The sequence below is a fragment of the Roseibium denhamense genome (genome assembly GCF_009711415.1).
GTDB lineage: Bacteria > Pseudomonadota > Alphaproteobacteria > Rhizobiales > Stappiaceae > Roseibium > Roseibium denhamense.
Window position 1 is genome coordinate 115,343 of the sequence record NZ_SMLZ01000112.1, and the last position, 57,671, is coordinate 173,013.

The window sequence follows — 57,671 nt, forward strand, 5'->3', positions numbered from 1 at the left end:
CCGATCCAGATGTTTTGTACCACCAGATCAATGGCGCCCTGAATGTAAATGGTTTCATCATAAACCTGCTCCATGACGAGGCCTGCTTCGGAAACAGGTCCCGCTTCCAGCTCGTCGAGGACGGTTTTGACCTCTTCCATGGTGGCTATGACATTGGCGCCTTGCTCCCGCACAATATTGAATGCAAGACCCGGTTCCCCCCGGAAGCGCAAGCGTGCTGTGGCTTCTTCATATCCAAAAGACACATCGGCAACATCGCCAACCAGAACCCGTCCGCGCGCGCCGACCTCGCCCGGCCGCTCTGACCTGAGCACGACACTCCTGACCGCTTCCACTGTGTCCAGGCTGCCTTCTGCGCGAACAACGTAGCGCCGCTTGCCCTCGTCCACGTTTCCTGCGGACAAGGACACGTTTTCCGCCCTGAGCTGCCGCACAACATCAGGAATCGTCAGCCCGTACCGGGCAAGCTCTTGCGGGCGGATGATGATCTGAAGTTCCCGCGAAACACCGCCGAAGACATTTACGGTTGAAACGCCATCGACCCGCTCGAGGCGTTCCTTGACAACGTCTTCTACAAAATCCCCATACTCGGGCAGAGCGCTGGTGTTTCCAGGCTGCGCCCGCAATGTTACCCAGGCGATCGGGCTGTCGTCGGATCCGGAGGTGTTGAGGGTTGGTTCGCTTGCTTCTGCCGGATAACCGTCCACCCGATCAAGCCGGTTCGATACAAGCAGCAGAATGTCGCCCATGCTGGACCCGACGGAAAACTCAAGAGTGACCTCCGCCTGCCCGGTCCGCGACCGGCTGGTCATTTCCTCAAGGCCTTCAAGACCGCGAAACGCGTCTTCCTGAAGATTCACAATCTCGCGTTCGATTTCCGCAGGCGCGGCCCCTGGCCAATTTGTCTCGATCACAACGACAGGCTTGCGCACATCGGGTGCCAATTGAACCGGGATGCGGGTCAGGGCGAGTGCACCAAATAGAACAGCCATGACCACAACGGCCAGAACGGCAACCGGGCGGTCAATGGCGATGCGAATAAGATTCATGAGCTGTCGCCCTTACATGTTTCCCTGACTGTCCGGCGCACTCAATTCGCAGTGCGGGCGGCGGCCTGTTTTTGCGGCCCTGCAGCCCCGCCATCACCAATCTGGTTGCCCTGTTTGGCCCCATTTACCGGAGTCGGCGCAATCTGCTGACCGGGCCGAAGACGTTCATTTCCGCGAACAACGACGATGTCCCCGACGGAAAGCCCGGAGGTCACTTCGTAACGGTCGCCAAGGGCAATGCCGATCTGGACCGAACGTGGCTCTGCGATGCCATCCTTGGCCACAAAAACCTGCCATCCATCACGGCTTTGAATAAGTGCGTCCTTGGGTACCGCTGGAACACTTCGCGGTGCGCTGACCGGCAGATCCAAAGTCAGTGATTGGCCTGCTGCGGCGATCCCCTCCTTTGAGACGACATCAAACACCACAGGCCGGGTGCGGGTTGCGGAAGATTCTGTCGGCAGTGCCGCCCTGAGCTTCAAAACGATGGCACCGCCCGATCCGGTCGTGCCATAAACAGTCTGGTCCGGTTGCAACGCCTCGATAAACCGAGCCGGTACATTGGCCTCCACGCGGATGTCATCCGTGTCGATCAGCCGGGCAACCTCGCTGCCAAGCGCGACAAACTGGCCAACCTCCGTGCCAACTTCAATCACGATGCCGTTGAACGGCGCGCGTACCATCGCATTGTCGAGATCGTATTTTGCCCGGCGGAGCGCCATTTCTGCGACATTCACCCGCGCAGCGGCTTCCGCCTGGCGGCCTTTGGCAACCGACAGAACGTTCAGGCGTTCATCATATACTGCCTCTGAAATGATGGACCGCTGCTGCAGGCGTTCAGCGCGGGAATAGACCGTCTGGGCCGTTTCCACTTGAAGACGGGCCGTATCGGCAGCAGCTTTCGCTACCGAGAGGTCTGCTTCAGCCCGGGCCAGCTCAATGCTGAGCAAATCACTGTCGATGGTCGCCAGAATATCGCCATCTTGCACGGTATCGCCGACTTCGACCGGCACCGTATCAGCTACTCCAGCAATCCGGGCAGCTACCCGGCTTTGCCGTTCTGCCACAAGCTCGCCAAAAATGGAAATTGTCTCGCTGGTTTGTTCCTGCGTCACCGTGTCAGTCAACACACCCGCAGGCCTCTGCTGCGCCGGCGCAGCCGCTGGTACGAGCAGGCAAAAACAGACTAACAAAACCGCAAGTTTCATCATTTGGAGATCTCCTGCTAGTTTTACGTCGGTATGCGGCCATCAGATCAAAATGGTCGCATTGTCATTTTTGCCGATTTTACAGGGATCTTAGGTGTGCCGGAGTCGGCCGACGCTGCGTTGGACCAGAAGCCTTTGTAGCATGACGCACAGAATTTGGCACCGGCAAGCAGAAGGTGCATTTGTGGGCCTGTTCTTTGAATGATTATAAGCAAGCGGCGTTGGCATCATTCGATTGCGCGCAAGGCAAGAACCCCGCCGGTTGTTGACGAACCGATTTACAGTTCGACGAAGTCGGCCGAACTACAAAAAAGCGGGGCATTTGTGCCCCGTTTCCTCTAATTTCGATGCGCTTTGGCAGGCTCGATGTTACGCACGAACCGCCGCAGTGTGTGTAAGCCCATGGCGGTTCCCGCGGAACAGCAGGAACAAAGAAAAAAACGAACCGGTGAGTGGAATATTGTCTCCCGATAATCACTCCAGCTCGATCCAGGCTGCTTTTTTGGCAGAGGAACGTACGCAGGCGTCCACAAACCGGACGCCATCGAGACCTTCACGTATACCCGGCAGCAGGCCCATGCTTGTTTTACCGGCCTGATGTGACCTGATGGCGTCAGCAGCTTCCTTGTAGAGATTGGCAAAGCCCTCAAGGTAGCCTTCCGGATGGCCAGGTGGAATGCGCGTTGCCGGGGCAACCGTCCCGGACATGCCAGCACCCCCCCGCGTAATCACATGAGGAGGTTCCCCAAAGGGCGAGACATGCAGGTAGTTGGGATTTTCCTGATGCCACTCCAAACCGCCTTTGTCGCCGTAAACACGCAGTTTCAGATTGTTTTCATTTCCAGGTGCCACTTGAGAGCACCACAGCATTCCTTTCGCCCCGCCGGCAAACCGCAGCATTACGTGGCCATTGTCATCCACCTGCCTGCCGGGGACGAAAGACTGCAAATCTGCGGCAAGCCTCTCCACGCGCAATCCCGAGACAAAGCAGGCCAGATTATGGGCATGTGTGCCGATATCCCCGGTCGCCCCTCCCGCTCCAGACCGCGCGGGATCCGTCCGCCAATCCGCCTGTTTGTTGGTTTGCTCAACGGTGAGCCAGTCCTGTGCGTATTCGACCTGCACGACCCGGATGGTTCCGAGCGCGCCCTTTTCCACCATTTCCCGCGCCTGTCTGACCATAGGGTAACCGGTGTAATTGTGGGTCAGGACAAAGAGACCACTCGACGCTTCCGCAGCCTTTGCAAGCCTTTTGGCATCGGCCAGGGTAGAGGTCATCGGCTTGTCGCAGATGACATGGATGCCGCGCTTTAGGAATGCCTTTGCCGCCGGATAGTGAACATGGTTGGGGGTCACGATCGCGACGGCTTCAATTCCGTCCTTCAATCGCGCTTCGCGCTTGGCCATATCCTCGAAAGAACCGTAGATACGGTCAGGCTTCAGACCAAGCGCCCGGCCGGACTCTTGCGCCTTTTCGGGCGTTGAAGACAAAGCCCCGGCAACCAGTTCGAAACATCCATCAAGCCGCGCGGCGATCCGGTGAACCGCGCCAATGAAGGCATCTTTGCCGCCGCCCACCATACCAAGCCGGACGGGCCGCACGAAATCCGTGTCCTGACCTTCGATTGTCATCGTCTTCTCCTATCAGATCCCGAGCATGCGCCGGTTGGCCGCTTCATCAGTACCGCTGCCGGCGAACTCGTCAAAGGCCCTTTCAGTCACACGAATAATGTGATCTTTCACAAATGCAGCTCCTTCCCGAGCGCCGTCTTCCGGGTGCTTGAGGCAGCATTCCCACTCCACAACAGCCCATCCGTCAAAGTCATTTGCCGCCATCTTGGAGAAAACCGCGCCGAAATCCACCTGACCATCGCCCAGGGAGCGGAACCGTCCGGCCCGGCTGACCCACGGCTGATAGCCGCCGTAAACCCCTTGGCGCCCGGTTGGATTGAACTCCGCATCCTTGACGTGAAACATCCCGATACGGTCCTTGTAGATGTCGATGTTGTCGAGATAGTCGAGACACTGCAAAACGTAGTGAGACGGGTCATAAAGCATCTGCGCCCGGGAATGCTGATCAACCCTGTCCAAAAACATCTCGAAGGTCATGCCATCATGCAGATCTTCGCCGGGATGTATCTCGTAGCAAACATCAACTCCCATGTCCTCGGCATGATCCAGGATCGGCCGCCAACGCCGGGCCAATTCGTCAAAAGCAGTTTCAACCAAGCCTGCGGGCCGTTGCGGCCAGGGATAGACATAGGGCCAGGCTAGCGCTCCGGAGAACGTGGCATGCGCCGTGATCCCTAGGTTCCGGCTCGCGGACAAGGCCATTTTGACCTGATCCACGGCCCACGCCTGGCGCGCAGCCGGATTACCGCGCACGTCTTCGGCGGCGAAACCGTCAAAGGCAGTGTCATAAGCGGGATGAACCGCGACGAGCTGTCCCTGCAAATGGGTGGAGAGTTCCGTAACCTCCACGCCATTTGCCCGGGCAACCCCGATAAACTCGTCGCAATAGGTCTTCGAGCTTGCAGCCTTTTGAAGATCAATCAACCGTCCGTCCCAGCTTGGAACCTGGACGCCAATGTATCCGCACTCCGCTGCCCACTTTGTGATCCCGTCCCAAGAATTGAACGGCGCTTCATCTCCGGCGAACTGGGCCAGAAACAGTGCGGGCCCCTTAATCGTTTTCATGAGTTCCTCCCTCAGGCGCTTTAGTGAACGGCGGGCCTTTCAAATCCAGATTAGCTTGTGGGAACGGCCTCCCGGACCAGATTTTCCAGAAGCCGGGCAACAGCCTCGGCACCTGGATCATTATGTCCTGAAAGGTTCGCCTCCGAGACGTAACTGGCTCTGCCGGCTCGCGCGCGCGTGATCCGTGCGGTTGCATCTGCCCCTTGCCGAGCCTCACGGGCCGCAGCCTCCATACCCTGATCCAGTGCGTTCAGAGCGGGCATCAAGGCGTCGATCATCGTCCGGTCACCGGGTTTTGCGCCGCCAACCTCCATGATGCGGTCCAGCCCTGCCTTTAGGGCATCAACGGCGTCCCGCCCGGAGGAGGATGCATCTCCGGCGGCGGCAAAAAAGATGGCCAGCAGAACACCGGAGGAGCCGCCCATCGTCTGGCTGAGTTCCAGACCGATCGCGCGGTACAGCTGGGTCAGATCCGCCAGGGGCATACGGTCAAGGGCCTTGATGAGCGCCCGCGCGGCCGTCGCAAGCGTGCTTCCGGTATCCCCGTCACCTGATTTTGCATCGAGCGCGTTGAGATCATCTTCAGCCTCAATCAGGATTTTGCAGCACTTTTCGAGGAACTTGCGGGTTTCCTCATTCTTTGACGCAAGTGGCTGGATCGGGGTCAGTCCGTCCGGCAGCGGCAAAATGGAAACAGATGCTAGCGCGAGGCAGCCTGGCCAGACCCAAGGAGCAACAGGGGCTTGCAGCAATCCTTCTTCGGCCTTGCTGACGGGCAAAAGAGACACCGAGAACCCGTGCATATCAAGGGACGTCATCATCGCGGCTGGTCCGACCAGCCAACGGATTTGACCGCCGATCCGGGAATGTGTGAGCTCTTCGGCCAGAACGGACATTTCCAGCGGGGTAGTGCCGCCGAGATTGTTTAAAAGGGCCACATGCGGCCCCGGGGCAAGCGCCGGTTCCAAACGGTCAACCACCATAGCCATGGCGGACTTGGCATTTGAGAACACCACCTGCTCGACCCCGGCTTCTCCGTGGATGCCAAGACCCAGTTCCGCCATTCCGGGACCAATCCGGTCTTCCTTCGGTGACCCCGGAAGCGTGCAAGTGTCCAGGGACATGCCGATGGAGACGGCACCTGCAATCACCTTTTCAGCAGCGTCGGTGACGGTTGCAAGATCTGCGCCCTGGTCCGCCAGTGCTCCAGCAATCTTGTGAACGAACAAGGTACCGGCAACACCGCGCGCCTGCGGCAAGTCTGGTAGGGCAACATCATCATCGACTATGACCATGTTGACCTTCAGCCCAAATGCACGTGCCCGCTCCACCGCAAGCCCGAAATTCAGCCGGTCACCCGTGTAGTTCTTCACGATCACCAGACACCCGGCCTTGCCCGTTACAGCCAGTATTCCAGCCAGGACCGCATCTACCGAAGGCGATGCAAAAACCTCTCCGCACACGGCTGCCGTCAACATGCCCTGCCCGACAAAGCCAGCATGGCTCGGCTCATGGCCGGAACCGCCGCCGGACACCAGTGCGACCTTGGACTTATCCCAGTCCGTGCGGACGACGACTTTGATATGCGGGTACCCGTCCAGCCTAGCCAAGCGCCCGCCCGCTGTTCGAAGGGCACCGTCAATTGCTTCTGTGACGAGTGTTTCCTTTGAGTTGATGAACTGCTTCATGTTCCCTCTCCTCAGATGATGCGGGCGCCGCTGGCGTCGAAGTAAAGCGGATTGCGTGGTTGGATCGCCACGGTGTCACCGGCTTCCAGCTCGCTGTTCGGATGGGTCAGGGTCACCACGTCATGCCCCTCCAGTTTCAAATGAAGGCGGATCTGGTCGCCCAGATGTTCAACCCTCTTGACGGTTGTGGGTTTGCCTTCGCCTTGCTGGATGTGTTCCGGCCGTAGGCCCATCTGCCGTGCGCCATCTGGCGACCCCGCAAACATATCGGCCGGCAAGATGTTGATCCGGGGCTGACCTAGGCGTCCGGCCACATAAAGATTGATGGGGTCCTCGTAAATCTCCCGCGGGGACCCAAACTGCACCATCCGGCCATTGTCCAGAACGCCGACATGGGTGGACATGGTCATGGCCTCGATCTGGTCGTGGGTCACATACAGCAGCGTTGCCCCAAGGCTCTCCTGAATGCGCTTTAATTCGATCCGCAAGTCCGACCGCAACTTGGCATCAAGTGAGCTCAGCGGCTCGTCCATCAGATAAATGTTCGGATTGCGGACCAGAGCGCGCCCAATCGAGACGCGTTGCATTTCACCACCGGAGAGCTCGGTCGCCTTGTTGTTGAGCTTGTGCGAAATGCGCAGAACATCCGCCACCTCTGCGACTTTGCGCTGGATCTGATCCTCCGGCGTTTTGAGCAGCGGCGAGCGTAGCGGAAACGCCAGATTGTCCTTCACACTCATATGCGGGTAGAGCGAATATTGCTGAAAGACCATGGCAACGTTGCGCTGCGCCGGCGTTTCATCCGCTACCGACCGCCCACCAATGACGATGTCGCCTGAATCCGCGCTTTCAAGACCCGAAATTAGACGCAGGATCGTGGTTTTCCCTGCTCCTGTCGGCCCCAGAAGCGTGACGAATGCGCCATCGGGAACCGTCATGGTGACATCTTCAACTGCGATAGTGTCCCCGAAAGCCTTGGAAAGATTTTGCAGACGCACCTCAGACATGGGCAAGCACTCCCTCGTTGAGATCCGACCGCAAGGCCTTGCCTGACTGATTGTCAAAAAGCGTCGCCGTTGCCCCATTGAAGGCAAGGCCAACCTGCTCACCGGACCGCACTGGCTGATCAGACGATATCCGGGCCTTCAAATTCCCGCTTGCCGTTTTGACCGTAACGATTTGCGTGGTCCCGAGATACTCAGCTGCAACCACTTCACCGCGGCTCTCGCTTGAATCGCTCAAGGCAATATGCTCCGGGCGGATGCCATAAACCATGTCGCCTTCAAACGGTTCGCGAACCGCCGGGACAGACAAGTCAACATGATGCATGCGGATGCTCGTGGCCCCTGTGTGCACCTGACCATGGAAACGCAGAAAGTTCATGGAAGGAGAGCCGATAAAATCGGCGACGAACATGGTTGCGGGCTTATCGTAGATGTCTTGCGGCGTCCCGAACTGTTCAATGACACCATGGTTCATGACAACGATCTTGTCTCCCATCTGCATGGCCTCCAGCTGGTCATGCGTGACGTAAATCGTCGTCGCGCCCATGCGGTCGTGTAGGGCCCGCAGTTCTTCGGCCATGCGCTCACGGAACTCGGCATCCAGCGCCCCAAGCGGTTCGTCCATCATGAAGGCCTTGGGTTCCCGGACAATTGCCCGGCCAAGGGCAACCCGTTGCCGGTCGCCGCCTGACAACCCGCCGACCGGCCTGTCCAGAATGTCCTCAATGCCCAGGATACGAGACACTTCGGCGACTTTTTCTTTTATTTGCGCCTTTGCCATCCCCTGGCTGACCAAAGGGTAGCTGATGTTCTTGCGCACATTCATGTGCGGGTAGAGCGCGAACATCTGAAATACGAAGGCTATGTCGCGTTGGCGTGCAGGCTTCTGGCTGACTTCCTCACCGTCGATGTAGATTTCACCGGCTGTCGGCAGCTCAAGGCCGGCAATCATGCGCAACGTCGTGGTTTTACCGCAGCCCGACGGCCCCAAAAGCATAAAGAACTCGCCGTCTTCGATCTTGAAAGACGAGGACTGGACGGCAGTGAAATCGCCGAAATTCTTCCGCAGGTTTTTGATGATGATCTCGGCCATGCACTTAGTCCGGAAAATGGCTAACAACGATGAACATCACCGTTCCGGTCAGCGTAACAATGAAGGAATAGGTGTAGGCCCACATGACGAGCGGCTGCATCAGCATCACCACGCCCAGTGCGATCAAAATGGAGGCGAGCATCTCCCAGGGGCCACGTCGGAAGCGCATCAGTCCTTGAAAAAATCCGGTCATTTGCGCACCGCTCCAAATGTGATCCCACGCAGCAAATGCTTTCGAAGCAGGATGGTGAAAACCATGACAGGCACCAGGAACAGCGTTGCTCCAGCAGCCACCGCCGGCCAGTCCTGACCGCCAACGCCAATAATCGTCGGAATGAACGGGGGGGCGGTCTGCGCGGTTCCCGAGGTGAGCAGGACCGCGAAGGCATATTCATTCCAGGAAAAAATCAGGCAGAAAATCGCCGTCGATGCGATGCCAGTCGCTGCTTGCGGCAGGACAACTTTGTAGAAAGCCTGGAACCGCGTGTAGCCGTCAATCAGTGCGGCTTCTTCGTATTCTCGTGGAATCTCGTCGATGAACCCTTTGAGAAGCCAAACGGCCAGAGAGATGTTGACCGCCGTGTAAAGCAGAATCATGCCAAGATGAGTATCCGACAGGCCCAGTGTCCGGAACATCAGGAAAATCGGGATCGCAACCGCAATCGGCGGCATCATGCGGGTCGACAGAATGAAAAACAGGAGGTCATCCTTCAAAGGCACCTTGAACCGCGAGAAGGCATAGGCGGCAAGCGTTCCAAGAAACACCGACAGGAATGTTGATCCAAAGCCGATGATGACCGAATTCAAGAAGCGCTCGCCATAGCGGGAGGGCCCGGCGATGACCATATCGCGGTTGCGCACGATCTCTTCGTACCAGCTTTCTGGCGGCGGCAGGGCCTCCAGCGTTTCTGGACTGACCCGTGTGCGGGTCGTGAAGAGGTTCACATATCCTTCAAGCGAGGGCTCAAAGAGCACTTTTGGCGGATAGGCGATGGCATCAACCGGGGACTTGAACCCTGTAGTAATGATCCACACAAGCGGCAACAGCGTGATGATGGCGTAGGCCACAACGAGTGTGCCTGCGAACCATTTCTGCGGCGTGGACGGTTCGGTGATGGAATAACTGCTCATCGTTCTTTCACCTTGTTCAGCGCCTTGACGTAGATTGACGCCAACCCGAAGACCGTGACGAAAAGGATGATCGCGTAGGCGGAGGCGTATCCGGTCCGCCACTTCTCAAAAGCTTCGCGTTTCAGGTTGATCGAGGTCAGCTCGGTAATGGAGCCGGGCCCGCCTCCGGTCAGCTGCACCACAAGGTCGAACATCTTGAAATTCTCGATGCCCCGGAAAAGGACGGCCAGCATGAGAAACGGCAGCACCATGGGAATGGTGATGGTCCAGAACTGCCGCCACTGACTGGCTCGGTCGATTTCCGCGGCCTCGTAGATGTAATCAGGAATGGATCGAAGCCCGGCAAGACAGATCAGCATCACGAAGGGGGTCCACATCCACGTATCGACGATCACAATGGACCAGGGCGCAAGCGTAACGTCGCCGATCATCTGGAAAGACGATGGATCAACGCCCGTCAAAAAGGAAATCCCGTAGTTAAATAGCCCGATCTGGGGCTGATAGAGAAAGGTCCAGAAGTTGCCCACTACCGCCGGTGACAACATCATCGGCAGAACAATCAAGGTGGTCCAAAGATCATTGCCCCTGAATTTCCGGTTGATCAGCCAGGCAAGGGTGAAGCCGATAAGCACCTGGAAGAAGATCGTCCAGAAGAGGAAATGCGCGGTTGCCTGCATCGTCAGCCAGATGTCGCTGTCGGTGAGGATCCGCTCGTAGTTTCGGAACCCGATATACTCGACCTCCCGGTTCGGGCGGTTCGCGCGGAAATTGGTAAAACTCAGATTGATGGTCCAAATCAGCGGAAAAATATTCACCGCGAGCAGCAAGAAGATCGTCGGCAAGACGAAGATCCAGGCGATCGCCCGGTCGCTCAAACCACGGATTTTGGACGCAACAGTGGGTGGCGTCGCTTTCGCTGCGCGGTCGAAAGGCGTGTCTGACATGTGATGCCCGTTGAAAGAGTGGGTCGGGACAGTCCGGCGGGCTGATCATTGTCCCATGATGCCGCCCGCCGAAGTTTTGCAATGTCCGGCCGCAACGCTGCGGCCGGGCTCCCATTCAAGCTTAGAGCTTGCCCTCGTCCTCGAAGGTCTCCGTCCAGTCTTCGATGAGCTTGTCGAGCGCCTCTTTGGCCGTGCCCTGATCGGCAACAACGTAGTCATGAAGGCGCTTTTGCATTGCAAGCAGAAGCTCCGCATAGGCCGGCTCCTGCCAGAAATCCATGACGCCATCCATCGCAAGCAGGAAATCGGACGCGAACGGGGCACTGTCGGCAAAGCCCGGGTCGTTCAAAACGCTGACATGGCAGGAATATCCGCCAAGGTCCCACCACTTCTTCTGAACAGAAGGCTGTGCGAACCACTTGATGTATTCAAGAGCAGCATCTTGCTTGTCGGAATAGGCGACCACGGAGATCCCCTGCCCGCCAAGCGTGGAGGCTTCCTTGGCTTGGCCCGGATTGACGAAGAACCCGATTTTATCGCCACCCGTGTCAGGATCCGCATAAAGGCCGGGGAAGAAGGCAAACCAGTTCATGGCCATGGCCACCTGACCGGATTTGAATGCGTCCAGCGACTGTTCCATGTAGCTGTCAGTGTATCCTGGAGGCGTCGCCGTCTGGTAGAGTTCCTTGTAGAACTCAAGACCTGCCACCGCTTCCGGCGAATTCACGGCGCCTTCCATGTCATATTTGCCCGGCGTCATTTCATACTTGAAACCGAAGGGATACATGGAGCTCGTGGCACCCATTGTGATGCCTTCCGAGCCGCGCTCTGTGAAGATTGCAGCACCATACCGTTTTTGGCCATCGATCTCCCGTTCCTGGAAAAACTGCGCGATTTCAAGAAGCTCCATCTGGGTTTTCGGCGGCGCAAGATCGCGTCCGTGCTCAGCCTTAAATGCTTCCTGGATTTCCGGCTTCTCAAACCAGTCCTTGCGGTAGAACCAGCCGTTGGCATCCCCCATGGCAGGCAGAGCGTAGTAATTCGGCGTGCCTTTAGGCCAGGTCGAATAGGCGTAGACGGTCGCCGGAGCGAAATCGTCCATGCTGATGCCTTCCTTGTCAAAGAAGTCGTTCAGCTTGACGTAATGGCCATTTTCCGCGCCTCCGCCAATCCATTGGCTGTCGCCGATGAGCAGGTCGCACAGCTTGCCGCCGGAATTCAGCTCGTTGAGCATGCGGTCGGCGAAATTCGGCCATGGCACAAATTCAAATTTCATGGTGTGGCCAGACTGGGCCTCAAACTCCTTAGAGAGCTCGACAAGGGCATTGGCCGGGTCCCAGGCGGCCCAGCAGAGTGTGAGTTCATCGGCCTGAGCATGAGTGACGGTGAGCCCGCTCGCCGCCACAAGGGCGGTCGCCGCGAGAAGTTTCGCAGTTTTCATCGCTGATTTCCTCCCGAAATGGTCGCGCACCGCGCTTCCGCCCGGCGGCAGCACTCCTCCAAGTGCAGCTCAACGGTATTGACATACGTATGTCACGTCAACTCAATTTCTGACATACGTCCTTCTGTTTTTCTAAGGTTATTGTTTTTGCGCATGGATTCGCGCGGGCATCCCCATCCAGCGCCCGCAAATTTCAGCCACTGAGCGCTATATGAAGTGTGTTTTAGTAGAGGTTTTCGCGCAAAATGATCTCGATCCGGATCTGCTCTTGCGCTTCGTAGATCGTTGCATTGTCACATTTGGCCCTCAAAACGCGAAGAGCACTACGCGCAACGTGACCTACATTTTGAACAATAACGGCATCAATTTCGCCGTTCATCAGCGCCTGGCGGGTCACAGGCGTCAGGTCATGCGCGACAACCACCAAGCCCAGCGCCGCGGTCCGACCGGTCAACGCGCCTAGCATAGCTGCATTTCCGGATCCCATGGAATAAACCGCCTTGAGGTCCGGGTGTGCCGCAAGCGCATGTGACAGGGTTTCGGAAATCCGGTCCGGATCATCGTAGAACTCGATGGTTGGAAGCGCCTTCAAGTTCGGATGATTCCGCAACAGGATTTCATCAAAGCCATGGCGGCGCTCAATGCTGTCCCGCGCCACCATGGAACTGGTCGTGACCAGAATTGAGCCTGTTTCGCGTCGCAAAAACCGCCCCAGAAGGGCACCAGCTGTTTGACCGGCCGAAAAATTATCTATGCCAACAAAATGATCACAGCGGGAGTTCGGCAAATCGGAGACGAGCGCGACCACATAGGCACCGGCGCTTTTGATATGCGCAATCGCATCGCGGACCTGGGGGGTTTCCGGCACCATCATTGCCACGCCATCCAGCTCCGACAGGTCCAGCGCTTTCAACCGCTTCACCACGGCGTGCGGATCGGATGTGTTCACATGGACGATTTCCACATCGGCGCGGTCCGTCACTTCAGCATTGGCCGCATCACGGACAGCCTCGGCAACCGTTTCGACAAAATGGTTCGCGCCTTCAGGCAAAACGACCTTGAAATTGTAGCGCCGTTTTTTGGCAAGGTTCGCAGCGTTTGTGTCCCGGACATACCCAAGCTTGCGCACAGCTTCCTTGACGCGCTCGGCATTTTTCGGCCGCACATCGGACCGGCCATTCAGCACCCGGTCCACCGTGGACAAACTCACACCAGCCTCACGAGCAATATCATGAACGGTCGGCTTCACGGAATTCCCTCTCCTTTGCCACCAGTGTCACGCCAAAAACTGACATACGTCAATCAGTTTGATCGGGACAAGACCCCGGCGTTCAAAGTCAACAGGGCAATCGTTAAGGCGAGAGAGATTTCGGGCCGCCTCAAAGCTTCCGAAACTTCATTCATAACAATGTTTAAGGAGGGAAAACGCCTTAGGTCTCTTTCCGCATGGCATCGGCTTGTTCGAACTGTGCAATTCGAGCGGGACCGTCAGCAGGTCTCGACCTGAGCACCTGCTGACAGCGAAACCGTCCCCGAAACACGCATCATTCTGCAGGTTCTGCGCCCGGCTCCTCAGTTTCCGGGCTCAATTCCTGATCAGCATCTTCCGTAGGCTGGTGTGTAAAGCCTTTCAGGCTTGCAAACTCGCGGGCATCGCGCTGAATTTCGACCGGACTATAGGCGTAGCCGGTGCACAATTCCGACAGAGACCTCAAGGCATGCATGTGGATCCGTTCATAGCCATGACTTGCATCCACACCAAAGGTGATCAGGGCCGTGCGCACATCCGCGCCCGCCTCTATCGCCGACGCTGCATCCGAGCGGTAATATCGGAAGACATCCTTTTGAAACTTGATGTCATTGTCGCGGCAAAGCTGGGCCATCTTGCGGGTCAGATGGTAATCGAACGGGCCTGTTTGGTCGGCCATGGCGATGGTTACGCCAAATTCGTCCGAATTCTGTCCCGGCGCCGAAGTCCCGTTGTCAATGGCGACAAGAGAGGCGATTTCAGGGGTCAGGATCGACGTGGCGCCGTGCCCTGTTTCCTCAGCGATCGTGAACAACCAGAACACATCGACAGTCGGCTTCTTGGTGGATTCTGCCATGGACTTCAGCGCTGCGAGCATCACGGCAACACCAGCCTTGTTGTCGAGATGGCGCGAGACAATAAAACCGTTTTCCAGAAACTCAGGCGCCGGATCGATGGCAACAATGTCACCAATATCAACACCTAGCCGATGCAGATCCTCAACCGACTTGGAATAAGCGTCGATCCTCAGTTCAACATAATCCCAGCCAACGGGCAGCGTGTCGATCCCATCGTTGAACGTATGTCCGGATGCCTTTATCGGCAGGATGGTTCCGGTATAGGCTCCATTTTCAGAAAAGACCGTGGTCCGTGCCCCTTCCGCAAACCGCGCCGACCAGTTTCCGATCGGCACCAGCTCAAGCCGGCCGTTGTCCTTCAACGCCTTCACTTGGGCGCCAAGCGTGTCGAGATGCGACACGAACGCCCGTGCCGGCTTTGTCTTTTTGCCATCAATCCTGGCCCGGATAGCTCCGCGCCGGGTTACTTCGTAGAAAACGCCAAGGCGTTCCAGCTCCTTTGATACGAAACGGGCAAGCTCGTCGGTATAGCCAGTCGGGCTCGGGATTGAGAGCAGCTGTTTCAGGACTTTTGTCAGATAATCGATATCAATGGTCAAAAGGCTCATGACAGGTCACGGTTTAAAGTGTCTCGGACAGCTTTGGGCAGAGACAGCGGGAAAAGAAAGTCGACAAAGCGTTCAGCAGTCGGCTGTGGCTCGTGATTGGCAAGGCCAGGACGCTCATTGGCCTCGATAAAGTGATACTCCGGTTCGCGCGGATCCTTGACCATAAGATCAATCCCGGTGACCGGAATCTGGATGGCTTTGGCCGCCCGGATCGCAGCCTCAATAAGCGAATGGTGGGTCTCACCCGTCACATCATGAATGGTTCCACCTGTGTGTAGATTTGCCGTCCGGCGCACAGCAAGCCGTTGATTTTCTGGCAGGACATCGTCCAGGCCGAAACCGGCGGATGCAAGGCACCGCTCGGCCTCTTCATCGATAACGATGCGCGATTCACCACCGGTTGCCGCTGAGCGGCGGCGGGACTGGGCTTCAATAAGATCGCGAATTGTGCTTTTCCCGTTCCCAAGAATCTCAGCAGGTCTTCGGACAGCGGCCGCAACCACTTTGTAGTCGATCACCACAAGGCGTAAATCCTGACCGGTGACGCATTGCTCGACCAGAACTTCGTTCGAAAACGTCCGTGCGATCTCAATCGCAGCTTCCACATCGGCAAGTTCGGTCAAACCGATTGCGATCCCCTTGCCCTGCTCACCCCGTGCCGGTTTGACCACAACGCTGCCATACCGGTTCAAAAACGCCGACAGATCGCCATTGCCAGCGGTCATCTGATCAGGCACGGAAATTCCGGCAGCTTCAACAATCCGACGCGTGGTCGCCTTGTCGTCGCAAATGGACATTGCGACGGCCGAGGTGAATTCGCTTAAGGATTCCCGGCACCGAACCGACCGCCCCCCGTAGGAAAGACGGAAGAACCCGCCTTCCGCATCGATGATCTCGGCGTTAATGCCCCTGCGCCGTGCCTCGTTGACGATCAAGGTGGCGTAGGGATTGAGTTTATCTTCCGTTGCCGGACCCGCATAAAGCGCTTCGTTGATCGGATTCTTGAGCTTGACCGTGAATACCGGGACACGTTCAAACCCAAGCTTTTCATAAAGGGCGATGGCCTGCTCATTGTCATGCATGACAGACAGGTCCATGTGCGGATTGCCCCGCGCCTGAAACACTTCCGCGAGCCGCCGGACCAACGCTTCGCCTATTCCGGGGAATCTGGCTTGCGGCGAAACCGCGAGGCACCATAGCGAAGACCCAAGATCGGCTTCACCGGTAGCCCGCTTATGGTCTACCCCCATCGCGGTGCCGACAATGGTTCCCGTCTCATCTTCTTCCGCCACCAGAACCGTGATTTCGCGCGGATCGAGCTGCGACCAGAAATAGTCTTCCGAGACCGGAACCATGCCGCGGCCAGCATACAGCGCATTGATCTGCTCTGCATCGCTGCGGGAGGACAGCCGCCGGACCGTGAAGCCTTTCCGTGGATCACGTGCCGCCCGGTAGGTCGACAGATTCAGGCGATAGGTGTGAGAAGGATCGAGAAACAATTCCTGCGGTGCCATTCCGACAACCACGTGCGGATCCCTCACATAAAAAGCGATATCCCGCCGGTCCGGCCGCTCGTTCCTGAGCGCCGACACCAGATCTTCCGGATTGGAAAAAGTGTTGCCAAACAGCAGCCGCCCCCAGCCGCAGTTGACAACCTGCTCGGATGGAAGGTCGTCTTCATCCGTGCGGAACCCAGGCTTCATGCCATGGTCCCGCATCCGCTGCAAACGATGCCCCATGGCACCTTTTGCACGGGAAGGATTCTTTTCTGACAATGGCTTAGACCTCCTGCGCCTGCAGCCACATTTCCAAAAGCGCGACTTGCCAAAGCTCCGATCCGCGCAGCTTGGTGATGTACTGCGTGGGATCGTTGAACAGCTTCTCAAGATAGGAGGAGTTGAACAACCCCCGGCTGCGGGCTTTCTCGTTGGTCAGCGTGTCACGGACCATGTCGAGGTACGAACCTTGAATGTATTTCAGGGCCGGTACAGGGAAGTACCCTTTCGGACGGTCAATGACTTCACGCGGAACCACAAGGCGGGCGGCTTCTTTCAAAACGCCCTTGCCGCCCTGTGCCAGCTTGTGTTCCGCCGGTATGCGGCCGGCCAGTTCGACCAACTCGTGATCCAGGAACGGCACCCGTGCTTCCAGTCCCCAGGCCATAGAGTGATTGTCGACACGCTTGACGGGATCGTCGACAAGCATGACGTTGGTGTCCAGCCGCAGGGCCTTGTCGACCGGATCATCTGCACCGGGTTTGGCAAAGTGTTGCTCCACAAAGGCGAGGCTCTCATGCCGGTCACACAAATGGTCGGGCGCAATTGCTTCGGTCATCTGCTCTTCGGTGCGGTCGAAAAACGCGTTGGCGTAATCGGCAACAGGCGCATTGGAACCGGTCAGTTTCGGGTACCAATGATACCCGCCAAAGACCTCGTCGGCACCCTGCCCCGACTGAACCACCTTGATGTGTTTGGAGACCTCGCGGGACAACAGATAAAAGCCAATATTGTCGTAGGACACCATCGGCTCGGACATGGCACCGATTGCGCCGGGCAGGTTTTCTTGCAGCTCGGAGGACGGAATGAAGATTTTGTGGTGATTGGTTCCGTAGTGTTCCGCGATCAGATCGGAGTACTGGAATTCGTCCCCCTTCTCGCCGTTTGCCTCCTCAAAACCAATGGAGAAGGTTGCAAGATCCTTCTGACCTTCTTCTGCGAGCAGACCCACGATGAGGCTTGAATCAACTCCGCCCGACAAGAGAACACCAACTGGCACATCGGCAACCATACGGCGGCGCACAGCCTTGCGCAGGCCCTCGAGAACCATGTCCCGCCATTCATCTGCGGACCGCTCGGTATCGGCGGCTGATTTTTCAAAGTCAGGCGCCCAATAGACTGTCTCAGAAGACGATCCGTCGGCTTCATATGTCCGGACGGTTGCCGGCCCGAGCTTGCGAACGCCGTTCAGGATCGTTCTGGGCGCGGGGACAACCGCATGCCAGCTCATATAATGGTTCAACGCGACCTTATCGATCGATGTATCAATGTTCCCGCCTTTCAAGAGCGCAGGCAGGGAAGAGGCGAAGGCGAGGCGGTTTCCAGACTCGCTGACATAGAGCGGCTTAATTCCGAACCGGTCCCGTGCCAGGTGAATGCGCCCGCTGTCATGCTCATGCACGGCGACAGCAAACATTCCATGAAACCGCGAAAAGCAGTCTTTGCCCCATTCTTTCCAGGACTTAAGGATAACCTCGGTGTCGCTGCTGGAAAAGAAGCGGTACCCTTTAGCAATAAGTTCGGTGCGCAATTCCTGATAGTTGTAGATGCACCCGTTGAATACAAGCGACAGGCCCAACTCCGGGTCCTGCATGGGTTGAGCGCCCTGGTCGCTAAGATCAATAATTTTGAGCCGGCGGTGGCCAAGAGCAACGCGTCCGCGCATGGACACACCCATGGCGTCCGGCCCGCGGGCGGCCATGGCTTGCGCCATTCTATCCACCCGGCCCGTATCAGCCGTGTCATTGCCAAATACAACTTCGCCGCAAATGCCGCACATTGATGAAAAATTCCTCTTTGCTAATCACTGGCAGGCGTTATATAGAGCCATAATTATTAGAGTTCAAATGATATGAGCTAAAATGATGGAAAAGACTGAATCGGCTCAGATCTTCAAGTCAATCCGGCGCATTGTCCGGGCCATTGATCTTCGCTCACGGGAAGTGTCCCGGGTGTCCGGCCTGACGATCCCGCAGATCGTGGTTCTGCAAGGTATATTGGATCTCGGCGAGGTGACGACGAAGGTACTTTCGGAGCATGCTGACTTAAGCTCGGCCACTGTTGTGACGATCCTGGACAAACTTGAGGCCAAGGGCCTGATCGAACGCTACCGATCCGCCTCGGACCGGCGGATCGTGCACGCCCGGCTCACCAAAGGCGGAACGGAAGCGATAGAATCGCTGCCGGGTCTGTTACAAGAGGAGTTTGAGGAGAAATTTGCCGCCCTCAACGCTGAAGACCGGCAAAGGCTCGTGGCGGCGATCAACGACATTGCCGAGATGCTCAATGCCCACAAACTTGATGCTGCGCCCATTCTAACGACCGGCACCGTCACCAATTGACAAGCGGCGCGCTCTGAGCGCCGCTCTTGAAGTCATTACGCTTAATTTTGGAGCGTTTGAGTATCTTAATCCCGATTGGATTGTCCGCGAAGCGCTCTCATCCAATCGGGAGATGCTCCCAATCTAGCGTTTGGGAATGATGTTGTGCTCGGGACCGAATGGGAATCCGGTGATGTTTTCCGCCCCATCTTCAGTCACGATCAGAATATCATGCTCGCGGTATCCGCCCGCGCCCGGCTGCCCCTCTGGAACCATGATCATGGGCTCCATGGACACCACCATTCCGGGCTCCAGAACCGTTTCAACGTCTTCCCGCAGCTCAACGGATGCTTCCCGCCCGTAATAGTGGCTCAAGACTCCAAAGGAATGTCCGTATCCAAAACTGCGGTATTGGAGCAGATCATGGCTACGGTAAATGTCGTTCAGCGTACTTGCGATGTCCTTACACCGTGCGCCGGGCTGAATGAGTTTCAGACCCTCGCGGTGAACATGGCAATTCACCTCCCAGAGCCTCAAATGCTCGTCCGATGCATGTTCGCAGAACAGTGTCCGCTCCAATGCCGTGTAATATCCGAAAATCATCGGGAAACAGTTGAGGCTGAGAATGTCACCGGCCTCAACCACTTTGTTTGTGACCGGATTATGCGCGCCGTCGGTGTTGATGCCGGACTGGAACCAGGTCCAGGTGTCCATAAGCTCGACAAACGGAAATGACTCGGCGATTTCCCGGATCATGGCATTGGTTGAAGCAATGGCGACTTCGTGTTCGGCAACGCCCGCCTGAACCGCATCCACCAGCGCCGCCCCGCCAACATCGCAGATGCGTGCGCCTTCGCGAATGAGCTTGTGTTCCTCGGAGCTTTTTATGGTCCGCTGGCTCATGGCACCGGCGGCGATGTCAACCAGCTCAACACCGGGCAATGCCGCTTCAAGCTGCTTCATCAGGTCCAGAGAGACGTGATCAAACTCGATCCCCAGCCGCTGGATCTTCGCATTTGGCATGCCCAGCAACGACTGCACCGCATGGAAATAGTTGTCGCGGCGCCAGTCGGTGTAGATCAGCGCATCACCGTGCGTCCGCCGCCACGGTTGACCGCCGTCGATGCCCGCGGCAATGGTTGTTGCCGTGTCCTGAGTTACCAGGAACCCGTACTTTCGGCCGAAGTAGCAGTACAGGAAGCCGGAGTAATAGCAGATATTGTGGTAGGACGTGAAAAGGCAGGCATCGATGTTCTTGGATGCCATAAGCGTCCGTAGCTTATGCTGCCGGCTGTCCATTTCTTCCGGAGAAAACGGCGAAAATGCCTTCTCCCCATTGTTCATTTCATAGATCCGGATCATCTCATCAGTCATGTTCACTCCTTTCCGCCCCTTCGGGCCACCAAAACGCAAAACGGGCCGGCTTCAAGAAGAAGCCGGCCCGCCAGGCCATAGTCTCATTGTTGTGCTGCCGGGAGACCTCGTCTCCGCCCAGTGACTGGCGTTCCGCCACCGGTTCAGTTCGAAAGCAGCCAGGCTGTTTCCAGCCCAACACTCAAATCACTTACTGCATCACCCCGGCGACAATCCGCGCAGCCGCTCAGAGCGCCGCCGCAGCAACTCAAGGACCGTCAAAAGGACAATCGAGATTGCCACCATAAGCGATGCGACCGCCAGAATGGTCGGAGATATCTGTTCGCGCAAGCCCGTAAACATCTGCCAGGGCAACGTCTGCTGGCTGGCGGATCCGAGGAACAGAACCACAACGACCTCATCAAAGGATGTGATGAAGGCGAACAGAGCACCCGAAACCACACCTGGAATGATCAACGGCATCTGGACCTTGAAGAAGGTTGTCACCGGATCTGCGCCCAGATTTGCTGCTGCCCGGACAAGCGACCGGTCGAACCCGACCAGTGTCGCTGTCACTGTGATGATGACAAACGGTGTGCCGAGCGCAGCGTGCGCCAGAACAACGCCCCAATAGGTGCCCTGCAGACCAATGCGGGAGTAAAAGAAATACATCCCGGCCGCAGAGATGATCAGCGGCACAATCATCGGCGAGATCAGGACGGCCATAATCGCGGACTTGTAGGGCACATGCGATTGGGACAGACCGATCGCCGCGAGTGTTCCAAGCACCGTGGCCAGGATCGTGGCGGCGGGCGCAATCATCACCGAGTTGCGCAGAGCTTGCTGCCAGTCCGGGTTCGTGAAGAAGTCGTCATAGTGTTTCAGCGAATACCCAGCCGGATCAAAGGCAAGCATTTCCGGGGTGAAAGTGAAAAAGTCCTGAGCATTAAAGCTCAACGGAACGATCACCATGATCGGGAAGATCAAGAAGAAGAAGATCAACCCGCACAATATCCGAAACGTGTAGAACCACGTTCTTTGAAGGGGGGAGGCGTAAGGAGGTAAAGCACTCATATCGTCACCCAAGCTTCACGTTATCTATGCCGACGATCCGGTCGTAGGCGACGAAGAGCAAAAGCACCGCAACCAGCAGCAAGGTTCCAAGCGCGGCCGCAAGGCCCCAGTTCAGCGAACTGGAAATGTGGAACGCAATCCGGTTGGAGATAAAGATGCCTGATGTACCGCCGACCAATTCCGGTGTGATGTAGTAGCCGATGGCCAGGATGAACACCAGGATCGCGCCAGCGCCAATACCTGGGATGCTCTGCGGGAAATAGACCCGCCAGAACGCAGTCCAGTCGTTGGCCCCAAGGCTCTTGGCGGCACGGACATAGGACGGAGAAATCGTCTTCATCACCGAATAGAGCGGCAGGATCATGAATGGCAGCAGGATATGCGTCATGGCGATGATCGTTCCGGTTTGGTTGTTGATCATCACAAGCCGGCCCGCATCCGATATGAGCCCGGTCCACACAAGCACATCGTTGATAACCCCCTGTTGCTGCAACAGCACTTTCCATGCCGACGTACGGACCAAAAGACTGGTCCAAAACGGCAGAAGCACAAGGATTAGCAGCAGGTTCGAGTACCGCAGCGGCAGGGCCGCCAGAAGAAACGCGATCGGGTAGCCCAAAAGAAGGCAGGAAATCGTGATGATAATCGAAAGCAAGAGGGTGCGATAAAACAGGAACAGATAAATCTGTTCGTCGTCGGGCTTCATTTCCACACCGGTGGGTGTCAGTTGCGCATCGGCAGCGGACAGGAAATACCCTGACGTGTAGGTTGGTGCGAACGTCTTGATAACGGCCCAGTTCTCGGCGCTGCCCCAGTCTTCATCCGCGTCAATAAACAGTTCTTTCACGCTAACTGTTTCAAAGGCAGGAACCGCGGCAGCCGCTTGACCGACCAGAGTTGCCGCCTCGCCGGAAAAGGCAGTGGCAGCGTTGGGATTGGCGCTCAGGTCTTGGTAGAGCGCCTTATAGATCGGTGTCCACGGATCCTCTTCCGTGGGACTGTCGTTTTCCTCCACCTGAACAAACTGCGCGAAGGCGCCGTAAAGATCTGATGTTGCAGGCAGAACGTCCAATGCAGCCGGAGACAGTTCAAAGGCCGGCTCAGGGCCCGTCGGGTTCGAAGCCCATGCCTTTTGCGCTTCGATCCAGCTCGGGCTTGCCATAACCGTCACCCAGGTAACCGGTTCCTTCCAAGCCTCGTTCAGATCGATAAACTGGTCAGCATAGGTCTCACCAAAATCGTCGACCCGGCGTCCGGTCCGGCGGAACATGGAAGACAAGCCGGTCTGCTCGTAATTGAGACGGGTTCCAAGCTGTGTATGCCGCTTGTTTTCAACGGCGATTATGAAATCAAACAGGAGCGCGTTGTAGACGTCCTCGCCTGGCGCTTCACCTGTTTCAGCGTCCCACTCTTCAAGAGCGACCACTGTTCGCGGAATGGTTTCCGACACGATCTGGTTCTCGACCGAGCGGAACAGCATGTCAAAAATGGGCGCAACAAAGGTGATCAGAACAAAGATCAAAAGGGGCGCGATCAGAAGGAGGGACCGCATTTTTTCCCGCCGGAGCGCGCGTGCAAGCGCTGCTTTTAGCGGTTTGCCATCCTGTGTCGTCAACACCTGGTTAGAGGTGGCATCGCTCATGAAAACGGACTTTCGTCAAAAGGTGGGATGAACGGACGGGGCGTACCCCGTCCGCCGAGTTCACTTATCGCTTATTGAGCAAGCCAGGCCTGGAACTTCGCATCCAGGTCATCACGGTAATCCGCCCACCACTCATAGTTATAGAGGAAGGTGTTTTTGGCGTTTTCCGGGTCGGTTGGCATGTGCGGTGCCATGTCGATACCAAGATCGGCATGCTGGCCAACGAGCGGTGCAGATGACTTGCGGGCCGGACCGTAGGAGATGTACTTCGCCTGATCCGCAAGACGCTGGGTGTCAGTCGCGAATTTCACGAAGTCTTTGACCATAGCCAGGCGGTCATCCGGCAGACCGGTCGGAATGATCCAACCATCAAGGTCAAACACCTGTGCGTCCCACAGCATCTTGACCGGTTGCTTCTGCTCTTCGATGAGAGCGAACAAACGGCCATTGTATGTGGAGCCGATCACGACTTCACCATCGGCAAGAAGCTGCGGCGTTTCTGCCCCGGCAGACCACCACACAACACTGTCCTTGATGCTGTCGAGCTTGGCGAATGCACGGTCAATGCCTTCGTCGGTCTCCAAAACATCGTAAACGTCTTCCTTAGCGACACCGTCGCACAGGAGTGCCCATTCCATGTTGTTGATCGGACGCTTCTCAAGCGAACGCTTGCCCGGGAAAGCTTCCAGATCGAACACATCACAGATGTCGTCCGGCTCTTTGCCGCCCCACGCTTCCACGTCGGACCGGTATCCGAAGGTGGTTGAGTACACGATCTGCGGAATGAAGCAATCCGACACGATCAGGTCGCCGAAGTCATCGGAAGCGGATGTGCCGTCCGGTGCAGCTGCGAGAACCTCATCATGGTCGATTTCCATGGCAAGGCCTTCGTCGCAAAGGCGCATGGCATCAGAGGCCACGACGTCGACCAGATCCCAGGTCACGTTGCCCGCTTCGTTCATCGCACGGAGCTTCGCCACCGCTTCGTTGGAAGACTCGTCCCAGATGATGTTGATATCCGGATTGGCTTCCATATACGGATCGGCATATGCGTTTTTCTGAGACGCCTGATATGCACCGCCCCATGAAACGACGGTCATGTCTTCCGCCACTGCAGCCGTGCTGGCGAATGCCAGTGCGGTACCTGCGAGAATTGCAGTCTTGAGCTTCATTTTTGGTAGCTCCCTCTGTTTAGGATTTAACGGATCAGATCCGTTTGGTGTCGCGCACGGCCCTTGGCGGCCGTCAGGCGATCGTTAGCCAACAGCGTCGAGCGCTTTGCAGTCGTTGAGCGCCCAGCCCACTTGGACCGTGTCGCCAACACCCAGCTTGCGCTTCTCTCCGCGGTTGCGAACTTTTACGATGAACTCACTATTGCCGGCCACATTCATGCGAACACGGATGTGGTCCCCCAGATAGATGAGTTCCTCAATCCGGCCGTTCACCAGATTGTCCATTTGGTCATGTGTGTCGAACTCAACGCGCTCCGGGCGTAGAGAAAGCGTCGTCTTATCTCCGACGGACGACACATTGACCTTATCTGCTTTTAGCTTAGTGCCGTCTCCAAGCTCGACAAGGCACTCCTCGCCCTGCACTTCGACAACCTTGCCGTTGAGCTTGTTATTCTCACCGATGAACTGGGCAACGAACGAGTTTTGCGGATCCTCGTAAAGATCATCGGGTGTCGACAGTTGCTGGATGACGCCATCATTGAAAACAGCCACACGGTCTGACATCGTCAGGGCCTCGGTCTGGTCGTGGGTCACATAGACCACAGTGACGCCGAGGTTTTCGTGAATGTGCTTGATTTCGTACTGCATCTGCTCGCGCAGCTGCTTGTCCAGCGCACCAAGAGGCTCATCCATGAGGACGAGTTCGGGGTCAAAAACAAGGGCCCTCGCCACGGCAACACGCTGCTGCTGCCCACCGGAAAGCTGAGCCGGGCGCCGATTTCCGAACGCGCCAAGCTCGACCATTTCGAGCGCCGTCTTCACCTTTTCCTGCTGCTCCGCCTTGCCGACTTTCCGGACTTGGAGCGGAAAGGCCAGGTTTTCGGCGACCGTCATATGCGGGAAGAGTGCGTAATTCTGGAAGACCATACCGATACCGCGCTTATGCGGCGGCACATTGTTGATTGGCCGGTCATTCAGATAAATCTCGCCATGAGTAGCGGGCTCAAAGCCGGCCAGCATCATCAGGCAGGTTGTTTTGCCGGACCCGGACGGCCCCAGCATGGTCAGAAACTCACCTGGTGGAATGTCGAGATTTAGGTTTTTTACAACGAGGCTCTCCCCGTCATAACTCTTTTGAACGCTGTCATACTTAACAGCAGCGCCCCGAGAATTCTCCATTGTGTCCCCAAACCTGAAATAGGTATTTTTTGTTTTGGACCGCTCCGACACTTCCGCCGCCGCGATGCCGCTAGAAAAGCAAATCTGTTTACGCATGAAAAGGGGGCACTGAAAAAAAATGAATATTTTTTAGCCAGCCGCCGACTTTATATTTTGCAACGCGGCACAATTGCGGGAAAAATACTCATTAGCAGGCAAGCAGGCGAAGTATTTTTCCTGCGTGGATTAGGTAACGTAATCGCTGCAGTTGCGCGCCCTTCAAAGATATTGGACCACAACACCCAACGTTTGAATGTCACACTACGTCATCAATTGCTGATTTTACAACGCCTTCTGCATCGCAACCGTTATGGGGCCTAGGACTGCCATGCCTGGGAAATTGATTAATGGCGCCTGTGCAAGGTCCTGCCTGTGAAGTAAGGTCCAGCGCTCAAGCGGAGTGGAACACTTGGACGACACAGTTCAAAACAAACCTGTTTTTCTTACAACAAGGGAAGTTGCCGACCTTCTGCGTGTTAAAGAGCGCAAGGTTTATGATCTTGCGGCAACCGAGGACATTCCACACCGGCGTATCACCGGAAAACTGTTGTTTCCAGCTGACGAAATCGACGCCTGGCTGAACGCCTCGGGGCCGAGAAAAACTGTCCGGCCAAATGTGGTTGCCGGCTCCCATGATCCTCTGCTCGACTGGGCGGTAAAGGCCTCCAATTGCGGGCTTGCAACACGTTTGGAAGGCAGCCAGAACGGGCTTGAGCTGTTTTTGACAGGCGAAGCCGCGTTGGCAGGCCTGCATATGCCAGACACCAACGGATGGAACGTGAATGGAGTCGCGGCAAGAAACCCGGCCAACAGCGTTCTGATATCCTGGGCTAAGCGGGCGCGTGGATTGTTGGTTTCTTCCGAACTTGATGTGTCTGGAAGTGACATAGCCGCGCTTCGCGGAAAACGTCTCGTCCTCCGGCAACAAGGCTCCGGATCCTTTGCTTTTCTCCAGAAGCTGCTGGCGAAGGCCGGAATCGGAATAGACGCATTTGCCACGGCGCCGAACACGGCGCATACGGAAAGCGATGCAGCTGCCAGTGTTGCCTTAGGCGAGGCGGATGTGGCCGTTGGGATCGAAGCCATGGCCAATCAATTCAAACTCAGATTCCTGCCGCTGGCCGAGGAATGTTTCGATCTCCTGATCGATCAGCGTGCGTACTTCACAGAGCCGGTGCAGCAGCTTTTCTCATTTGCAAGAACCAGCACATTTAATGAGCGGGCGACCTCCCTTGGCGGCTACGATCTATCTGAGCACGGCCAAGTAAGGTGGTTGTCACCATGATCGGCAACGTCAAATGAACGGGATCCGCGAAAATGAAGTGCAGATTGATGTGCCCGAGCCCTCAGACGCGCGCTCAAAGGGCTTGACCGGTTTTCCAATGTAGAGCTGCTGTACTGGCTTGATCAGTCCCGGCGGGATCTTCTGATCCAAAACCCTGCGCATTCAAACGAGACCAAGGGAACATTTGCGCTGCGCTCGCCCGTCCGGCCAAACCCGATCGGCACAGTCATCGCCAAACTGGTCGCGGTAAACGGAGCCTCATTGATTGTCCGGGGGCTGGACTGCCTCGACGGGACGCCGCTGATCGATCTGAAGCCAGACCGCTGCGCTTTCACACCCAGGCAACCTGATTGCCCGCCTTCTTGACAAGACCTCGCCAAGATTGACAATCCCGCCCGAACCGCGTCAAACGGCAACAAACGGGAGGATTTGATGCAAGACGGCACCGGGACTGAACATCACATCAACGATGTGATCAGCGTAGAAACTCAGGGGCCGGTTGGACTGATTTGCATCAATAATCCACCCGTGAATGCGGCCTCACATGCCGTGCGCAGCGGACTTTGGCAAGCAGTTGAGCTCCTCGCTGGAAACAAGACCATCCGGGTAATCGGCCTGTACGGCCACGGCCGCACATTTGTTGCCGGCGCAGATATTCGTGAGTTCGGAAAGCCGCCCCAAGACCCATGGCTTCCGGACCTTTGCAATTTCCTGGAGGAGTGTGAGACACCTATCCTCTGCGTCCTTCACGGCACGACGCTTGGCGGTGGACTGGAAATTGCCCTGTCCTGTCATGCCCGCATTGCCTTGCCCGGGACAAAAATCGGCTTACCGGAAGTGACCTTGGGCATTCTGCCAGGAGCCGGGGGGACACAGCGCGCGCCCCGGCTTGCGGGTGTCAAAGCGGCGTTGGACCTGATTGTAAGCGGGAAACCCATCCCTGCGGAAGAGGCTCTTGGCTGTCATCTCATTGATCGGATCCTTGACGGTGATCCAAGACAGGTGGCCCTGCAAGGCGCGTATGCCGTTCTGGCAGGAGACTTGCCCCACAAGCGCACAGGGAGCCTAAAGGTCACGCCAGACCCGGCCGCGATCTCGGCCATGCGGGAGCACCTTAAGAAGACCCAACCGCTTCTCTTTTCTCCGCACCGGTGTGTCGATGCAATCGAGGCGAGCACATCAGAGATGACGGAGGGCCTGGGACAAGAACGGCATCTCTTCAACGCGTGCATGGAGAGCCCACAGCGCGCCGGCCTCATCCACGCGTTTTTTGCCGAACGGGCCGTCAGCAAAATCCCTGAACGTCATGCCCTGCCCCGCCCCCTTGAAACAATCGGGGTCATTGGCGGCGGAACAATGGGCTCCGGCATTGCGACCGCGGCTCTACTTGCAGGCTTTTCTGTTAGCCTGACAGAACGCGATGAGACCGGGCTTTCGCGGGGTGTCGAGACGATCGCGCAAAACCTTGAAGGGGCTGTCAAACGCGGAAAAATCTCAGACACAGACCGGCAATCGCTCCTGTCCGGCAAGTTAATGGCCAGCGTTGGTTTGGAGCCCCTCAAGACTTCGGATTTGATTATCGAAGCTGCTTTTGAGGACATGGCCGTCAAACAAGCGATCTTTTCCGAGCTTGATGGCATCGCCAAGCCGGGGGCTATACTTGCAACCAACACGTCATATCTGGACATCAATAAAATAGCAGCATCCACGTCCCGTCCCGGTGATGTCATCGGCCTGCACTTTTTCTCACCGGCGCACATCATGCGGCTGATGGAAGTGGTCGTTGCGCAAGAGACCAGCCCCGATGCCGTGGCGACCGGGTTTAAACTCGCCAAGAATCTCGGGAAAATCGCGGTCAGATCCGGTGTTTGCGACGGTTTCATCGGCAACCGGATCATGACTTTCTACAAGAAAGCAGCAGACTACATGATGCTGGATGGCGCTGATCCGGCTCAGATCGATAAGGCTTTGACCGGGTACGGGTTCGCCATGGGCCCCTATCAGGTTGCAGATCTCGCCGGTCTGGACATCAGCTGGGCCGCCAACAGGCGGCGCGCGGCAACGCGCCCGCCGGAAGAACGGTATGTGAGTGTGGCCGACCGCCTCTGCGAGGTGGGCATGTTCGGCCGCAAGACCGGCAAAGGGTTTTACATCTACAATGACGGACATCCGCACCCGAACCCAGTTGCCCTATCCTTCCTTGCAGAAGAGCGGGGCGTAGCAGGGCTCAAGGGGCGCCCCTTTTCAGATGAGGATATCGTAAACCGGTTTGTGACCGCCATGATTTTGGAGGCCGCCCGGGTCCTTGATGAAGGGATTGCTCTCCGGCCAATCGATATCGACGCCGTTTTCCTCTTCGGCTATGGCTTCCCGCGTTTCCGGGGCGGCCCGATGCATACGGCAGATCAAATTGGAGCACCCGAACTGGTGCGGCGTATCGAAACCTATGCCCTGGAAGACCCTTACTATTGGCAAGTGCCCAAATTGCTGCATGTCATGGCGGAGAATGGTTCGAGCTTCGAAGACCGGAACAGGGAAGCCCTGTAGCGGAACTGAGCATAAAACCCTTTGACACCGAGGATCGCATAAGCCAAACCGGCAAAAACCTCTTAAGCTCCACGACTAGGACCTTCATGACCCAGAAACTGGTCATAGCCGTTTGCACTGCGCAGCGGCCCAAGATGCTCGAAGCTTGCCTCGATGCTTTAGATCAGCTCATTGTTCCAGCAGAGACGACTATTTCCATAGTGGTCGTTGAGAATGACCCCGAACCATTTTTCACTGGGGACAGGGCAGCCAAGATACGGGCAGGTCTTAAAACGGCACTACATTTCTATCATGAGCAGCGCAAAGGCATTCCATTTGCCAGAAATGCTGCGCTTGAGTCTGCCTTGGAGCATTCGCCGGATTGGATTGCACTAATAGATGATGACGAGCGTGCGGAGCCTGATTGGATTGAGAAGCTATTAACTGCTTGCGAGGAGCACAATGCAGAAGTTGCGAACGGGCCCGTCCGCCGAATTTACGAACAACCACCCCCTCATTGGTGGAAATCGCAACTTTTAAAGCCGCGGCCAACAGGAACGATCATAACGGAAGCACCTACCAACAACATTTTAATGAGTTCGCGGCTCATTGCAGATGACGGCCTTGGCCTCCGGTTTGACGAGCGTTTGACATTCGGCAGCGAGGACATTGATTTCTTCCGCAGGGTCCATGCGCGTGGTGCCAAAATGATCTGGGTAGATGACGCATTTGTGGAAGAGGATATTCCCGCGTCTCGAGTTACCACAAACCGTTTATTGAGCCGCATGCATATGGCTGCGACATCTGGCGCTTTTAATATTGTTTTGCGGGAAGGCCGTCTGAGGGCCGCGCTCCACTTCATCCCCAAAAGTGTCCGGCGCATGTTTTTCGGCTTCCTGGCAACTGTAATCGGGTTTCTCATAAAACCGTTTGCGCGGAAACGCGGCGAAAAACTGTATTATTATGGACTTATAAGACTCATGAAAGGGTCTGGCAACCTACGGGGGCTCATGGGACGGGCCCACAATTATTATGATGTGATCGATGGTCACTAAGCTTTCAAACCGGCCACGCAAGCTGGCGCACATTCATCTTGGCGTGGATGGCGGCGCCGAACGGTTTTTCGTGCGTCTGTCAAAGGCGTTGGCGGAACGTGATGTTGAGCAGATTGCATTCATTCGACCAGATCGCTCCTGGCGGGACGAATTGGCGCGGCACTGCGATGTCCGCGAGCTGACCTTTAGCCGCTCGCATATCAAACGTCATTTCGTGCGCTGGCACATCACTCACGAAATAAAAAAATTTGGAGCTTCTTCAACCCTCGGCTGGATGAGCCCTGCCAGCAAATGGTTGCCAAAACCTGGCCCGAATATGCGCACTTTTCTGCGGTTGGGCGACTGGCCAGACGGTTTCCACACTTACGGGAACGTCCAACACCTGATCGGAAACACGCCGGACATCGTGGCACAAGCCATCGAGATGGGCTGGCCGGCCGACAGGGCGACCGTCATCTCCAATTTCGTGGAACCGCTTCCTGAAGACCTAAAACCGGTCGACCGAGCCGCATACAACACACCATCCGATGCAATTGTCTTGGTCCATCTCGGTCGCTTTGTTCAACGCAAACGGTTTGACCTAATGATCAAAGCCGTCGCGCAATTACCGCAAACGGTTCACGCCTGGCTTATTGGCGATGGCGAGTTGATGAATGAGATGATTGCGCTGGCGCGATCGTTGAGTGTCGAAGACCGGGTTCATTTTATGGGCTGGCAACGCGACCCGGCGCCGTACTTGAAGGCTGCGGACATTCTCGTTTGCCCAACCGATGACGAACCTCTCGGCAACATTGTCCTTGAAGGCTGGAATGTGGGCCTTCCCGTTATCGCAGCAGCATCCCCAGGCCCTAGTTGGCTGATAGAAAATGGTGTCAATGGACTACTATTTCCGTGTGGGGACGTGGAGGGGTTGATTTATTCGGTCAGGAACACTTTGGCGCGCGCTGACAAAATAAAAAGCCTTGTAAAAAACGGAACCCAATCTCTAGAGCAAAATTTGTCGGCAATATCTATTTCAGACCAATATTTACGGTTATTTTCGATGGATATATCATCATCTTAAAAACACATAGCTGATGCTGAGAGTTTCTATTAATCGAAACCCTTTCTTCTTCAAGCTTGACAACAAAAAATCGACATTGTCATTTCCAACAATATGGGGATGCATCTCAACGATAAGCTTGTCGATATTTGAGAGATTTGTCTGACCCAGCAGGTCTATTTCAGCGCCCTCTACGTCCATAATGATCGCGTTGGGCTGGAACTCAGATATTACGTCTGAGATAGCGTCGCATTCAACAGTGGTTTTACCGCCGTAATTGCGATCAAAAACACTTGACGAAAAAATATTTTCTGCGAAGTAGAAATCAACTTCCTCTGCAGTCAGTCCAACCGCTTTGTTTCGTAGTTTCGGTTTGAGCCCATTCAATTCGAAATTCTTTTCGATCGCGATGCGTGTCCTAGGATTTGGTTCGTAAGACAGGACGTTTTCTGAGCCGCATATACGAGCACAAGTCACACTTATCAATCCAACACCGGCTCCAATCTCTAACACCCTGTCGGTTCTCGATAGGTATTTTTGTGTAAGCAGTCTCTCTGGGCGTTCATAGACTTCCCGGAATAGGGCTTTCCGAATGTCCTTAGTAACGTGCTCCAAGGACGTCGAAACACGGATGCCATCGATAGTGATTTGGTTAGGTTTCAGCCGTCGCCGGAGTGTTTTTTTTATATTGCCAAGAAGCTCATCAAACATGCTGTTGTTTCCTAGTCTACCGAACCGACATGCTGTTTAAAAACCAGCGCATAAAAGGACGCTTCCCTGGGATTTTTTGGTACGATGATTTCTTTATTCAGGCCTAAGTTTTCAACGCATGATTTTTCTTGTTCGTAAAGGTACTCTAACCGGCCATTTCGGGTTTGATACGTTTTGACTTTGCCTTTCTGCCTCCAGTACATTTCACGCGTCACGTCATTCCCCATGGAATAGATCTTCACGTCGAATATTGAAGAATCATCCAGAAGCCTAGAAATAGCTTTGGGCCCAAAACGCCGAAAACCGTGGTATCGATGTTCTGCAAAACTATGGGGCGCCGGCACAAAATGAACATGTTGAATTTCTACCGCCTCATCAGATTTCAGCAAGCCAAAGACAGAACAATCAAACTGGACGTGTTCCAGCACTGATTGAGTGAATATGCAATTCGCTCCGTTGACGTCGATCATATGTTCGCCGAGTGTGGCTTCCCTGAACGTTGCACCCGATTTTGTCAGATCTTCCCATGTAGGCCGCGCCTGAATGTCAACCCCCTGATAATCGGCACAATCAAGCACCGCATTTAGATGCCTCGAATAGAGCCCATAGCCGCACCCAAGGTCGAGAATACGTGCGCCCGGTGTAAAAAACTCAGGCAATTTTTCCTGGATAAAATCGAAGCACAAGGCGCGCGTTGGACTGGCCACCAGGACTGGTTCACCAAAACTTTTTTCAAGCCTATCGATGTCAAGAACCGGAATATATGGCTCCACCGCAACCGGAAAGGTTTCAATCGGCTGGAGTAGTCGCTCCACCCAAGCATTTAGCCGGTACTGAAGTTTCTGAACTTGAGTGAGTGGCACATCACCGCTAATTCTCTTCCAAGAACTACTTCTTCCAGTCATTTGTGTTCCCATTCACGTATTTGAAACCCCTAGCGCTACGGGCGCTTAATGCAATCTGACGATAGGCAGCGCATTAAAAAACTTATCTCTACCGCAGCCATGCCTGTTCAGCTGAATAGGGTGTTTTTGGTAGCAGATGTATCAAAATCAAACCCGAAACTCTCAATATCTTTCGCATACCAATCGGCGACAATCTGAATTGTCCTATCGCAGTAGAAGGACTGATATCCAGCCCGCTCGCTTGACGACACATTCCGGCGTTCCAAAGGAGAATCTATCCCAAGATAGTTTGGTAATTCCTGATCAATCGCTTCAAGACGCAGTATATCCGCTGCGATAAAATGCTTCTCATCAACAACGTAATCCAACTGCGGATACCATCCTCGAATGGCTCTGTGCCAAAAATACTCTTTGTCACCCCACAAGTGGCGTTCCTCCAGGAATTCTTCAAAATTCCGCGCCGAATAATCCTTGGCAGCCGTTTGCAGCTTCATAGCCTGCATCGCAAATGTGAACCTGGACACAACTCTTGACCACGGGTTCCGTACGATAGCAAAAGGAATACATGCTCGCCTTACGGACACATCAACATCCCTTAACCGGGCATGTTCATAGCCTGCATGATCACCAGTCTCAGACATGGTCTGGAGCAATACATTGGCATAGGATTTACTCTTTAGCCTTCTGCGGTTAGCAATTACAAGCTTCGGCTGCACGGTGTCGGCATATCGAAGCGACATTCCGCCATTTTTGGGGATATGAATGAAAAGGTACTTTTTGGGCACCAATCCGAGGCGGGCCGGGGCAAATTTCAGGAAATTCCTGATTTGATAATCGTCCATATTATCCGTGCCGGAATTGAACCGCAGCTTCCGCTTCAAGGCTGCTAACTTATGCCGCCAACCCGGCTGCCACCAGACAGCTTGATACTATCGCCGCATGTCGATTTGGTGCTGCCTTATCGCAATCTGCCAGTCCTGTCCATTCTGCGGCTCGCCGTCGAGGTTGAACTGTACCCGTTCAGCTGTGTGGATACTGAGATGGCGGGCGCGGCGCATGACAAGGTTTTCCGGCAGACCGTCAGCACCTGCCCTCAGCAAAGGACCCAACAGGTCGGTGACTTTGCCGGATTGCGGGTAGGGAACGATTGTCAGATCGAGCAATCCGTCATCCAGTTTGGCCCTCGGACATAATCGAATCCCCCCGCCAGCGCGGCGGCCATTCCCAATCGCGATCGCCACAAACGCCCCTTCCCAGAAGAAGTCTTCGGCTTCAATCCGGGCTTCACAGGCCGCCAGCTCGGTAAACCTGTTCAAACCGGTAAAGATGTACGCGGCCCCGCCAAGCAGGCGCTTCAAGTTCGGATCAGTTTGGGTTGTCACTTGCGTCCCGAAACCGCCGGTCGCCATGTTCACGAACGTGCGGCCATTCACAGTGCCAACATCAGTCGGTTTGGCATCGGCCCGGACTGCATATCGGAACGCCCCGACAACATCCGTTGGATCCAGTTGAATGTGATGGGCAAAATCGTTTGCGGTTCCCAAAGGCAACAAGGCGAAGGCAAAAGGCGGCCGGCCGTCACCGGGTGTCGCTTCGAGGATCGCGTCCACGATTTCATGGAGCGTCCCGTCGCCGCCACCGCTTACTAATGTGTCGATCGGATCGTCTTCATGGTCCTGCAGCGCTTCTGCGGCAAGCCGGTGAATGTCGCCGGCCTCGAAGGTCACGCGCACAGTCACCCTGTGGCCCATCGCCCGAACCGCTTCAATTGCGGACCGGACATCGGTGCGGTTCGCCGACTTTCCATTCAGGATCAATCGCAAGTGCTGTTTTGGCATGGACGTCTCTTTACCGTGGCAGCATGGCCTCCCGATTGGTCCGGGCGGTGCGCGCTTCTTCCATCAACCATTGGCGGAAGGTTTTTACAACCGGGCGCATGGTTCTGCCCTCCGGATACACAAAATAATAGGCTGTGTTTTGATCCAGAGAGATATCGAACAGTTGCACCAGGCGGCCGGATGCAAGCTCGGCCTCAACGAAAAACCGCGGTATCAAAGCAGCCCCCATATTGTGGATGGCTGCCTCCGAGATCATGACGAACTGTTCAAAACGGGCACCCTGAAAGGCCGCATCCGTTTCTACGCCCACATGCTCGAACCATTGACGCCAGGCCAATGGCCGCGTGGCGAGCTGCAAGCGCGGCACGCGAACTAAGTCGGCCGGATCGCGGATATCATGCCGGTCTCGGAAAGCCCGGGAGGCAACAGGTATGACTTCTTCATCAAAGAGCCTTTCGGCGATGGCCCCTGCCCAGACCGGATCGCCATGGTGGATGGCGCCATCAAAGGGCTCTTCGTCAAAATCGAATGGTTGAAGGCGGACACTGAGGTTAAGACCGGCGTCGGGAAACCGCTTCTGAAAGCCCGCGAGCCGGGGCGCCAGCCAACGGGTGCCGAATGTCGGCAAAACAGCCAGGTTCAGAACATCCGCACTACCCGCGTAGGACATGACCTGTCGGGTCGCGGCCGTCATGTTTTCAAGGGCGCCGCGGATATCATGCAGATACAGCCGGCCGGCATCGGTCAGCACAATACGCTGGCGCACTCTGCGGAACAGCTCGACGCCAAGCCGGTCCTCCAACTGCCGGACCTGTTTGGAAACAGCCCCTTGTGTCAGGTGAAGCTCTTCGGCCGCTCTGGTGAAGCTTAGATGCCTCGCAGCACATTCGAAGGCGATCAGACTATCCGCCGGTGGAATGAAGGCGCGCTTCATTCTAATCCTCTAGTTCATTCCATTTTGTCATGAATGATGGAGCAGCATTCGCTGGTATGCAATCGCTTTTCAGGCGATAGTGTCAAAATCAGAATGACCGCAGTCCGAATGAACTCGCAAGGTCCAAACAGATCGCCCTGGAGACAGAACCATGAATGCACCTGTGAATGTAAAATCCGCACCTGCCGGAGGGGGCGTGTTCGATTGGCAGGATCCATTCCGGCTCCGGGACGAGCTGAACGAAGATGAACAACTGATTCAGGACACAGCCCGTGCGTATGCGCAGGACAAGCTACTCCCGCGCGTCATCGAGGCATACCGCGAGGAGAAAACCGACCGGTCCATCTTCAATGAAATGGGCGAACTGGGCCTGCTAGGGGTAACGCTGCCGGAAGAATATGGCTGTGCAGGTGCTTCCTACGTTGCCTATGGCGTTGTTGCGCGTGAGATAGAGAAAATCGATTCCGGCTACCGGTCCATGATGAGCGTCCAGTCGTCGCTGGTCATGTATCCAATCTATGCCTATGGCTCTGAAGAGCAGCGCCTCAAATATCTGCCGAAGCTGGCAAGTGGCGAATATGTCGGGTGCTTTGGTTTGACCGAGCCGGATGCGGGTTCTGATCCGGCAGGCATGCGTACGCGTGCCGAAAAGATCGATGGCGGTTACCGGTTGACCGGCTCCAAAATGTGGATCTCCAACTCTCCGATCGCAGATGTCTTTGTCGTATGGGCAAAGTCGGAAGCGCATGACGGTGCCATCCGGGGATTTGTGCTCGACAAGGGCACAAAGGGCCTGACTGCGCCGAAAGTTGGCGGCAAGCTCTCTCTGCGTGCCTCCATCACAGGCGAGATCGTCATGGACGGCGTAGAAGTGGGCGAAGATGCATTGCTGCCCAATGTGTCCGGACTTAAAGGGCCGTTTGGCTGCCTCAACCGGGCACGCTACGGCATTGCCTGGGGCTCCATGGGCGCAGCAGAAGACTGCTGGACACGTGCCCGCCAATACGGCCTTGATCGTGAACAATTCGGCCGGCCGCTGGCACAAACACAGCTCTTCCAGAAAAAACTGGCAGACATGCAGACTGAAATCACCCTTGGACTGCAGGCGGCTCTTCGTGTCGGGCAGCTCTTCGATGCTGGCAAGGTCGCGCCGGAAATGATTTCACTCATCAAACGCAACAACTGCGGCAAGGCGCTCGATATTGCGCGTCAGGCAAGGGACATGCATGGCGGCAATGGTATTCAGGAGGAATACCATGTCATGCGCCACGCGCAGAACCTGGAAACGGTCAATACCTATGAGGGAACGCACGATATTCATGCGTTGATCCTCGGCCGTGCCCAAACGGGCTTGCAGGCCTTTTTCTAGACCAAAATTAAAATCCGTCTGGCGGGCCTTGCGGCCCGCCGCCGTCATTGGGAGGTATTATGGCGGACCAGACTGCAGATGTGGTGATCATTGGCGGCGCCGTCATGGGATCATCGGTTGCCTATCACCTTGCAGAGCGTGACGATTTTGCCGGCAAAATTATAGTTGTCGAAGCGGATCCGGCTTACGGCATTTGCGCGTCGGCGCGTTCGGCCGCATCCATCCGGCAGCAATTCTCAACCGCAATCAATATTGAGATTTCGCTGTACGGGATCACATTCCTGCGCGACATCGGTGCGACCTTGAGGGTTGGAACCGATGCTCCCACAATTGATCTGCACGAAGGCGGCTATTTGTTTCTGGCAACACCAGACAAAGCCGCCATCTTGAAGCAGAACCATCTCCTTCAACGCCGCTTGGGAGCAGACATCGCCCATCTCGATGCAGCTGCGCTCCTGGAAAAGTTCCCCTGGCTCAACGTGTCGGACCTGGAGGCAGGCTGCCACGGCCTGACCGGCGAAGGCTGGTTCGATGGCTATGGTCTGATGCAGGCTTTCAGAAAGAAGGCACGTGCACAAGGCGTTGAATATGTAAGCAAGAAAGCGTCTGTTGCCCAAGAGCCGGATGGTACTTGGCGGGTCAGTCTGGAAGATGGTGAAACCATTTCCACACCGGTTGTCGTCAACTGCGCGGGCGCCTCAGGCGGGGCGGAGATTTGCCGACAGGCGGGACTTGAGGTTCCAATAGTTCCCAAAAAACGGTGCGTATTCACGTTTGAGTGCCGCGACGCATTACGACCTTTCCCGCTCTTGATTGATCCAAACGGTACCTATGTCCGACCGGAGGGAACCGGCTTTATTTGCGGATCTGCGCCTGCCGCCGTCGATGATCCCGATTGCACGGATTTTGATGTCGACTACGCCCTGTTCGAGGACCACATCTGGCCAACCCTTGCACATAGGGTTCCAGCCTTTGAGGCGATTAAACCAGGTGCTGCCTGGGCTGGCACCTATGACATGAACCTGTTCGACCACAATGCCTTCATTGGCCCGGTTCCCGAAATCAACGGGTTTTATCTGGCCCTCGGTTTTTCAGGTCACGGATTGCAGCAGGCCCCCGCAACCGGGCGCGGCCTTGCTGAGATCATCACCACGGGTGGCTACGAGACATTGGACCTGTCCCCGCTTGGGTTTGATCGATTGGCAGCTAATCAGCCAGTTTCAGAAAAAAATGTGGTCTGACCCGATAGGCCCCTATTCGGCCACCAGCAAAGGCTGAACGGGCCCGGCTTCAACTTGCGAGACCCTGGAGGCCTGTGCTTTTGGAAACTCAGGCCCGGCCAAAACCTTGTTATCTGACGCTTGGTCTAGCTCCGAATTCTGAGGTTCGTTGGTGGTTTGGCGGTCGGGTGTATCTTCGTGCACACCTTCTGGGGGCAAGACACTTACCGATTCCAAATCCTCAAGCGCAGTCCAATCAATAAGGCGGGACAGGCCATCCGAGAGGAGCGCCTGCAAGCGCGCTATTCGTGCCTTGTCCGGCTCAAAAGGCGGGGATTCATGGCGAAGGTAAGAACGCTGCGCGAGCAAAATGGATGCAGCGTGTATGCCGCGCTCGGGGCGGCCGAAAGTCTTGATAATGTGACCGCCCTTCGTGACATCATCCACACTAATGGTAACGCCTTGCTGTCCTGTGAAGGAGCCGGCGAGCAGGTTGCGGACGTTTTGGTGGCAGGTAACTCCGCCGCCACTGCCAACACTTACATAAGGCAGGCCCTTGTCAGTCACGCCCTTGATGTGAGACCGCATCGATTGACAATCAATCAGGACGATCCGGCGGTGCTGGCGCATCAAGCGGTCAATTTGCTGGCCCAGGGCCCTTTGAAAAGGGGTTACAAAAAGCAGAGACCGTTGCTCAATTTCAATCGGTCCGGGCTCTTCATTTTCATTGTAGATTCTCTTGCCATCAAGCGTGGTTACCGGGCACAGACCTGACGATGTGGGATCAGCAGCCTTCAGTGACGGATCCTGATCGAGATCGATCACATATCTTGAGATGCTCGACCGGATAACAGTCGCGTCCAGTGATTTGTTGAGATCAAAAACCATCTCAAGACGCCAAGCGATGTCCGCTTGCAAACGGCCTGTCGCATTCAGCCGTTTTGCAACAACACCAGGGATATCCGAACCACTGTGGGGCAAACACAAGATGAGCGGACTTTGCCCTTCGTCAACCAGGATCATACCGGAACGCCTACACGTATGAACACACAGGAATGTACATTGAAGAAATTACTTTACGGAAACAAGACGATTTGTAACTTGCTCGTTCTCTCATGATATGTGCGCAAACACCGACAAAACGGTTTTCTAAAATAAATCATGCACTTAACGGCTCTTAGAAGCGTATGCCACCGGCCGGGCAATTCAGATACCGGTAGCAAAAATCAGTCTCTGCATTGGTTTTTGGGCGACCGACGCTTCCCAATCAGCCGCAACACAGCTGTTCCGCGCTTTTCAACATCGGCGTACTTGACGGCGCTTTTGCTGCGCGCAAGGTTACAGGTCTTCCAGCGGATAGCCCTTCGCGGCTCCCCCCCCTTCTCGACGGAGACATCGCTTCATGCCACTGCGAAATGGCAAGCAGTTCCTGATGATCCCAGGACCGACGAACATCCCGGATGAGGTCCTGCGTGCCATGCACAGGCCTGCCGTAGACATTTATGAAGGACCGCTTCTGGAAACAACGGAAGCCTGTCAACGTGGCCTGAAACGCCTTTTTCGCACCGAAGGCAAACCCTACATCTACGCCGCCAACGGACATGGGGCCTGGGATGCAGCGCTCAGCAATACCCTGTGCAAAGGCGACAAGGTTCTGGTCCTGCAATCCGGTCTGTTCGCAACAGGCTGGGGCGAGGCTGCAAAGCTGATCGGCCTTGATGTTGAAGTTCTGCCGGCAGCCTGGAATGAAGCGGTCGACCCAACCCGTTTGGCAGGTCGTTTGCAAGCCGACACATCTCATGAAATCAAAGCGATCCTTGTCGTTCAGGTGGATACAGCCTCCGGCGTTTGGAACGACATTGCGGCGTTGCGAAAGGCGATTGATGCCGCAGGACACCCGGCTTTGTTCATGGTCGATACAATTGCCTCACTGGGTTGCCTGCCTTTTGAGATGGATGCTTGGGGGGTGGATGTCGCGCTCACAGGATCGCAAAAGGGACTCATGTGCCCACCCGGCCTTTCGTTTGTGGCGGCCAACGAAAAGGCGGATAAGGCACATGAAACCGCGAACTTGCGGACCAATTACATGGACTGGACCTTCCGGAAGGGCGAAATCCACTATCAAAAATACTGTGGCACACCTCCTGAACAAATGCTGTTCGCGTTTCAGAAAGCGCTTGAACTGATTTTTGAGGAGGGGCTGGAGAAAGTCTGGCACCGTCATGCCCTTCTGGCAGAAGCGACCCGGCGCGCGGTTGACATATGGTCAACCGAAGGGGCCATGAGCTTCAACATTACCGATCCGCGCGCGCGCTCAAACAGCGTGACAGTGCTGAAGTTCAACGGCCACGACCCTCAACATCTGCGGGACTTCACGGAACTGACCTGTGGCGTCACGATTGGTGGAACCATTGGAGATTCGCGCGGACAAGGGATCCGGATCGCGCATATGGGACATGTGAACGCCGTTATGCTTCTTGGAACCCTTGCCACCATAGAGCTCGGTTTGAGCAAACTTGGCATTCCGCACGGCAAGGGAGGGGTCCAAGCCGCCACCGACTACCTGGCGGCGGCAATTTAGGACCCGATCCTAGACTACCTCTTCCAAACGGTCGCAGATGGTCTTCAAGACTTCGATCCGTGCATGACGCTTGTTTTCAGACGAAACAAGCGTCCAAGGCGCATAGTGGGTCGATGTCCGGTCGATCATGTCACCGGCTGCAATGGCGTATTGGTCCCACTTCAGCCGATTACGCCAATCTTCATCCGTTATCTTGTGCTGCTTATAGGCCGTTTCCTCGCGGGCTTTGAAACGGCGCAATTGTTCTTCCTCTGAGATCGCCAGCCAGAACTTGCACACGATAAACCCGAAATCCGTCAGTTCCTGTTCAAACTCGTTGATTTCATTATAGGCTCGGAGCCAGTCACCATGACTTGCAAAGCCTTCCACCCGCTCAACAAGCACGCGTTCGTACCAGGAGCGGTCAAATATCGCGAAATGGCCTTTCCGGGGAACCCGCCGCCAAAAGCGCCAGAGATAGGGGCGGGCTTTTTCTTCGTCGGTCGGTGCCGATATCGGGTGCACTTTATAAATGCGCGGATCAAGCGGACGTATCACCCGGCGGATCGCTCCGCCTTTGCCCGCAGCATCATTGCCTTGAAACACCAGAATAACGCCGGTTTTCGACATGTCCTTGCGGTCAGACAAGTCTGACAGGATCTTCTGGTACTTCTCCCTTTTCTTTTCGTACGGCGCCTTATCAAGGGAAGCACTCAGATCAATCGCATCGACTGCCGTTTCCCGTTGCAGTCCGCCGATGACGGGCGGAGCGGCGACTTCACGGACTTCTCCGTCCTCAAGCCTCAACTTCATTGCCCTCGCCACGGTCTGCGCGAGCGCCGCATCGCGATATTCCGGGTCTTGGGACGGGATCACGAACCACGGAGCAAATCCCTTGCTTGTTTCAAGAATGATTTTTTCACCGACTTGGCTGGCCTGCTTGTGGTGTTTGAGCGCGGCCCAATCCGCGAGCACGTGCCGTGCCGCGTTCTTTTTCTGGATCTTTTTCAAACGTTCTTCCTGAACGTCCTTTGGTAAAACAAACCAAAACTTCAGGATCAGGACGCCCTCATTGGAGAGCATTTCCTCAAAGCGGCGGATCCGCATCAGTGCCTTTTCAAAGGCGTCGTCATCAATCTTATTGTAGATCTTGTCGCGCAGGATGCCCTGATACCAGCTGCCGAAGACAATCGCGGTTTCGCCTTTTGCCGGAAGGTCTCGCCAGTAGCGCCACAATGGCGGGCGCAACTTGGCTTCATCCAGTTTTTCGCCATAAGCGTTGCACACAAGATGGCGCGCATCCATCCAGCCATACAGGCGGGCCACAGCTTCGCCCTTGCCCGCGCCATCAAGTCCATCGACCAGAATCAGTGTTGAAAAGTCTTTTTTTTCAACGACGGGGAGTTGCGCCTCCAACAAGGCCTCGCGCAGTTCCGGTTCAAGTTTCTTGAAGGTTTTCTTATCCATTTTTTGCGGCAGCCGGGCGGATTCGAACATTATTGTCTCCAGGAAGGAACGCGCTCAGTGCATCTTGCCGCGCCAAGCGTAAAAAGACCATGATCGCCGTAAAAGATCCAAACTGTCAGGAGCAGGCATATTTCTCTGTTGGATAGACGCATAGGCCCTTATATGAAGCGGCAGCGGTTTCATCGGGACGCGCTTTGCGTCCCGTGCCACGAATTGCGTTTTTGCAGAGTTTCTGAATACCCGTGACCGAGTTTCTTGATCCCGTCCTGACCTTCATTGCGGAAAATCCGTCGCTCGCCGGATTGATCTGCTTTCTGGCTGCCATGGGCGAGGCACTTTTCATCATCGGCCTTTTTGTGCCGACGACAGTGGTGCTTGTCGGAGCCGGTACCCTTGTGGGCTTGGGCAAATTGGACCCAACGCCCATTTTCATCTGGACCACGCTTGGCGCAACTGCTGGCGACGCGATCTCTTACTGGATCGGATGGAAGTTCAAAGACCGCATCAAAAGTGTCTGGCCCTTGCGCAACTACAGCCACATGATTGAAAGCGGCGAGCGTTTTTTTGACCGGCACGGCGGCAAAAGCGTCTTTTTCGGCCGGTTTGTTCCTGGAGTGAAATCTGTTGTCCCCGGCATCGCCGGCATGGCGGGCATGAACTTCACCCGGTTTACAGTCGTGAATGTCACGTCTGCGTTTGCCTGGACGATTGCCCATCTGGGTCCGGGGATCATCGCAGGTTCCGCCTTGAGCGCGGTCGGTCAGATCAGCACCCGGCTGGCGGTTGTGCTGGGTGCTCTTCTCGTTGTCATCTTCCTTTTGGTGATCCTCGGCCGCTGGCTGATCATAATCATCTTGCCGTTGTTCCCGAATTCCCAGGCAGCCGCAGTATCGTGGTTTGCCAAAAGAGAAGACCGGGTGTCGAAATGGATCGCCCAAAATTTTGATCCCGCTCACCCGCGCTCGGCCGGAATGCTCGTCTCAGCACTGATCCTCCTGATCACGATGCCTGCCTTTTTCTGGCTTGTCGGCGAAGTTGCCCCGGGCGAGCCGATGGTACGAGCTGACCTGGCCATCTTGAATTTTTTTGACAGCCTAAGAACACCGATCGGCGACAAAATCATGGTGTTCATCACCTCGCTCGGAGATGGTGTTGTGGTGACGGCGGTGACGGTTTCCGTTGCCGCTTACCTGTTTGCCCGAAAGGCATGGCGGCGGGGTATCGGCTTTGTGATCGCGATGGGCGGAACGGCCCTTTTTGTTCCGCTGTTCAAACTCCTGCTGCATCGCTCCCGCCCGATTGAGCTCTACGCGGGTGCCGATGCCTATAGTTTTCCGAGCGGCCATGCCACTCTGAACGCGGTTCTGTTCGGCATCTGCGCCGTCCTGATCGCTCATGACCGCAGCAAGTGGGTGAAAGCGAGCGTCTTCACCCTGATTGCCACCTATGTCATTGCCATCGGGTTTTCGCGGGTCTATCTCGGCGCGCACTGGATGTCCGATGTACTGGCAGGTCTATTGTTCGGGACTGCGATGGTCTCGGCCTTCGCATTCATATTCGGCGCCATTCACAATGAAAAGATTGGCCGCTGGACGGTTGCCTCCATTGTCGCTGTGTCCTTGAGCCTTTTCGGCGGCTGGCATCTCTCGCAGACCTTTGACCGTGCACTTACCACCTATGAGCCGAAAATCAATAAAGAGATCCTGACAGCATCCAGCTGGCGCACCACGGGATGGATGTCCCTGCCGGACCGGCGTATTGAGTTAAACGGCGACATCGAAGAGCCTCTGGTGGTTCAATTTGCCGGCGGCCTTGACTATTTCGCGTCAACTGCCGCTCAAAACGGCTGGGTGCGACCGCCGGAGTGGTCGCTTACAAGTGCGGGCGGGTTCGTGGAAGGGCAGACCCCACCCGGCTCCCTTCCCATTCTGCCGAGAACCCAAAATGGGCGCCAGCCGGTGCTGGTTCTGATCCGGAATGACGAGGACCTTGAAGAAGGCGGCCGATGGGTATTGCGCCTCTGGCCCAGCCGGTTTGAAGTTCTTGAAGGCGGAGCCTTGTTCCCCCTTTATGTCGGCAGCGTCGTTCATGAAAACATCTTGCGGCCGATGGGCGAATTCTCAGGCCCCCGAACCGATCTGGACGTCCCTCCCCCATCGGAAAATCCGGCCCGTCTGCTCCCCGGTTCCGAGGCGAAAACTCGGCCGGACGGAACAACAGTTGTTCTTGGGCAGGGCCCGGACGACGCACCCGGGCACTCTCAGGACAGCGCTAATACGCCCGATAAACCAGAGACCAACTCTCGGGGGCGGTAGCGTTTCCGTCGCAGTTTGGCTTGTCCCGCAACTCCATCAAGTCAAGTTCGAGGACCTCCCCGGGGCCATCGATCAGGCGCAGCACACGATGGGTCCCGCAGTCGCCGATACCACGGCCGAGTTCGGTAGACCGGATCAACCCGCTTGCACCGTCCGGTTGCGCATTCATGACGGAATAGGTGTCACCAGCGCCAGAACCTGGTACGGGGGGAACGGCAAGCAGAGTCCCCCAATCCTGGGGCGGGTTCTGGGTCACGGCAAACACACCTGATCCCTGATAAGCTCCTGTAAAACAGGGGATCTGCCAAAGAAGATAATAGTCATTGACGACATAGCGCGCGCCGCCCCATGGGAAAAAACCATCCATATCGCATTCCCCGCTGGCCTCTTGGCGGACAAGCTGCACCAGCAATGGCGGCAATTCGGAGATATCAGTTAAAATCTGTTCAGCTCCAAAAGGAATTCCGGCAGGAACCTGAGCGGTGTCTTTTTGGTCAACAGAAGCATCTGGCGCTCCCTTGACGCTCTCGACCTCAACACAGCCAGTTTGCCCTTTCGCGCTTGCCGTGAACGGCTGCTTGCCTTTTTGAATGACGGTCAGGTCGGCTTCGTTGATTGCAAAAGCCGCGCCATCGAAGTCGATACCAAGTAGTTCAACATGAACCCTTACGGACCGGTCTTCGCTTGCGAAAAGGTACTGGGTGTTGATTCCACTGATCGGTTCTCCGCCCTGCACCAGCTCGGGCAATTGATAGGTTGTGTCGCCTATCTTGATTTGCGCGGTTCCGGCGAGCCCCGTGTCCGGCCCGTTTTGATGCAGCAGATAGGCGTATCGGTCAGTTTCAGGGTCCCGGTTGTACTGCCACAATGAGAAACGGCATTCGGCAATGCCGCCACCTATGTCTTCCTTGCCAAATAGCTTGAGCGCGACTTTATCATCGTCATCGGCAATGGCGGATGCAGGGATCAAGAGGCTTGCAAACAGGCACAAAAACAGCCGGCTGTAGAGTCTTCCGAAAGTCATGTTTCCCCCGATAACGACAGTGACGGACCAAACCTTGCCGGAGAACAAGCGGTTTGGCCAGCTGGATTTTCCACCTAAATCCAGTGGCAACCTTAGAATATCCGTGAGCGGCGACTTGAATCGGCTCTCATTATTTCATATATTCGAAAATAGCATATTAAGAGGTGATCATGACCGACTTCACACCGTTTCTCAGTTTTGCAGGCGGCCTCATGATCGGGCTTTCCGCTGTTGCATTAATGGTGGTTCATGGCCGGATCGCGGGCATAAATGGAATCTTGGGCGGCTTTCTAAGCGTACGGCTCAACAGCGATTGGGCCTGGCGCGGGGCATTTCTTGCCGGAATGATCGCAAGTCCCTTCATTGTTCTTCTAGCTACCGGCCGGTTTCCTGAAATTACAGTGCCATCATCGCCGCTCCTTCTGGTAATCGGCGGCTTCCTGATCGGAATTGGCACGACTATCGGCTCCGGCTGCACCAGTGGACATGGCGTGTGTGGCATGTCCCGCCTATCGGTCCGCTCAATTACGGCAACCGTAACTTTCATGACGACGGCCGGGATCACCGTTTACGTCACCCGCCATGTTTTGGGAGGCTAATATGATCAGAGTTGTATCTGCTTTCTTGTTTGGCCTGCTTTTCGGCTGCGGCATTTTGATCTCTGGCATGGGCAATCCGGCCAAAGTTCTGAATTTTTTCGATATCGCAGGCACATGGGATCCGAGCCTTGCGTTTGTCATGGGCGGCGCGTTGATTGTGACAGCAATTGGCTATCGCTTGGCGTTTCAAATGGATAAACCTTTGCAAGCCAGTGTTTTTTCGCTGCCAACCCGTGCTGAGCTGGATACAAGACTGATCGGTGGGTCCGCGGTGTTCGGAATTGGATGGGGCCTAAGTGGTTTTTGTCCAGGCGGCTTAATTCCGGTTCTGGGCCTTGGCCTGAGCGGCCCGCTGTTGACCGCGGCAGCTGTGGTCGCCGGTATGATCACCGCGCGCTGGCTTAGCGGTGTGAGGACAGGCGGAAAACATGCCGCCGCATAAACGATGATTGGCCTTGCCAAACAAGAGAGGCTTAGATGAACACGTCCAACTATCCCGTCGACATGGCCGTCGAACCGGAAGTCAAAGCTTTCTTCGATCCGGCGACGAACACAATCAGCTACGTGGTGAAGGATCCAGCGTCTGACGCCTGTGCCATTGTCGATAGCGTGATGGATATCGATTACGCAGCAGGCCGGATTACCTATGATTCAGCAGATGAGATAATCGGCTATGTTATTGCCAATGGCTTGAGAGTCGAGTGGCTGATCGAAACACATGTCCATGCGGATCATCTGTCTGGTGCGCCATACATTCAGCAGAAGCTTGGCGGCAAGATCGGCATCGGCGAAAAGATTACCGTCGTTCAAGAGACGTTTGGCAAAGTCTTCAACGAGGGAACCGAGTTTCAGCGGGATGGAAGCCAATTCGATCGGCTTTTTGTAGATGGAGATACCTACCAGATCGGCGAAATGACGGCTTTTGCCATGTACACACCCGGCCACACACCGGCCTGTATGGTGCATGTGATGGGCAATGCGTCCTTTGTCGGCGACACTCTCTTTATGCCGGACGGCGGGTCAGCCCGGGCCGACTTTCCAGGCGGGGACGCGGCGACACTTTACGAGTCCATTCAAAAAGTCCTGGCACTTCCCAGCGACATGCGCCTTTTCATGTGCCATGACTACGGCCCCAACGGACGGGACATCCAGTGGGAGACGACAGTCGGAGCCGAGAAGGATCACAACATCCATGTTGGCGCCGGAAAAACGAAAGAAGAGTTCGTCAAATTCCGGACGGAACGCGATGCACAGCTGGATATGCCGAAATTGATAATTCCGTCTCTCCAAGTGAATATGCGTGCAGGAAAGCTGCCGCCGGCCGACGAGACCGGTAAAACATTTCTGAAAGTCCCGGTTAACGGGCTTTAGGACAGCATCGCGAGACGTTCGATGAATCCCAATAAACTCAGCGCAGACGTGTCTGCATCAGGGCAGATTGATCCAAGCGACATAGCGGCGATCAAGGAACTTGGGTTCCGGTCTATCATCTGTAACAGGCCCGATGGTGAGGGCGCGGATCAGCCGGATTTTGAAGAAATCCGTCAGGCAGCTGAAGCGGCGGGCCTTCAGGCCAGGTACCTTCCTGTTTCTCCGTCGGGTCTGACCGCTGCTGATCTGGAAGGTTTTTCCGGGCTAACCGAGACCCTTCCCAAACCTATTCTGGCATATTGCCGGTCCGGCGCGCGGTCCGCAGCTCTTTGGCAAAACACCCAATGACCCAACGCCTCGCGCGTTATCTTCCGGTCCTTGTATGGGGAAAGCAATATGATCGTGAGACGGCAACCAGTGATCTGGTTGCAGCCGTTATCGTCACGATCATGCTTATCCCGCAGTCCCTGGCCTATGCACTTCTGGCAGGCCTGCCCCCGGAAGTCGGCCTTTACGCGTCAATTCTTCCGTTAGTCGCCTATGCCATTTTCGGAACCAGCCGGGCCCTCGCTGTTGGCCCGGTTGCTGTTGTTTCCCTGATGACCGCGTCTGCGGTCGGGGAACTTGCTGAGCAAGGCACACCGGAATATCTCGGTGCCGCAATCATTCTTGCCTTCCTCTCCGGCCTGATGCTGATCACGATGGGGGTGTTCCGTCTCGGGTTTCTGGCAAATCTTTTGAGCCACCCGGTGATTTCTGGCTTCATCACAGCATCCGGCCTTTTGATTGCTTCCAGCCAACTCAAACACATTCTTGGTGTGCCAGCCGAGGGACATACTCTTTATGAAATTTTGCTGTCGATCACAGAACACCTTCCGGACGTAAATTGGGTCACGATTGCCATCGGTGTGACCGCCACGGGTTTCCTGTTCTGGGTCCGCAAAGGTTTGAAACGGCTTCTGCTTCGCCTCGGACTCAGCGCCTTTTCGGCCGACATCATTACAAAAGCGGGGCCTGTGGCCGCCGTCGGTGTAACAACTGGACTGACGGCAGCCTTTGACCTCGCCAGCAAAGGCGTCAAGATTGTTGGCGATATTCCGACCGGCCTCCCCATGCCGCAAATGCCAGATTTCGACAGCGCGTTGTGGCTTGAACTTGCCGGTCCTGCTTTGCTCATTTCGGTTGTGGGATTTGTCGAGTCGGTCTCAGTCGCCCAAACCCTGGCGGCCAAGAAACGCCAGAGAATAGACCCGGACCAGGAGTTGATAGGATTGGGTGCGTCCAACGCCGTATCTGCCGTCTCCGGCGGCTATCCGGTCACCGGCGGGTTTGCCCGTTCGGTTGTCAATTTCGATGCAGGTGCCGCAACTCCGGCTGCAGGAGCGTTTACGGCCGTGGGAATTGCCATCGCCACGGTGTTTCTAACACCACTCTTGACGTTTCTCCCACAGGCGACGCTCGCAGCCACGATAATCGTCGCCGTGCTCTCTTTGGTTGATCTACCGGCGATCCGGAGGACCTATCAGTACTCAAAAAGCGATTTTGCTGCCATGACAGCAACGATTGTCATCACGCTCCTGTTTGGAGTGGAGCCGGGCATCGTTGCCGGGGTAACGCTTTCCATCGCCCTTTATCTTTACCGGAGCAGCCGACCGCACATGGCGATCGTCGGCATTGTTCCCGGAACAGAGCATTTCAGGAACATTGACCGGCATAAGGTCGTTACCGGGACGACGGTGCTAAGCCTGCGTGTTGATGAGAGTCTTTTCTTCGCAAACTCACGGTTTCTGGAAGACCGGATCTACGAGCTTGTCGCCTTGAAGCCGGAGATCAGGCATGTGGTTCTGATGTGCCCAGCGGTGAATGAGATCGATGCCAGCGCTTTGGAAAGCCTGGAAGAGATCAATCACCGGCTCTCAGACTCGGGGGTCAGCTTCAACTTGTCTGAAGTGAAAGGCCCCGTGATGGATCGATTGAAGCGCACGGACTTCTTGGACCACCTCACCGGTAAGGTGTATCTCAGTCAGTATGATGCCTTGTGCAGCCTTGACCCGGAGACAGCCCACATTTCCGAAGCGCGAACCCCAAAGAAAACAGCCAGCTCCGACATGTGGTCAGGTCCTGAAATCTGACATTTGCCGGCGCGAGACCGAACCCGTCAGTCCTGGCTCAGACCGTCAATGGAAGTTTGCAGGATTGGCTGGATCTTCTCGCAAAACCGGAAGTGGACAGGTTGGCGTTCACCCTCCTGAACCATTAGCCCCTGTGTTCCGCGCGGCCGAACGGTAATCAGCTCAATGGTCTCATCACCGCCATCCAGCAGACAATTGATAGCGGCACGCTGCGTGTAGGCCTGAGGTTTTTCCGCGCCATAAACCTGGCAGATACGGCCACGCATCTCATATAGCCCGCGGTATATGGCTAGCGTGGACCCGGGCTCGCTGAGATCGATCCGTGACGTCGGACAGGAAGCCAAATCCCGGACCCAAATACCCTGGGCGAAGTCTGCAAATCTCAGGTCAAGCACCCGCCCTTTTAGTAAGGGCGCTGATTTGGGAACGGAAAACGCCAGATCACCTTTCCCGGCAGAGACACTCCCCACAGGTATAAGAGCGGCGACCATTCCGAGCACGACGGCCGCTTTTTTGACCTTTCCGAACACCACGCAGTCCTCCCCAGCGGCACTTCGGCCCTACACGACTTCATTTTCCTGAAAAGATCAATGCTCACCAGCAACAACACTTGAATTTTTAGAACAAAGATGGAACAAATGGGCATGGTGATCGAAAACGATATGGCTTCGGGGGCCATTTCCCTCGGTAACCCGCTTGAGGACGGGCGCCAGTCGCCAGCTGCCCAAAAGGTCTGGCGGGGCACCGCCCGCATGTTACGCCAATATAAATTTGCCTGCCTGCCGGAAGTCACACTTGGGTCGGGGCGGCGTGCGGATCTCTTGGCGCTCGGCCCCAAACACGAGCTTCTAATCGTAGAGGTCAAATCCTCAGTGGCCGATTTTCGCGCAGACACGAAATGGCCGGATTACCGGCAGCATTGCGACCAGTTTTACTTTGCGACACACCCGGATGTGCCTTTGGAGATTTTTCCAGAAGAGGCAGGCCTGATCCTTGCCGACGGATTTGGTGCGGAAATTATAAGAGAAGCTCCTGGACACCGGATACCACCGGCAACACGCAAGGCCGTCATTCTGCGCTTTGCGCGGCATGCGGCCAACCGGCTTCACGATCTCTTGGATCCAGAATCTCTCCAGCCGTACAACCGTTTGTGATGCTCTAATCCGCCAGACCCGCACTACGTATGAAGGACAACCGCTAACGGAAACAGGAGCCTTGGTGCGGCAGCCGGTACACATTGTTTGGTTCAAGAAAGATCTTAGGGTTTATGACCATGCCGCGCTAAAGCGCGCATCGTTACGTGGCCCGGCTCTGCCTCTCTACATTGTAGAGCCGGACCTTTGGTCTCAGCCCGACATGTCCGGCAGGCATTATGCATTCCTGCTGGAAAGCCTTGACTGTCTTCGGAACGAATTGGCCCGTCTTGGCCAACCCCTGATCATTCGAACAGGACCGGTGACATCGGTCCTGGAGTCTATCCGGTCCCGATATCCCGTAGCCGGTCTTTGGTCCCATGAAGAGACCGGGAATGCGTGGACATACGAGCGCGACAAACAGGTCGCGGCGTGGTGCCGCAACCACGGTGTACCCTGGACCGAATGCCGTCAAACCGGCGTGATCCGCGGTTTGATAAACCGGAATGGATGGGCCTCCCGCTGGGATGGCTTTATGGGCGAGATGCCGGTTGACGCACCACAACTCTCTCCTCTCGAACAATTGGATCTAGGGGAGCCACCGGCCGCCCAATCTCTTGGCCTTGCCGATGATGCCTGCCCGGGCCGGCAGACGGGCGGCCGGCGCGCTGCCTTCACGACACTGCAGAGTTTTCTCCACGAACGGGGCAAGTCTTACCGCGCAGCCATGGCGACACCGCTGAAAGCCTTTTCGGCCTGTTCGCGCTTGTCACCGTATTTTGCATTCGGGACCTTGTCGCTTCGTGAAGCCGCCCAGGCGACCTGGGAGCGCCAGCGGGACCTCAAAAAGTCCGATTTTCCGGGGCGCACCACGTGGCAGGGCGCGATGCAGTCGTTTTCCGGGCGGCTGCATTGGCATTGCCATTTCATGCAGAAGCTTGAAAACGAGCCGCGTCTTGAGTTTGAAAACCTCCATAAGGCGTACGACGGATTGCGGCCCGAGATACCGAACCGGGAAAGGCTCACCGCATGGCAAGACGGGGAAACCGGGCTGCCCTTTGTCGATGCCTGCATGCGTGCCTTGACCGCCACCGGCTGGATGAATTTCCGCATGAGGGCGATGCTGGTTGCCGTCTCCAGCTATCATTTGTGGCTCGACTGGCGGCAGCCGGGCTTGCACCTTGCCCGTCTTTTTACCGACTACGAGCCCGGCATTCACTGGCCGCAAGTGCAGATGCAATCTGGGACGACAGGGATTAACACAATCCGGATTTACAACCCCATCAAGCAGGGAATTGACCAGGATCCCGATGGCCAGTTTGTGCGCCAGTGGCTCCCGGAACTCATAGACATCGATACGGCATTTATTCACACGCCGTGGAAAGCCCCGAACGCTGGGAAAGTGTTGGGAAAGAGCTACCCCTTTCCAGTCGTCGACTACCTGAGTGCCGCGAAACAAGCCCGGGAGAAGGTCTGGGCAATCCGCAAATCCAATACCTATGTGGAACAAGCCCGTGGCATTCAGGACCGGCACGGCAGCCGCAAAAGTGGCATCCCGATGCGCGGCGCAACCACCGCCAGAAAAAAATCAAAGCCCGCTCATCCGGACCAAAAGGATCTTTTCGGGTAACCCTCATGAAAGCGCGCAGGAAATCCGAGCTCCCTCAAAAGACCTGCATGACCTGCGGGCGCCCCTTTACTTGGCGGAAGAAATGGGAGCGGGATTGGGAAAATGTGAAATACTGTTCTGAAAGATGCCGGCGGCAGCGGGCGACACCGCCAGCCACCACCCAATCTTGACGCATTCCATGCAGCCAAGATCTTCAGAGAATCTGGCCTTCTATGCTGAATGCCAGATTCTCCAGGTTTTTAAACAAAGAGATTGACCAGGCTTTCCAGATATTCCTGTTTGCCGGAAACCGGTTGCGGCTCCAGGTCTTTTGAGTGCACGCGCTCCGCCAGTTCTTCCAACGAGCTGCCGCCGTTCAGAATTTTCTGGTTTTCCGGTTTTTGCCAGCCGGCATAGCGCTCATCCACGAACTCCTTGAGCCGGCCGTCTTCAATCATGGCGGCAGCCGCCTTCAGGCCGCGCGCAATTGCATCCGCGGAACCGACGTGCGCTTGAATCAGGTCTAGCGGATCAATGGACTGGCGCCGCAGCTTGGCGTCAAAATTCGTGCCCCCGGAGGAAAAGCCACCGGCCATAAGGATTTCGTAATAAGCCAGTGCCAGTTCCGGAACATTCATGCCGAAATGATCGGTATCCCAACCGCACTGGTAATCGTTCCGGTTCATGTCCACGGACCCGAAAATGCCAAGCGAACGCGCCATATGCAGTTCGTGTTCAAATGAGTGACCGGCAAGGATTGCGTGCCCCTGCTCGATGTTCATTTTGACTTCGTTTTCAAGCCCATAGCGTTTCAAAAATCCATAAACTGTCGCAACGTCATAATCGTATTGGTGCTTGGACGGTTCCTGTGGTTTCGGCTCAATGAGGATTGTGCCGCCAAACCCGATCTTGTGCTTGTATTCCACAACCATGGTCAGGAAACGTCCAAACTGATCCATTTCATGACCGATGTTAGTATTGAGCAACGTCTCGTAGCCTTCGCGGCCGCCCCACAGAACGTAATTCTCGCCGCCAAGGCGATGGGTCACATCCATGGCGTTTTTGACCTGTGCCGCAGCGTAAGCGAACACATCCGGGTTTGGATTGGTTGCCGCCCCGCTCATAAAGCGGCGGTTGGAGAACATGTTGGCCGTGCCCCAAAGCAACTTGATGCCGGTCTCAGCCATTTTCTTTTCAAAGATGTCCGCGATGGCATTCACATTGGCATTGCTTTCAGCAAGCGTTGCCCCTTCCGGCGCGATATCGCGGTCATGGAAGGTAAAAAACGGCATTCCGAGGATCTGGAACATCTCAAAGGCAACATCTGCCTTCAACCTTGCCTGCGCCATCGGATCACCGCCAGCGGCCATCCAGGACCGCATGAAGGTCTCGCCGCCGAATGGATCGGTCCCGGGCCAGCAGAAGTTATGCCAATAGCAAACCGCAAAGCGCAGGTGCTCTTCCATGCGCTTTCCGAAAACAACTTCATCCTTGTTGTAGTGGCGGTAGGTCAGCGGATCCTTGCTGTCCGGACCGGCATACCGGACCGGCTGTAGATCACCGAAGAAGCCCGTGCTCATTGATAGTCTCCTCAAAACCCGGCTTGCTTGATTGCCGGATACAGATTGCGCCATTGGCTGTACGCCTCGGCATAGGATTGGGTTAGGGTCGGATTAGGGTCGATACTTGTCTTCAGAGCAGGCCGTTCGAAAACGCCGCGCGTTTCACCCAGTGCAGCCGCCTGCGCGAGACGGGCAGCCCCCAGAGACGCCCCGAAATCGCCGTCGATGGGCACGTCAACGGAGACCCCCAGAATGCTGGCGATTATTTCAAGCCAAGTGTCTGATCTTGACCCGCCGCCAACCGCCAGAACCCGGTCCACTTGTGTTCCCGCAACGCTCAAAGCCTCAAGACAGTCCTTCAAGGCGAAGGCGACCCCATCCAGGACTGCATGCGTGAGCGCAGTGTTGTCGGTTTCGTGAGATATGCCGTAAAAGCCTGCGCGGATTTTGACGTCATTATGCGGTGTGCGTTCACCGCCCAGATAGGGCAGGAAGGAAACGGGTGACGGACCATCAACCTTCCCAAGGGCACCCGTCAGTTCGGATGCTGGCGTATTCAAGGTCTTTGAGAGCCAGTTCAAACTGTCGGTCGCCGAAAGGATCACGCCCATCTGATGCCAGGTTTCCGGAACCGCATGGCAAAAGGCGTGAACCGCGCTCTCCACATTCGGAGAAAATGCCGAGTTGGTAACGAATAGGACGCCGGATGTCCCCAGAGACACAAAGGCTGAGCCCGGCTCGACTGCTCCGACACCACAGGCCGAAGCGGCATTGTCTCCGCCGCCACCAGCGACAACCGGCGGGGCTTCAAAGCACCAGCGGCTACAGAGGTCGCCCGTTACTGTGCCAGAAATCTCCGACCCTTCAACCAGGCGGGGCATGTTGTCTCGCGTAAGTCCCGTTGCTGCGAGCAGTTTAACGCTCCAGTCCCGTTTGGCGACGTCGAGCCACAAGGTCCCGGCGCTATCAGACATGTCGCCCACATACTCGCCGGTCAGCTTAAAGCGGACATAATCCTTCGGGAGCACGACCATTTTGGTCTTTGCAAACACATCCGGCTCATTTTCGCGAACCCACTGCAATTTCGGCGCGGTGAAACCGGGCATCACCCGATTCCCGCCCAGCGTCAGAAATCCCGGTTCGCGTGCTTCCAGCTCCGCACATTGCGCCCCCGAACGTCCGTCATTCCACAAAATGCATGGCCTGAGCGGTTTCCCGGCAGCATCAAGAAGGGTTGCCCCGTGCATGTGACCGGACAGGCCAATGGCCTTGACCGCCGCAAATTCTGCAGGTGCTCTTGCTTTCAGGGCATCCAACACGGTTTCACAGGCCAACCACCAGCTCTCAGGATCCTGTTCTGACCACCCAGGATGAGGCCGTTCGACCGTCAACTCAGCCGTTTGGGATGAAATAAGATCCTGGTCTTCATTCAGCAGAATCGCCTTGACCGAGCTGGTCCCAATATCCAGGCCAATATACATGAGGTGCGTTCCTCATTTTTGATCCAAAAAACTGCCGCGCCCGGTTTCCCGGCCCCGGCTTTGCTAGAAACTTGTGGCTTACCAAAACTGGCAGCAGCACAAGTGCGGGTCTGCGGCAGACCGCAGACCCAAACTATTTTTAGTCGCCCGCACCGTCATCAGCAAGCGCACCCGGGCCCGGCGTCGCACCGGCAGGACACTTGCCGAGGATGATCATCCCGAGCACATCGTCATCGGTCACGTCCGTGGTTTTGGCAGTCCCGACCAACTGGCCGTTTTTCATGACGGCAATCCGGTCACACAACTGGAATACGTCGTGGATGTCATGGCTGATCAGGAAGATGCCAAGTCCCTGCTTCTTCAACTCCTGAATCAATTCCGCAACCATTTGCGTCTCATGGACACCTAGCGCAGCGGTCGGCTCGTCCATGATCAGGATCTTGGCATTGAAGTAGACCGCACGGGCAATGGCAACAGACTGGCGCTGCCCGCCCGATAGCGCTTTTACGGGTGCATGGAACTTTTTGAAGTTGGGATTCAACCGCCCCATGATCTTGCGGGTTTCAGCTTCCATCGCATCGTCATCGACAAAGCCAAGCGGCGATGTCAGTTCGCGGCCGAGAAACAGGTTCGAGGCGGCGTCGAGATTGTCCGCAAGCGCAAGCGTTTGGTAGATCGTCTCGATGTTGTGGTGACGCGCATCGCGCGGCGAGTGGATATGCGCCTGGTCCCCATTGATCAGGATCTCGCCGCTATCGGCTTTGTAGGCGCCGGACAGGATCTTGATCAGCGTCGATTTTCCGGCGCCATTGTGGCCAAGAAGCCCAACCACTTCGCCCGGGTACAAATCAACCGACACATGATCAACGGCGCGCACTCCGCCGAAGGAAATGCACATGTCCTTCATTTCTACGAGTGGAGTTGCCATGGATCAGTCTCCGGTGCGTTTGCGGTAGATGATGTCGACAAGGACGGCAATGACCAGAACGACCCCGACAACGATGTTCTGGAGCGGAGCATCCACGCCAACCATTGCCATTCCCGACTGCAGGGACTGCATGATCAGGGCGCCAAGAATTGCGCCATAGATCGTGCCGATGCCTCCGGCCAGGGCCGTTCCGCCGATGACGGCTGCCGCAATCACCCGCAGCTCGTCGAGCGTCCCGATATCATTTGTCGAAAATCCCAAACGGGCGGATGCGACAGCGGCCGCCAATGCACACAGGCCGCCCATGATCGCAAACACTTTGACGGTCAGGAACCGGGTGTTAATACCCGACAGTTCCGCCGCATCCGGGTTGCCGCCAGTTGCGAAGATGTAACGCCCGAGGCGTGTGCGGCGGGCCACAACCGTCATCACAATCGCCACGATGATCAGAAGCAACACGGAGTACGGAATTCCGTAGCCCATTGTCAGCCCCTCGGGAAGCGTTTCGCCCCGCGCTTCAAAGATGCGCCGCAAACGGGCCGCCGGGATCTCATAGGCGTTCAGGATCCAGACGAAACCAAGGATCGCTATCGTCGTGATCGCCGCCATGGTCGCCTCGGCCCAAAGGGGCTTTACGGGAAATCCGTGCGACGATTTACGGCGCCTTGAGGCAACCTGGAGCCAAAGAGCTGCAGCAACTGCGGCGATACCGAAAATCCACGAGGCGGTCTCGCCCATCGTGCCGCCGATGCCACCTATCATGGTGAAGGTCTCATCCAGCGGGCCGATCGTCTGGCCATTGGTGATGAACCAGGCGACATTCCGCCATACGAGCAGACCCCCAAGCGTCACGATAAAGGCCGGAATGCCGAGGTAACCGATCATCCAGCCTTGAAAGGCTCCGATCAGAACACCGACAATCACGCCTGCAACGATTGCAAGGATCCAGATGCCTGGATGCCCTAGCCCCAGAACGGCTGGCAAGACGTCTGTTTGGACAACAGCCATGACCGCAGCAACGGTCGCCAGTAGCGAGCCGACTGACAGATCAATGTGGCGTGTCACGATAACGAACACCATA

The 57,671-nt window shown here is 56.0% G+C and carries 50 protein-coding genes and 1 pseudogene (2 of these 51 running past the window's edge); 18 read left to right on the forward strand and 33 right to left on the reverse strand.

Annotated elements, in window-relative coordinates:
* The 15 genes from E1180_RS15845 to E1180_RS15915 form a co-directional block, all read right to left on the reverse strand.
* On the reverse strand, window positions 1-1,049 hold the start of the coding sequence (locus E1180_RS15845) for an efflux RND transporter permease subunit (protein WP_155192389.1). The gene continues 2,131 nt to the left of window position 1, outside the view; only the first 1,049 of its 3,180 coding nucleotides appear in the window; its start codon is at window positions 1,047-1,049; the stop codon falls past the left edge of the window.
* Between the two features lie 41 nt (window positions 1,050-1,090).
* Window positions 1,091-2,260 (reverse strand): efflux RND transporter periplasmic adaptor subunit, encoded by a 1,170-nt coding sequence (locus E1180_RS15850; RefSeq protein ID WP_155192391.1) that lies wholly within the window; start codon window positions 2,258-2,260, stop codon window positions 1,091-1,093.
* 471 nt (window positions 2,261-2,731) lie between these two features.
* The gene (locus E1180_RS15855; protein WP_155192392.1) at window positions 2,732-3,889 is read right to left on the reverse strand and encodes a Gfo/Idh/MocA family protein; all 1,158 of its coding nucleotides are present in this window, start codon (window positions 3,887-3,889) and stop codon (window positions 2,732-2,734) included.
* 12 nt (window positions 3,890-3,901) lie between these two features.
* Window positions 3,902-4,954: a sugar phosphate isomerase/epimerase family protein gene (locus E1180_RS15860; RefSeq protein WP_155192394.1), complete on the reverse strand. Its 1,053-nt coding sequence runs from the start codon at window positions 4,952-4,954 to the stop codon at window positions 3,902-3,904.
* 50 nt (window positions 4,955-5,004) lie between these two features.
* Entirely contained in the window at window positions 5,005-6,642 is a 1,638-nt protein-coding gene (locus E1180_RS15865) for a dihydroxyacetone kinase subunit DhaK (RefSeq protein ID WP_155192396.1), read from the reverse strand.
* Between the two features lie 11 nt (window positions 6,643-6,653).
* Complete coding sequence (locus tag E1180_RS15870) at window positions 6,654-7,649, reverse strand: ABC transporter ATP-binding protein (protein ID WP_155192398.1); 996 nt, start codon at window positions 7,647-7,649, stop codon at window positions 6,654-6,656.
* On the reverse strand, window positions 7,642-8,739 hold the full coding sequence (locus tag E1180_RS15875) for an ABC transporter ATP-binding protein (RefSeq protein ID WP_155192400.1): 1,098 nt from the start codon (window positions 8,737-8,739) through the stop codon (window positions 7,642-7,644). The genes E1180_RS15870 and E1180_RS15875 overlap by 8 nt, the downstream gene beginning before the upstream one ends.
* A 4-nt stretch (window positions 8,740-8,743) precedes the next feature.
* Window positions 8,744-8,932, reverse strand: a complete 189-nt coding sequence (locus E1180_RS15880) for a hypothetical protein (protein ID WP_155192402.1) — start codon at window positions 8,930-8,932, stop codon at window positions 8,744-8,746.
* A complete protein-coding gene (locus E1180_RS15885) occupies window positions 8,929-9,870 on the reverse strand; it encodes a carbohydrate ABC transporter permease (protein WP_155192405.1) in 942 nt (313 codons plus the stop codon). Before E1180_RS15885 ends, E1180_RS15880 begins: the two co-directional genes overlap by 4 nt.
* On the reverse strand, window positions 9,867-10,814 hold the full coding sequence (locus E1180_RS15890) for a carbohydrate ABC transporter permease (protein ID WP_155192407.1): 948 nt from the start codon (window positions 10,812-10,814) through the stop codon (window positions 9,867-9,869). Before E1180_RS15890 ends, E1180_RS15885 begins: the two co-directional genes overlap by 4 nt.
* Before the next feature lie 121 nt (window positions 10,815-10,935).
* Window positions 10,936-12,255, reverse strand: a complete 1,320-nt coding sequence (locus E1180_RS15895; RefSeq protein WP_155192409.1) for an ABC transporter substrate-binding protein — start codon at window positions 12,253-12,255, stop codon at window positions 10,936-10,938.
* 223 nt (window positions 12,256-12,478) lie between these two features.
* On the reverse strand, window positions 12,479-13,504 hold the full coding sequence (locus E1180_RS15900) for a LacI family DNA-binding transcriptional regulator (RefSeq protein WP_208997181.1): 1,026 nt from the start codon (window positions 13,502-13,504) through the stop codon (window positions 12,479-12,481).
* Between the two features lie 295 nt (window positions 13,505-13,799).
* A complete protein-coding gene (locus tag E1180_RS15905) occupies window positions 13,800-14,969 on the reverse strand; it encodes an osmoprotectant NAGGN system M42 family peptidase (protein WP_155192412.1) in 1,170 nt (389 codons plus the stop codon).
* Window positions 14,966-16,744 carry an N-acetylglutaminylglutamine synthetase gene (ngg, locus tag E1180_RS15910; protein WP_155192414.1) on the reverse strand — a complete coding sequence of 593 codons (1,779 nt, stop codon included), beginning with the start codon at window positions 16,742-16,744 and terminating at the stop codon, window positions 14,966-14,968. The genes E1180_RS15905 and ngg overlap by 4 nt, the downstream gene beginning before the upstream one ends.
* Before the next feature lie 4 nt (window positions 16,745-16,748).
* Window positions 16,749-18,524 carry an N-acetylglutaminylglutamine amidotransferase gene (locus tag E1180_RS15915; RefSeq protein WP_155192416.1) on the reverse strand — a complete coding sequence of 592 codons (1,776 nt, stop codon included), beginning with the start codon at window positions 18,522-18,524 and terminating at the stop codon, window positions 16,749-16,751.
* A gap of 82 nt (window positions 18,525-18,606) precedes the next feature.
* Between E1180_RS15915 and E1180_RS15920 the strand changes: the two genes are divergently transcribed.
* Window positions 18,607-19,086 (forward strand): MarR family winged helix-turn-helix transcriptional regulator, encoded by a 480-nt coding sequence (locus tag E1180_RS15920; protein WP_196220613.1) that lies wholly within the window; start codon window positions 18,607-18,609, stop codon window positions 19,084-19,086.
* 123 nt (window positions 19,087-19,209) lie between these two features.
* On the opposite strand, the gene E1180_RS15925 is transcribed toward E1180_RS15920, so the two are convergent.
* From E1180_RS15925 to E1180_RS15945, 5 genes are all read right to left on the reverse strand, one after another.
* Window positions 19,210-20,439 carry a M24 family metallopeptidase gene (locus E1180_RS15925; RefSeq protein ID WP_155192418.1) on the reverse strand — a complete coding sequence of 410 codons (1,230 nt, stop codon included), beginning with the start codon at window positions 20,437-20,439 and terminating at the stop codon, window positions 19,210-19,212.
* Between the two features lie 198 nt (window positions 20,440-20,637).
* Window positions 20,638-21,492, reverse strand: coding sequence for an ABC transporter permease (locus E1180_RS15930; protein WP_155192420.1), 855 nt, complete (start codon window positions 21,490-21,492; stop codon window positions 20,638-20,640).
* Between the two features lie 4 nt (window positions 21,493-21,496).
* Window positions 21,497-23,134, reverse strand: a complete 1,638-nt coding sequence (locus E1180_RS15935; RefSeq protein ID WP_155192422.1) for an ABC transporter permease — start codon at window positions 23,132-23,134, stop codon at window positions 21,497-21,499.
* 71 nt (window positions 23,135-23,205) lie between these two features.
* A complete protein-coding gene (locus E1180_RS15940) occupies window positions 23,206-24,306 on the reverse strand; it encodes an extracellular solute-binding protein (RefSeq protein WP_155192424.1) in 1,101 nt (366 codons plus the stop codon).
* Window positions 24,307-24,390: 84 nt separating this feature from the next.
* A complete protein-coding gene (locus tag E1180_RS15945; RefSeq protein ID WP_155192426.1) occupies window positions 24,391-25,485 on the reverse strand; it encodes an ABC transporter ATP-binding protein in 1,095 nt (364 codons plus the stop codon).
* A 439-nt stretch (window positions 25,486-25,924) separates the two neighbouring features.
* On the opposite strand from E1180_RS15945, the gene E1180_RS15950 reads away from it, so the two are divergent.
* The 5 genes and pseudogenes from E1180_RS15950 to E1180_RS15970 all read left to right on the forward strand — a co-directional run bounded on the left by E1180_RS15950 (window position 25,925) and on the right by E1180_RS15970 (window position 31,453).
* The gene (locus E1180_RS15950; RefSeq protein ID WP_283404648.1) at window positions 25,925-26,809 is read left to right on the forward strand and encodes a helix-turn-helix transcriptional regulator; all 885 of its coding nucleotides are present in this window, start codon (window positions 25,925-25,927) and stop codon (window positions 26,807-26,809) included.
* A gap of 69 nt (window positions 26,810-26,878) precedes the next feature.
* Window positions 26,879-27,175, forward strand: a pseudogene (locus E1180_RS15955) (TrmO family methyltransferase domain-containing protein); the annotation flags it as partial.
* Between the two features lie 66 nt (window positions 27,176-27,241).
* The gene (locus E1180_RS15960) at window positions 27,242-29,356 is read left to right on the forward strand and encodes a 3-hydroxyacyl-CoA dehydrogenase NAD-binding domain-containing protein (protein ID WP_155192430.1); all 2,115 of its coding nucleotides are present in this window, start codon (window positions 27,242-27,244) and stop codon (window positions 29,354-29,356) included.
* Window positions 29,357-29,442: 86 nt separating this feature from the next.
* Window positions 29,443-30,390 (forward strand): glycosyltransferase family 2 protein, encoded by a 948-nt coding sequence (locus E1180_RS15965; RefSeq protein WP_155192433.1) that lies wholly within the window; start codon window positions 29,443-29,445, stop codon window positions 30,388-30,390.
* Window positions 30,380-31,453 carry a glycosyltransferase gene (locus tag E1180_RS15970; RefSeq protein ID WP_155192435.1) on the forward strand — a complete coding sequence of 358 codons (1,074 nt, stop codon included), beginning with the start codon at window positions 30,380-30,382 and terminating at the stop codon, window positions 31,451-31,453. The genes E1180_RS15965 and E1180_RS15970 overlap by 11 nt, the downstream gene beginning before the upstream one ends.
* Here E1180_RS15970 and E1180_RS15975 read toward each other — a convergent pair.
* The 5 genes from E1180_RS15975 to gcvA all read right to left on the reverse strand — a co-directional run bounded on the left by E1180_RS15975 (window position 31,445) and on the right by gcvA (window position 35,820).
* A complete protein-coding gene (locus tag E1180_RS15975; protein WP_155192439.1) occupies window positions 31,445-32,143 on the reverse strand; it encodes an FkbM family methyltransferase in 699 nt (232 codons plus the stop codon). The genes E1180_RS15970 and E1180_RS15975 overlap by 9 nt on opposite strands.
* A gap of 11 nt (window positions 32,144-32,154) precedes the next feature.
* A complete protein-coding gene (locus E1180_RS15980) occupies window positions 32,155-33,048 on the reverse strand; it encodes a class I SAM-dependent methyltransferase (protein WP_155192444.1) in 894 nt (297 codons plus the stop codon).
* A 107-nt stretch (window positions 33,049-33,155) separates the two neighbouring features.
* The gene (locus E1180_RS15985; protein WP_155192447.1) at window positions 33,156-33,890 is read right to left on the reverse strand and encodes a sulfotransferase family 2 domain-containing protein; all 735 of its coding nucleotides are present in this window, start codon (window positions 33,888-33,890) and stop codon (window positions 33,156-33,158) included.
* Window positions 33,891-33,977: 87 nt separating this feature from the next.
* Window positions 33,978-34,886 carry a lipid kinase YegS gene (gene yegS / locus E1180_RS15990; protein ID WP_155192449.1) on the reverse strand — a complete coding sequence of 303 codons (909 nt, stop codon included), beginning with the start codon at window positions 34,884-34,886 and terminating at the stop codon, window positions 33,978-33,980.
* A 10-nt stretch (window positions 34,887-34,896) separates the two neighbouring features.
* Complete coding sequence (gcvA, locus tag E1180_RS15995) at window positions 34,897-35,820, reverse strand: transcriptional regulator GcvA (RefSeq protein WP_155192452.1); 924 nt, start codon at window positions 35,818-35,820, stop codon at window positions 34,897-34,899.
* Window positions 35,821-35,971: 151 nt separating this feature from the next.
* Here gcvA and E1180_RS16000 point away from each other — a divergent pair, with 151 nt between their 5' ends.
* On the forward strand, window positions 35,972-37,189 hold the full coding sequence (locus tag E1180_RS16000) for an acyl-CoA dehydrogenase (RefSeq protein ID WP_155192453.1): 1,218 nt from the start codon (window positions 35,972-35,974) through the stop codon (window positions 37,187-37,189).
* 59 nt (window positions 37,190-37,248) lie between these two features.
* Entirely contained in the window at window positions 37,249-38,430 is a 1,182-nt protein-coding gene (locus tag E1180_RS16005; RefSeq protein WP_155192456.1) for an NAD(P)/FAD-dependent oxidoreductase, read from the forward strand.
* A gap of 12 nt (window positions 38,431-38,442) precedes the next feature.
* Here the strand turns inward: E1180_RS16005 and E1180_RS16010 are convergent, their stop codons facing one another.
* Window positions 38,443-39,432 carry an N-formylglutamate amidohydrolase gene (locus E1180_RS16010; protein WP_155192459.1) on the reverse strand — a complete coding sequence of 330 codons (990 nt, stop codon included), beginning with the start codon at window positions 39,430-39,432 and terminating at the stop codon, window positions 38,443-38,445.
* Between the two features lie 379 nt (window positions 39,433-39,811).
* Between E1180_RS16010 and E1180_RS16015 the strand changes: the two genes are divergently transcribed.
* Complete coding sequence (locus tag E1180_RS16015) at window positions 39,812-40,990, forward strand: pyridoxal-phosphate-dependent aminotransferase family protein (protein ID WP_155192461.1); 1,179 nt, start codon at window positions 39,812-39,814, stop codon at window positions 40,988-40,990.
* Between the two features lie 9 nt (window positions 40,991-40,999).
* Here the strand turns inward: E1180_RS16015 and pap are convergent, their stop codons facing one another.
* Window positions 41,000-42,466, reverse strand: a complete 1,467-nt coding sequence (gene pap, locus E1180_RS16020) for a polyphosphate:AMP phosphotransferase (protein ID WP_155192463.1) — start codon at window positions 42,464-42,466, stop codon at window positions 41,000-41,002.
* A gap of 212 nt (window positions 42,467-42,678) precedes the next feature.
* Between pap and E1180_RS16025 the strand changes: the two genes are divergently transcribed.
* Window positions 42,679-44,751, forward strand: a complete 2,073-nt coding sequence (locus E1180_RS16025) for a bifunctional DedA family/phosphatase PAP2 family protein (RefSeq protein WP_208997182.1) — start codon at window positions 42,679-42,681, stop codon at window positions 44,749-44,751.
* Here E1180_RS16025 and E1180_RS16030 read toward each other — a convergent pair.
* Window positions 44,708-45,775 carry a DUF1176 domain-containing protein gene (locus E1180_RS16030; RefSeq protein WP_155192466.1) on the reverse strand — a complete coding sequence of 356 codons (1,068 nt, stop codon included), beginning with the start codon at window positions 45,773-45,775 and terminating at the stop codon, window positions 44,708-44,710. The genes E1180_RS16025 and E1180_RS16030 overlap by 44 nt on opposite strands.
* Window positions 45,776-45,945: 170 nt before the next feature.
* On the opposite strand from E1180_RS16030, the gene E1180_RS16035 reads away from it, so the two are divergent.
* The 5 genes from E1180_RS16035 to E1180_RS16055 are packed head-to-tail and all read left to right on the forward strand — an operon-like array spanning window position 45,946 to window position 49,877.
* Window positions 45,946-46,374, forward strand: a complete 429-nt coding sequence (locus E1180_RS16035; protein ID WP_155192468.1) for a YeeE/YedE family protein — start codon at window positions 45,946-45,948, stop codon at window positions 46,372-46,374.
* 1 nt (window position 46,375) lies between these two features.
* Window positions 46,376-46,816 (forward strand): DUF6691 family protein, encoded by a 441-nt coding sequence (locus tag E1180_RS16040; protein WP_155192470.1) that lies wholly within the window; start codon window positions 46,376-46,378, stop codon window positions 46,814-46,816.
* A gap of 35 nt (window positions 46,817-46,851) precedes the next feature.
* Window positions 46,852-47,745: an MBL fold metallo-hydrolase gene (locus tag E1180_RS16045; protein ID WP_155192473.1), complete on the forward strand. Its 894-nt coding sequence runs from the start codon at window positions 46,852-46,854 to the stop codon at window positions 47,743-47,745.
* A 21-nt stretch (window positions 47,746-47,766) separates the two neighbouring features.
* Window positions 47,767-48,093 (forward strand): protein tyrosine phosphatase family protein, encoded by a 327-nt coding sequence (locus tag E1180_RS16050; RefSeq protein WP_155192476.1) that lies wholly within the window; start codon window positions 47,767-47,769, stop codon window positions 48,091-48,093.
* Window positions 48,090-49,877, forward strand: a complete 1,788-nt coding sequence (locus E1180_RS16055; protein ID WP_155192478.1) for a SulP family inorganic anion transporter — start codon at window positions 48,090-48,092, stop codon at window positions 49,875-49,877. Before E1180_RS16050 ends, E1180_RS16055 begins: the two co-directional genes overlap by 4 nt.
* 26 nt (window positions 49,878-49,903) lie before the next feature.
* On the opposite strand, the gene E1180_RS16060 is transcribed toward E1180_RS16055, so the two are convergent.
* Entirely contained in the window at window positions 49,904-50,410 is a 507-nt protein-coding gene (locus E1180_RS16060; protein WP_208997183.1) for a hypothetical protein, read from the reverse strand.
* Between the two features lie 96 nt (window positions 50,411-50,506).
* Here E1180_RS16060 and E1180_RS16065 point away from each other — a divergent pair, with 96 nt between their 5' ends.
* The 3 genes from E1180_RS16065 to E1180_RS16075 all read left to right on the forward strand — a co-directional run bounded on the left by E1180_RS16065 (window position 50,507) and on the right by E1180_RS16075 (window position 52,810).
* Window positions 50,507-51,031 (forward strand): MmcB family DNA repair protein, encoded by a 525-nt coding sequence (locus tag E1180_RS16065; RefSeq protein ID WP_244314088.1) that lies wholly within the window; start codon window positions 50,507-50,509, stop codon window positions 51,029-51,031.
* Window positions 51,032-51,095: 64 nt separating this feature from the next.
* Window positions 51,096-52,640, forward strand: coding sequence for an FAD-binding domain-containing protein (locus E1180_RS16070; RefSeq protein ID WP_208997184.1), 1,545 nt, complete (start codon window positions 51,096-51,098; stop codon window positions 52,638-52,640).
* Window positions 52,641-52,645: 5 nt separating this feature from the next.
* Window positions 52,646-52,810 (forward strand): DUF2256 domain-containing protein, encoded by a 165-nt coding sequence (locus E1180_RS16075; protein WP_155192482.1) that lies wholly within the window; start codon window positions 52,646-52,648, stop codon window positions 52,808-52,810.
* Between the two features lie 69 nt (window positions 52,811-52,879).
* On the opposite strand, the gene xylA is transcribed toward E1180_RS16075, so the two are convergent.
* The 4 genes from xylA to E1180_RS16095 form a co-directional block, all read right to left on the reverse strand.
* Window positions 52,880-54,199: a xylose isomerase gene (gene xylA / locus E1180_RS16080; RefSeq protein WP_155192485.1), complete on the reverse strand. Its 1,320-nt coding sequence runs from the start codon at window positions 54,197-54,199 to the stop codon at window positions 52,880-52,882.
* Window positions 54,200-54,210: 11 nt separating this feature from the next.
* Window positions 54,211-55,662 (reverse strand): xylulokinase, encoded by a 1,452-nt coding sequence (gene xylB / locus E1180_RS16085; protein WP_155192487.1) that lies wholly within the window; start codon window positions 55,660-55,662, stop codon window positions 54,211-54,213.
* 139 nt (window positions 55,663-55,801) lie between these two features.
* Window positions 55,802-56,569 (reverse strand): ATP-binding cassette domain-containing protein, encoded by a 768-nt coding sequence (locus E1180_RS16090; RefSeq protein WP_155192632.1) that lies wholly within the window; start codon window positions 56,567-56,569, stop codon window positions 55,802-55,804.
* A 24-nt stretch (window positions 56,570-56,593) separates the two neighbouring features.
* A protein-coding gene (locus tag E1180_RS16095) for a sugar ABC transporter permease (protein ID WP_155192489.1) crosses the window boundary here: on the reverse strand, window positions 56,594-57,671 show its 3' portion. It continues 212 nt past the right edge of the window; the window shows 1,078 of its 1,290 coding nt (coding positions 213-1,290); the start codon falls outside the window, past its right edge; its stop codon occupies window positions 56,594-56,596.

What these genes read in the sequence shown, in the direction of transcription:
- E1180_RS16065 (WP_244314088.1), top strand. Translation starts at nt 50,507, where the DNA reads ATGGAACAAATGGGCATGGTGATCGAAAACGATATGGCTTCGGGGGCC.
- xylA (WP_155192485.1), bottom strand. Translation starts at nt 54,199, where the DNA reads ATGAGCACGGGCTTCTTCGGTGATCTACAGCCGGTCCGGTATGCCGGT.
- E1180_RS16030 (WP_155192466.1), bottom strand. Translation starts at nt 45,775, where the DNA reads ATGACTTTCGGAAGACTCTACAGCCGGCTGTTTTTGTGCCTGTTTGCA.
- E1180_RS16045 (WP_155192473.1), top strand. Translation starts at nt 46,852, where the DNA reads ATGAACACGTCCAACTATCCCGTCGACATGGCCGTCGAACCGGAAGTC.
- E1180_RS16015 (WP_155192461.1), top strand. Translation starts at nt 39,812, where the DNA reads ATGCCACTGCGAAATGGCAAGCAGTTCCTGATGATCCCAGGACCGACG.
- E1180_RS15940 (WP_155192424.1), bottom strand. Translation starts at nt 24,306, where the DNA reads ATGAAGCTCAAGACTGCAATTCTCGCAGGTACCGCACTGGCATTCGCC.
- E1180_RS15920 (WP_196220613.1), top strand. Translation starts at nt 18,607, where the DNA reads ATGATGGAAAAGACTGAATCGGCTCAGATCTTCAAGTCAATCCGGCGC.
- E1180_RS16000 (WP_155192453.1), top strand. Translation starts at nt 35,972, where the DNA reads ATGAATGCACCTGTGAATGTAAAATCCGCACCTGCCGGAGGGGGCGTG.
- E1180_RS15885 (WP_155192405.1), bottom strand. Translation starts at nt 9,870, where the DNA reads ATGAGCAGTTATTCCATCACCGAACCGTCCACGCCGCAGAAATGGTTC.
- E1180_RS16075 (WP_155192482.1), top strand. Translation starts at nt 52,646, where the DNA reads ATGAAAGCGCGCAGGAAATCCGAGCTCCCTCAAAAGACCTGCATGACC.
- E1180_RS15865 (WP_155192396.1), bottom strand. Translation starts at nt 6,642, where the DNA reads ATGAAGCAGTTCATCAACTCAAAGGAAACACTCGTCACAGAAGCAATT.
- E1180_RS15970 (WP_155192435.1), top strand. Translation starts at nt 30,380, where the DNA reads ATGGTCACTAAGCTTTCAAACCGGCCACGCAAGCTGGCGCACATTCAT.
- E1180_RS15890 (WP_155192407.1), bottom strand. Translation starts at nt 10,814, where the DNA reads ATGTCAGACACGCCTTTCGACCGCGCAGCGAAAGCGACGCCACCCACT.
- pap (WP_155192463.1), bottom strand. Translation starts at nt 42,466, where the DNA reads ATGTTCGAATCCGCCCGGCTGCCGCAAAAAATGGATAAGAAAACCTTC.
- E1180_RS15860 (WP_155192394.1), bottom strand. Translation starts at nt 4,954, where the DNA reads ATGAAAACGATTAAGGGGCCCGCACTGTTTCTGGCCCAGTTCGCCGGA.
- E1180_RS15870 (WP_155192398.1), bottom strand. Translation starts at nt 7,649, where the DNA reads ATGTCTGAGGTGCGTCTGCAAAATCTTTCCAAGGCTTTCGGGGACACT.
- E1180_RS15855 (WP_155192392.1), bottom strand. Translation starts at nt 3,889, where the DNA reads ATGACAATCGAAGGTCAGGACACGGATTTCGTGCGGCCCGTCCGGCTT.
- E1180_RS16035 (WP_155192468.1), top strand. Translation starts at nt 45,946, where the DNA reads ATGACCGACTTCACACCGTTTCTCAGTTTTGCAGGCGGCCTCATGATC.
- E1180_RS16040 (WP_155192470.1), top strand. Translation starts at nt 46,376, where the DNA reads ATGATCAGAGTTGTATCTGCTTTCTTGTTTGGCCTGCTTTTCGGCTGC.
- E1180_RS15895 (WP_155192409.1), bottom strand. Translation starts at nt 12,255, where the DNA reads ATGAAAACTGCGAAACTTCTCGCGGCGACCGCCCTTGTGGCGGCGAGC.
- yegS (WP_155192449.1), bottom strand. Translation starts at nt 34,886, where the DNA reads ATGCCAAAACAGCACTTGCGATTGATCCTGAATGGAAAGTCGGCGAAC.
- E1180_RS15945 (WP_155192426.1), bottom strand. Translation starts at nt 25,485, where the DNA reads ATGGAGAATTCTCGGGGCGCTGCTGTTAAGTATGACAGCGTTCAAAAG.
- E1180_RS16090 (WP_155192632.1), bottom strand. Translation starts at nt 56,569, where the DNA reads ATGAAGGACATGTGCATTTCCTTCGGCGGAGTGCGCGCCGTTGATCAT.
- E1180_RS16010 (WP_155192459.1), bottom strand. Translation starts at nt 39,432, where the DNA reads ATGATCCTGGTTGACGAAGGGCAAAGTCCGCTCATCTTGTGTTTGCCC.
- E1180_RS15935 (WP_155192422.1), bottom strand. Translation starts at nt 23,134, where the DNA reads ATGAGCGATGCCACCTCTAACCAGGTGTTGACGACACAGGATGGCAAA.
- E1180_RS15925 (WP_155192418.1), bottom strand. Translation starts at nt 20,439, where the DNA reads ATGACTGATGAGATGATCCGGATCTATGAAATGAACAATGGGGAGAAG.
- E1180_RS15975 (WP_155192439.1), bottom strand. Translation starts at nt 32,143, where the DNA reads ATGTTTGATGAGCTTCTTGGCAATATAAAAAAAACACTCCGGCGACGG.
- E1180_RS15905 (WP_155192412.1), bottom strand. Translation starts at nt 14,969, where the DNA reads ATGAGCCTTTTGACCATTGATATCGATTATCTGACAAAAGTCCTGAAA.
- E1180_RS16055 (WP_155192478.1), top strand. Translation starts at nt 48,090, where the DNA reads ATGACCCAACGCCTCGCGCGTTATCTTCCGGTCCTTGTATGGGGAAAG.
- xylB (WP_155192487.1), bottom strand. Translation starts at nt 55,662, where the DNA reads ATGTATATTGGCCTGGATATTGGGACCAGCTCGGTCAAGGCGATTCTG.
- E1180_RS15850 (WP_155192391.1), bottom strand. Translation starts at nt 2,260, where the DNA reads ATGATGAAACTTGCGGTTTTGTTAGTCTGTTTTTGCCTGCTCGTACCA.
- E1180_RS15875 (WP_155192400.1), bottom strand. Translation starts at nt 8,739, where the DNA reads ATGGCCGAGATCATCATCAAAAACCTGCGGAAGAATTTCGGCGATTTC.
- E1180_RS16005 (WP_155192456.1), top strand. Translation starts at nt 37,249, where the DNA reads ATGGCGGACCAGACTGCAGATGTGGTGATCATTGGCGGCGCCGTCATG.
- gcvA (WP_155192452.1), bottom strand. Translation starts at nt 35,820, where the DNA reads ATGAAGCGCGCCTTCATTCCACCGGCGGATAGTCTGATCGCCTTCGAA.
- E1180_RS15960 (WP_155192430.1), top strand. Translation starts at nt 27,242, where the DNA reads ATGCAAGACGGCACCGGGACTGAACATCACATCAACGATGTGATCAGC.
- E1180_RS15930 (WP_155192420.1), bottom strand. Translation starts at nt 21,492, where the DNA reads ATGAGTGCTTTACCTCCTTACGCCTCCCCCCTTCAAAGAACGTGGTTC.
- E1180_RS15980 (WP_155192444.1), bottom strand. Translation starts at nt 33,048, where the DNA reads ATGACTGGAAGAAGTAGTTCTTGGAAGAGAATTAGCGGTGATGTGCCA.
- E1180_RS15965 (WP_155192433.1), top strand. Translation starts at nt 29,443, where the DNA reads ATGACCCAGAAACTGGTCATAGCCGTTTGCACTGCGCAGCGGCCCAAG.
- E1180_RS16050 (WP_155192476.1), top strand. Translation starts at nt 47,767, where the DNA reads ATGAATCCCAATAAACTCAGCGCAGACGTGTCTGCATCAGGGCAGATT.
- E1180_RS15880 (WP_155192402.1), bottom strand. Translation starts at nt 8,932, where the DNA reads ATGACCGGATTTTTTCAAGGACTGATGCGCTTCCGACGTGGCCCCTGG.
- E1180_RS15915 (WP_155192416.1), bottom strand. Translation starts at nt 18,524, where the DNA reads ATGTGCGGCATTTGCGGCGAAGTTGTATTTGGCAATGACACGGCTGAT.
- E1180_RS15985 (WP_155192447.1), bottom strand. Translation starts at nt 33,890, where the DNA reads ATGGACGATTATCAAATCAGGAATTTCCTGAAATTTGCCCCGGCCCGC.